We start from the raw sequence: 51,811 nt of genomic DNA, 5'->3' as shown, positions 1-51,811 counted from the left end.
GTGAGCGTTTCGGCTACGCTGCGCGTGCGCAATCTCTGTGACCTTGAAGGCCACCACCCAAATTCGGGGCGGTGGCCTTCGTCGTTGGGTCAGGCGGCGAGGCTGGTGTCGGTCTGGGTGACGCGGGTGGCGGGGAGGTAGTCGCGGCCGAGTTCGCGGGCGATGAGCTGCGCGGTGCTGCGGACCACGATGACCGTTCCGGCGGGGGTTGTTGCCTCCGGGCGGTCGAGGACGAACGCGATCCGGTGGCAGGTGTACGACACGATCCGGTGCAGCAGGAAGCCTCGGGCCTCGGAGCGGAGGCGGCACATGGCGCGGATCTCGATGCGGCCATTCTTCGTGGTGCGGATGTCGTACGGCTCCACCGTGCGCAGGCTCTCCTCGCCGTTCTCGTCGATGTAGGTGATGGTCACCGCGTGCTTCTTGTCGATGGCGCGGTAGAGGTCGACGAGGGTGGCGGTGGTGGTCTGGCGGTTGGTGTGTCGCATGTGGTGCCCCCGGCGCTCGTTGTGGTGTGTGCCCCACACTACCCATAACCTATTGCGCGCGCAATAGGTTATGGGTAGTGTTCTTCCTGTCGGGGCACCCTCGCTCCCGACGCACCGCAGCCATGTCCCATTGCGTGCGCAATGGGTTAGAAGGGAGACTGGCATGACGCATGCCCATATCCGCCCGCCGGCGGCCCCCCGCCGGAACATCGGGCGCCCCCCGAAGGGACCCCGAACCGTGCCCTCCAAGAAGGACACCGAGCTCGTGCACAACCTCCGCGCCGCCTCCAAGCACCTCACCAGCGGGGGCGCCCCCGAACTGGCCGCCGCCGTCGACGAGATCCTCGCCCCCGGTGGCTGGAGCAAGCTGCGCCACGCCACCGCGACCGAGGCCGCCGCCGCTCCGAACGTGCCCGTCCACATGCCGCTCGTCACCCGGGCCGCGATCCAGCAGGCCAGCAGCTCCGTACCGAAGGACGTCGCCGAGGGCCTGGAGGCGTTCATCTCCGGGACGTTCTCCCCGGCCGCGAACGCGCACCGGGCGCGCCGGAACACCGGCCTGGAGACCGGCAACCTGAACGTCCGCGTCGACGCCGACCTGAAGGCCCGGTTCCTGGAAGCGGCCGAGGCCCGCGAGGACGACCTCGGCTACAAGGCGGCCCTGAGCCACGTCGCGAAGGCCTGGCTGATCGAGAAGTACGGCATCGCGCCGGCCGAGAAGCTCGCCGAGGCGTAGCCCGGCCGCGGTAGCGGGCCTGGACGCCGACAACCGGGCCTCACGACCGCCGCAGCACGACGACAACCCCATAGCTAGGAGACCTCATGGCCACGGCCACCGAGGCCCCCGCCACCATCCCGGCGGAGGGCCCGACCCAGCACGTCCCGAACCAGATCCTCGACCGCCTCGAAGCCCTCATCCAGAGCGCCGACGCCGCCGGGGCCTACACCCGGGAAGAGCGCATCGCGGCTCTGCATAGGCTGCGCGAGCCGTTCGCCCCGCAGGAGGTCCGCTACCGTCCCCAGCCCTGGTGCAAGAAGTGCACAGGCCAGAAAAGCTGGCCGAAGGTCTGCGAACACCACCACGAGATCAAGTGCCAGCGGTGCGGCGGCCAGAAGGTCACCGATGCGCACATCTGCCTCAGGTACATCGGGCACGCCGAGGCGACCAATCGGCTGTTGAACGTGGACCCGTTCTGGAACTGGGAGCCGCTCGCCCTGGACCAGGTCGGCCTTCCCCAGTACGACGGCAACCGCGGCATGTGGATCCGGCTCACGGTGTGCGGTGTGTCCCGCATCGGGTACGGCGACGCGACCGGCAAGGACGGCGCCAACGCCGTCAAGGAGATCATCGGAGACGCGATCCGCAACGCCGGTATGCGTTTCGGTATGGCGCTGAACCTCTGGACGAGTTCGGAGCTGGAGATCCTGGAGCCGGGGGTGCCTCTGGCGCCCGAGCTCGCTGCCGAACTGGGCCGCGCCACCGACTCCCCGACGACCCCCGCCGCAGCGCAGCAGCGCACGGGGGATCAGGCGGACTTCGACCGCATCGTCGGCCAGCTGCCCCGCTCCTGGGAGAACGTCACCGCCCTGAAGCAGATCAAGGCCGACGCCGAGAAGCACGCCGTCTTCGACCAGCAGGTGCAGGGGCCCGACGGCACGTGGCAGCCGATGCGGACGCTCGTCACCGTCCAGATTGCCGCGCTGGAGCAGGCCGCCGAGGACCGCAACAACGAGAGGAGCGCCGCCTGATGTCGACCGCAACCAAGCAGAGGGCCCGCACGGCCACGCACCGGCCGGCCGTCAGACGGCGCCGGTTCCGTCACGACGACCTGGTCGCCGTCGACCTGTTCTCCGGGTTCGGTGGCCTGACCAAGGGCATCGAGATGGCCGGGTTCACCACGATCATGGCCGCGAACCACAACGCCTACAAGGTCGAGGTGCACGAGGCGAACCACCCGGACGCCGAGCACTGGATCGCGGACCTGGTCGACCCCGAGGCGGCGGACTACCACTCCGCCCGCGACCTCCCGGCGGCCGACCTGCTGGTCGCGGGAGTCTCGTGCGTGAACCACTCTCAGGCGAACACGATCAAGGCGTACGAGCAGGGCATGACCCTGTTCGAACTCGACGACCCGGACTTCGAGGCGCGGGTGACGCGCTCCGAGCGGGACCGGGCGACCGCGAACTGCGTCCTGCACTACGCCGCCCAGCACCACCCGCGTCTGATCCTGGTCGAGTGCACGACCGAGCTGACATCGTGGGGCCCGGCGGTCCCGGGCCGGGCGAAGGTCGGCGACGGCTCCACCTACCTGTGGTGGCTGAAGCAGTTCGACCTCCTCGGCTACCGGCACAAGGTGCTGTACCTGAACAGCCAGTTCTTCGGCGTACCGCAGTCCCGCGACCGCGCGTACTGGGCCTTCTCGAAGAAGTCGCTGCCCGAACCCGACCTGGAGCACCGGCCGGCCTCGCGCTGCCACCACTGCGACAAGGACGTCGAGGCGGTGTGGACCTGGCGGACGGGGATCCCGCCGACCGGGTCGGTGCGCTACGGCAAGCAGTACGAGTACCGGTGCCCGTCCTGCCGTCGTCCGGTCGTCCCGCCGATGACGCCGTCGCTGGCCGCGCTCGACCTGACCGACCTCGGGACCCGGATCGGGGACCGGGCGAAGCCGCTCGCAGCGGCGACGATGGCGCGGGCGGAGCGGTGCCGCCAGCGGTTCGCCGACTTCCCCGCAGTCCTCATGCCAGCGAAGGCGGTGCACGGCTCGGAGCGGCACCCGTGGCAGCCGCTGTCGACGCAGACCAGCCAGCAGGAGACGTCGATCCTGTCGACCGGCGCCATCCTCGCCGCTGCGGGCAACACGTACGAGCGGCCGGGGTCGAACTGCCGCTCCCGCGGCTTCGACCAGCCGCTGTGGGCGCAGCCCGCAACGAACACCACCGGGCTGATCACCCCGCCGATCGCGCTCGCGGTGGACAACTACCAGGGCAGCCCGCGCGGCGCGAACGACCCACTGCCCACCCAGGTCGGCTCGGAGACCCTCGCGGTCGTGTCCTCCGGCATCGTCCCGTTCCGGAAGAACACCGTGCCCACCGTGCACGGCGAGGCGATGCCGACGTTCACCTCCGACCAGATCCCCGGGCTGCTCAGCGCGGCCGGCTGGTTCAAGCAGAACGGGCCCACCGGCAACGAGACCGCGCCGCACCCGCTCACCGACCCGCTCGGCACCCTGACCGCCCGCGACACCACCGCGCTGCTCATGGCCCGGTGGCGGTCCGCGCTCTCCGAGCTGCCGCTCGAGGACTGCTACTTCCGCATGATGGCCGCCCACGAGGTCGGCCGCGGCTGCGGATTCGACGTCGACTTCCCCGACCACACCGGCACCTTCACCGTCTGGGGCTCCGCCCGCAACCAGGTCGACGGCTTCGGCAACGCCGTCTCCCCCCAGGTCGGCGCCTGGATCGGAACCCGACTCCGCGCCGTCCTGCACGGACCCAACGCCTAACCCCCGCGCGCCACGGCGGGGCCCACCCCAACCCCCTCCAGGAGGCCCCGCCGTGGACCACCCCGCCGTCATCGCCCTCTACGGATTCGTCGCCCTGTGCGCCGGCTTCTGCGTCGCCGAGTCCATCCACCACCGGCGCCGCGCCCGCCCACCAAGCCCCGCCTTCCGGCTCCTGAACGCCGTCGACGAACGCGACCTCGCCGCCTTCCGAGCCCAAATCGAGCACCACGACACGAGCAACGCGGTCATCGCCGCCGCCACCGCGATCGTCGACACCGAACTCGCCCGCACCCGCGACCCCAAGGAAGGGGGCCCCACCCCATGAGCCTGCTCCACGCCCTCACCGAGCACCGCCACTACCTGTACCGCGGGTGCGCCCCCGACCCCGACCAGCCCACCCAGTCCGCCGCCGACCCGGACGTGCCGCTGGACGCCTGGACAACCAGCACTGTCGACGGAGGCCTCCCGCAGCGCGAGCGCCTGGACCAGCAGAAGGCCGCCGTCGCCATCTGCGGCCGCTGCCCCGTCCAGACCGCGTGCGCCGCCTACGGCAACGCGGAGGTTCCCGGCGGCGGGCTGATCGAGCCGGACGGCATCTGGGGCGGCCAGCTCGCCCTCGACCGGCACCGCGCCCTCATCAAGCGCCGCGCCGCCCAACCCGCCACCGCCGAACCGCTCCTCGCCCCCGAGCGGATCGCCGAGGCCGGCTCCACACCGAAGCGGCGTCTCCTGCGCGCGCTCGCCCGCGAGACCGACACCGAACTCGTCGCCTACCGCGCCCGCATGGACGTCCGCACCGCGAACTGGCACCGCTCCTCCCTGTGCTCGCTCCTCGGCCTCGACAAGGAGACCGGAACCCGCGAGCAGCTCCTCGCCCTCGCCCGCACGCACGGGCTCCTCGCGGCCGGCGTGCGGATCGTCCCCGACGGGCGCTGGCCGATCGCGGCCGCCCCCACCACCGACGGCGCCCGCCAACGCCGCCTCGCCCCCGGCCAGCCGATCCAGCTCGCCATCCCCGGACTGCCCGACTACCCCCGCACCACCCCGGTACCCGCGCCCCGCACCCCGGCGCCCGCCCGGCTCCGCCTCATCACCGCGGCCGCCGCCCGCCCGGTGCCGCTCATCCTGCCCGTCCGCGCCCTGGAGACCGCCGCATGACCACCCCACCCGACACCCCCACGGTCGACCAGGCCCTCGCCACCCGAGCGGCCAGCTCTGCGGAGTACCTCGCCGGCGTCCTCGCCGCCGCCATGCTCGACACCGTCGGCCAGCCGGAGAAGCTGCCCTCACTCCTCGTCCCCGACCTGGATCCTGCGGACGTCGACCGCGTCTGGAACCTCGCGCTCACCGTCGGGTTCCGCCTCGGCAAGCTCGTCGCCAACCCCAACTGGACACCCGAGGCACTCCGCCGCCTCAAGGCCGAGCTCCACAAGGCCGGCTACCAGGCGATGGGCGACCTCGCAGGACGCTCCGCCCGCACCCTCGGCTCCCACCCCGCCGACACCGACCCAGTACGGAACCACCCGTGACCGCCCGCCCGGGCCGCGGCAGGCCACCCGTCTTCACCGAGCACGTCCAGGCCCTGTTGCTCGACGCCGTGAAGACAGGCCTCCGCCTCGGGGACGCCTGCAAGAAGGTAGGCGTCGGGCCCAACGTCCCCTCCCGCCACGCCCGGACCAACCCGGCCTTCGCCGCCGCGCTCGCCGACGCCAAGGCCCAGGGCAAGCAGGCCCGCATCGAGGACCTCGCCCACGACGAGTACCGCTACAACGTCCACGGCTGCCGCTGCCCGAAGTGCTGCACGGCCGCGACCAAGGGGCGGGCCGGGCGCCGCGCCGAGGCCCGAGACGGGGCGGAGGACCCGTCGGCGAGCGCTCCGGTATCCCCTACTTCCTTTTTGCTGCCCCGTCTTTCGTCGTGGACAGGACGGCACGCCGCCTGACCCTGTTATTTGGGGTGAAAAGTTATAGGACAACACCGCAGGTCACCGCCCCGCCTCTGCGCTGGTCCGATGACCTGGATATCTGATGACAAGTCGGCTCGTACGACACGTTCGGAAGGAAGGTGGTGGAGCGGTGAGCCCAACGAGTAGGCTTCGCCTTGCGCCAGACGACCACTCAGATGTGAGGCAGGCCGGAACCGCGCGACAGACAACGGAAAGGCCCCGCTGCAACCCAGGTGCTGGTAACACCCGGAGCGGGGCCTGGCCGACACACAACTCTCCAGAAGGTGCCGGCGATGTCGGCACACCCTCGAGGAAGGCGCCGACATGGCGAAGAGTACCCGGGTAGCAGCCCGGTATGACAGGTGGACCCGTGGCTCCGGCGTGAACATCACACCGCCGACGCAGCCCGCCACCGCCGCGCCTACCCTCACCGCGCAATGACCGCGCCCGTCCGGCAGCTCCGCCGGACCGCGCACGCCGACGCCCTGACACCAACCGCCCGATGCCTCAAGGCGGCCGCGGCTTGTCGTCGGCGCTCTCAGATTTCCGTGGCTACCCAGCCACGGCAGACCTCACCCAGTAAGGGAGAGCAGGTGACGTAGCGACTTCCAAGGCGGGAGGTCCTGGGCCCCTTGGCGGGGGCACTTCCTCAACCGCCGGCCGCGGTGTTGGCGCACCGTGCGCGGCCACTTCCTACGGCTCGGATATGGCGTCCGAGCTAAGGCCCGAGGTTCAGATCCCGTTTGGCGACGAGGTCCGAGCGTTCGAGCGATCACTGCTCCGCAGCAGTTCGACCCACCCGCAGGGGGCCGCTTTTTGCCGTCCCCAGAACAGAAGGACGGGTACATAGTGCAGCACGCCGTACCGTCTTGTCAGCTTCCGCGCGCCCGCACGGGCGATTCGCGGCTTATCTCCGCCTCCTCGGGTGACATCCCGTGCCAGAAGACCGGCACTCAGGGCCCCGCTCTGCCCGACCTCCAGGTCCCTGCGGTGCACCAGTGGATCTCCACGACGACCGGGCGGGTCGCGTCCGACCCGTACTCGTGGATGCAGGCCGTGCACTGGGTCGGCGGCTCCGGGCTCTACACCCCGTCCCGCAGCCACGGCCCGCAGTGGGGGCCGACGACGGTCGCGCTCGCGCAGCTGCTGTCGGCGCTCGCCGAGTGCCGGCCGGGCATCGACTACCTCGCGCGGAAGCTCGGCGCGTCCGAGCGGACCGTGCAGTACCACCTCGACATGCTCCGCGAGTCCGGACTGCTCGTGTACCGCTCCAAGGGCACCCGCGCGGCGGGCCGGGTCCGGCTCGCGTCCGTCTACGAGCGCGTCATCCCCGCAGAGTTCGACCAGGCCCTCGGGATCCGTACCGTCCAGCGCGACGAGACCGCGCCGACGCACACGAGGGTGCCGGTCGGGATCGCCGAGGAAGGCCGGGCCCTGATCGGGAAGCTCGCGAAGAAGGCCGCCCGGAAGGTGCGCCGGAAGTCCTCGAAGGCCCGCCGGGCGCCGGGGTTGGATTGCACCCCAATGCAGGTCGGTACCTCAGCTGTCTCTACTGCGGGTGATCTCCCTGTTCCCTCTGAGAGCAAGCTCGCAAGCGGGAAGAAGGTCTCCCCCACCCCCAAGCAGCAGAAGCCGAAGGCCCGGAAACTCAACGCCGTCGGCCGCCGTCACCAGCTCGCCCGTGAGCTGATCTCCCAGGTGCCGTGGCTGGCCAACGCTGCCGTACCGCGGATCGCGTGGGTGGCCCGGCACGTGGCCGACGCCGGGTGGAGCGTGGACGACGTCAGGGCGTTCCTCGCCCTGGCCGCCGACCCGGACGCCCGCCGGCCTTCGGCGCTGCTCGCGCACCGGCTGAAGGGCGCGCACCTGCTGTGGGACACCCCGGCCAAGCGCGCGGCCGCCGTGGAAGCGTGGAGGGACTGCCGTACGGCCACAGCTGAGCGGCACGTCGAGTGGCAGGTGGAGCAGCCCGGCCCGTCGTCGCAGGCCGTACGGCGGCTCTTCGCCGAGGCGACCGCCGCCATGCAGGCCGCCCTCGTCGACGACACCGCGGCCTCGGTCGTCGATGCCACCAGCGAGCTGGCCCTCGAGGACCTGCCCCGCCACCTGGTCATCGACATGCGGGCGGCAGCCGAGGCCGACCTGGAGCTCATCACGGCCGCGCTCGAAACCGGCATGAGCGAGCGCGACGCCCGCCGCCTCTACACCAACCGGCTCGTCGACCGGGCCCTGCGCACACGGAAGGACCTCGCCCATGTCTGAGCCGCCACCGAAGGCCTCCGGGCAGGACCTCGCCCGCCAGGCCCTCGCCGCCTACAAGGCCAGCCGCCCCACCGGCCCGGCCCCGGCCCGCCGCAGCAAGGTCCAACGCCGGGCCGCCCGCGACGGCGGCCGCGACCCGATCGGCTTCGCCGCCCTCCTCGAGAACCTGGGCGCCGAACAGGGCTGGGCCATGGGAGTGCAGGGCGGCGGGATCCTCGACCGGTGGGCCGAGCTGTGCCCGCAGTACGAAGGCCGCGTCCAGGCCGTCGCCTTCGACGCCGAACGCGGACGGCTCGACCTACGGCCAGGATCCGACTCGTACGCCGCCCAACTACGGCTCCTCGGCGGACAGCTCTGCCGCCAGATCAACGACAAGCTGAACACCGAGACCGTCCGATCGATCCGGGTCCTTCCCGTCGGCCGGCTCGAGGCTCCCCGCACCCGCGACACGGCACGCGACGACGTGGCACGGGCCGAGGACGAGCCCGTCCGGACCCGGGAGTCCGCTTCCCCCGGCTACCACCGCGCCCTCGCCGTGCACCGCGAGCACCACACCGCCCCCGAGACCAACACGCCCTTCGCCCGGGCCGTCGCGAAGGCGCGCGCCCGCCAGGACGCCGCGCTCATCGCGAAACGGCTGCCCGACGAGGAGCACAGCGAGTACCTCGCCGAGCTCGATCGCCTCACCAAGGACCAGCCCGTCGACCGGCTCGCCGCCAGCGTCCAGGCCGCCCTCAGCTACAAGCACCACGGCCAGAGCCGCGAACCCCAGCCCGTATTCAGGACCGCCTGACCCGGATATTGCGTCGCAATATCCGGCTGCCAGGCCCGCGCCCGTTTACTGCGGTAGCCGAGCAGGGGGAATGACGACGCGGATCTGCGGGAGCGTGAGCACACAACTTCCAGCCCCCGGGAGCGCGCCGTGCACACCTTCACCGTCGACTACAGCAAGGACCGGCCCGACCCACGGACCTGGGTCAACCGCGGCTACTTCGCCCACAGCCTGCCCCGACTCATCCCGCTCTGCCAGCTCTTCGGCCACAAGCCTGTCGTCGACGGCTACGACTCCAACTACGGCACCCGCGACCGTGCGCGCTGGGTCGCCTGTGACCGCTGCGGCGTCCGGCCCGAACCCCAAGGCGTCCTCGACGCCGACACCTGGCAGCTCGGCCAGCCCTACACCGGCCCCTTCAACCCCGGCCAGCCGATGTCGCCGACCGTCCGCAAACAGCTGGCAGCGCGCGGACACGACGCCGGGATCCGCCAGCCCGGCGCCTGGCCGGCCCGGCCCGAAGGCGCGATCGGCTGCCAACTCGTCATCGGACGGTCCCCCACACTCGGCTTCGGATTCAAGGTCGGCAACGCCGGCAGCGAGCACGTGCTGTCCGCGCACATCGGCCTGGGACCCCTCGGCGCCCTGTACGTGCACACCGAGTGCTTCGGCACCTTCCTGCAGCGACGCCTCAACCCCACCGGCTTCCACTCCCGCGTCGTCGACCTGTCCTTCCACCACGGCCGCGTCTGGTGGTCCCTCTGGGCCCGACGCAACGAACACCGGGCGAAGGACCCGCGCTGGATGAGCGGGAACGCCAACATCAACCCCGCGCACTACCTCCTCGGCCCCCGGACCAACACCGTCCTCGACCGCACCGAGAAGACCCCCGCCACCGTCCACCTCCTCGACGGCACCCAGCACGCCGTCACCGTGCGCATGGAGAAGTGGCAGCAGTGCCGGCCGCGCGGCCGCAGGAAGACGTTCTGGGCCGTCGACTGGGACTGCCCCACCGGCATCCCGATCCGCAACCACGCCTGGAAGGGCTACGAGACGTACGGCGGACACTTCCCCGCCCCCGACGGCCTCACCGACGCCGACGGCTGGGCCGAGGAAGCCGCTCGCCTCGTCGCCGAGTCCTGTATGCGCAGCCGCGACCGCTACGGCTACCGCGCCCCCGCCGCCTGAACGGAGACCCCCTTGCGCACGCTCACCACGCCCTCGTTCGCACCTCGGTTCGCCGCCTTCCCGCCCGCGGCCTGTCTCCTCCACGCCGACTACCACCCCATGACGTCCGAGTGCTGGGGCGCGACCGTCGACTGGTACTTCACGCACGACCACCTCGACCAGGCCGCCGCGCGGGACGCCTACCTGGCCGCCGTCGAGCGGGAGATGCTCGACCGGCACGCCCGGAGAGAGGCAAGACACCGGGCATAGAGGTCATTCGTGGCGTATCGCACAGTTCCTCTCGACGCGGCCTCTCAACCGGTTCTGGCAGAACCGGTAAGGTCCAGGGCGAATGCTCAGCACCACAGGAGGAACAGATGCCGCGCAACAAGGCGGGCGGATCCGGGAACACGTCGATGACGGACGTGCCGCTGCGCACTGCGGCTGCCCCGCGGAAGGCCGACCCCAAGAGCATCGTCGCGAACCCGCGTAACCTCCGCGACGGAGACCTGTGGGAAGACGAGCAGGACCATCAGCAGATGGTCGCATCCGTCAGGTCCGAGACCGGCCTCATCCAGGCCCTCGTCGTCTGCACGCGAGCCGCGTTCCTCGCCGAGTACCCCACGTACGCCGAGCAGCTCGGCTCCGCCGAGTACGTGATCCTCGCCGGCCACCGCCGCCACGCGGCCGTACTCCAGGTCGGACTCGACGAGGTCCGCATCGACGTGCGCGACGACCAGGTCCCGAACATGGACCTCCTCATGCTCGAGGAGAACCTGAAGCGCAAAACGCTCAGCGTCTTCCAGGAGGGCGAGGGCTACCGCCGCATCGAAGCCCGAGGCGTCAGCCACAGCGACATCGCGAAGACGGTCGGACGGTCGAAGTCCCACATCACCAAGCGCATCACTCTTCTGAACCTCCCCGAAGACGCGAAGGAAGCGTTGCTGGGCAAGCGCCTGACGATCGACAACGCCTACAACCTGTACTCCGCGCTCGACGGCGAGAACCTGCACCTCCTCCTCGAGGCCAACGAACTACTCCGCCAGGACCGGACCCTGAAGGCCTCGGACGCGGTCAACGCCGTCCTCAGCGGTTCTGCCAGAACCGCTGCCGCGCGGGAAGAGACCCCCGCAGTCCAGGGGTCCGCGAGCGGAACGGTGTCGGCAGGCTCCTTGGGTTCGACGGCGACGGCGGTTCTGGCAGAACCGGAAGAGGATGCCGAACTGGTTCCGGCCGAGCCTCCGGTCGTGCCGGACGCCCGCGCGGAGGCGGTTCTGACAGAACCGGTTCCCCCGATCGCTCAATCCACGGCCGCGGCTCCGTCCGACCAGCTGACCGCCCAGGACAAGGAGCGCGTCGGCCGCGGCTACGCCAGCGCGCGGCGACACGAGTTCTGCGTCGCCCTCCTGCGTGACTACACCGACCCCGCGATCGACGCCCGCAGCGTGCGGGTCGCCGAGACTGCGCTGCGGCAGGCCACCCCAGCAGCCGTCGACAAGGCGCACCGCTGGATGGCCGAGACCGATGCCGACGCACAGGAGTTCAGCGCCAGCAGCTACCGCGACGCGGTACTCGTCCGAGGGGACGCTACGCTGACGTCCCGGCTGGCCTACGCCGTCGCCCTGGCCGAGTCGGAAGTGCGAGCTTCCAACCGGGCCAGGAACTGGGATTCGCGCGACATCGCGCACCTTCAGCACCTCGTCGACGCCGGCTACGACCCCACGCCCTGGGACAGCCGCCACCTCGGCTGAGTGCCGTCCACCGCCCCCGGAGACCTTCATGACCCTGTACCTGCCACCCAAGTACGCCCCCGAGCTGAACATCCCGGTGTTCCTGGTGATGAACCGCGCGGGCTCCGTCGGCAAGACGACGGTCGCCAACACCGTCTTCACCGAGGCAGCCCTGCGCGGCTGGAAGGGGCTCATCTTTGACGCCGACCTCCAGAGCGACATGAGCTACTGGTTCGGGTACGACGGCGACGCAGTCCCCGATGGGGTCTTCACCATCCACGACCTGATGCTCGGCAAGGCCCGCCTTGAAGACGTCACCGTGCCCGCCCGCACCCGTGTCGCGGCTGGCCATGGGGACGACGCCTTCGAGACCATCAAGGGCCTCGACCTGGTCCGCGGCGACATCAAGATGAAGCAGGCCGACGGCGAGCTCGTGCGCGCGGACAACGCTCTGGCCGTGTTCTGGCTCCAGGAAGTCATCCGGACGCAGGTCGAACCCGGCAAGTACGACTTCATCGTCATCGACGCCCCGGCCTCCTACGGGCGCCTGTCCGAGTCCCTGCTCGTCGCCTCGACCGACGTCATCACGATGATGAAGCCCATGCGCAAGGAACTCCGCGGCGCGCGTGCCCTCGCCCAGGAGATCCAGAGTCTGAACGACGACTACGACCGGTACGACGTCCGCGTCCGCCCCACCTGGTACTGCATCAACGACGCCAAGGCCGCCAGCCAGGGCCACTTCTTCACCAACATGCAGGACGAGGCCGCCGAGATTTACGGCGACAAGCTGCTCCCGCAGATCAAGAATGCGGTCGTCGTGGCCGAGGCCTACGACGCCCAGGAGCCGCTGCCGATCTGGGCTCCGAAGACGGACGCCATGAAGGTCTTCGGGGACATCGCCGACCGGCTCGGGTTCCCGGCCAAGAGCTGACCGGTTCTGCCAGAACCGACCCACGAGGGTCCCCGGCTGGGAACGACTGGCCGGGGACTCGGCCTGTTGCCCGCGCCGGCCGGTTCTGGCAGAACCGATCGGGGGATGCGCCTACCCGTGTGGCGAGCTGGGTCACTACAATCGCCGTCATCTGACGGGCACGTGCTCGTGAGGTCTCTGGGCCCCCGCCCGCGCTGGGTCGTTGTCGGCAAAACTCCGTCCCCTCGCGTCGCGGGGGCTGCTCATATCCACGGGTGTGCGGTCTTGCCCGCTTTCGGGTTCGGGTCCACCGTAGAAGTGGACGACTCGTGTGCATAGTTTGTGGAGACGGGCACAAAGAACGGTCCAAGATCCCCATACCGTTCGGTTTCCTGTCACAGTGACGTACCACGGGATGGATGGCAGCCATCCCGGACTCGGAACCCGGCTCGAAGGGGAGTGTCGGGGCTGAGCACCCTTCCCGACTGCCCGGAGCGGAGACGCCCCCGATGCCCTCAGCCGAGCACGCCCCCACGCCGCCCGAGCGCGGCGACGGTTCCGTGATTCACCTCGCCCACCGGTTCTCCCGCACGGCCCCGGTCGCCGCCGTCCCGGACGGGTCGCCGGCGCAGGAGCTGGCCTTCACGCTGCAGTCCATGTTCCTCGCCAGCGGCCGGAGCCTCACCGACCCGTCGACGGCCGAGACGTTCGGCACCACGCTGGAGGCCGTCCTGATGATGGTCGACGGGGCCCGCGCCCACGACGTCGTGGGGGAGTCGGAGTACCAGGCGCTGCGGGTGATGCTCGAGGAGATGCGGCAAGCCCCCGAGCTTGTCTGACATATGCCAGTGACATTGGGTGTGAATCGGGAGAACCCCCGACACGCTCTGTCGCGGACCGTAGATCAACACGCACACAGCGTTCAACTCCAGCCACATCTATGCCACGATGGGGCGTCCGGATTCACCCGGAGTGACAGACTCCGGCCCCCGGCGCGCGTCCCTGGCCCCACCGTCACGCACCCGCGCCCCACGGGGCCGCACGGCGGACGGGGACACATGAGCACCGGGGACGACTACACACCAGCAGCCCGCCTGAGACTGCTGCAGACCGAGTTCCTCCAGCCCGGACGCGGACGGCACCACGAGCGCACCGCCACGGCCACCGAGCCCGCGATGCCGATCCGGGCCGAGGTCTACGACCACATTCGCGCGGCGGTCGACGAGGCCACCGAACACACGCGGGCCGCCGCTCCCGAGGCCGGCGCCCGCCCCAGGGAAGCCGACCAGGTCTACAGCTGGATGGTCGAGCAGACCGCCCACCTCGCCCCCGAGCGGCAACGGGCCCGAGACACCCTGATCTACCGCCACGGCCTCGAGCACGCCATCGTCATGGGCGACTTCAAGACCGTACGCCGCCACGCCTGCCCCAGCTGCGGCACTTGGGGCCTGTTCTGGCGGCGCGACCGCGAAGCAGCCGTGTGCGTGAACCGTTTCTGCGCCGACGACGACGGCATCGCCCACGCCTGGACCCTGGCCCAGCTCGCCGAGGACCACATCACGCGGAAGGAAACTTCCGCACGCCGTGCAACCTGACGCTAGGTTCAACGGTCCAACCATCGACCGCACCTTCATCACATGGCAGCAGCAGTCGGGCTGTCAGCACCCGCACCACACCCGCACATCGGCCGCCGGAGCTGCGAACGACGGCCGCCGAGACCCGGGAGCCCCACCGTGGCCGTCAGCACCATCCAGCCCTACCCGCTCGACCAGGACCTGGTGACCTACAAGGAGGCTCGCAGGCTGTTCGCCGAGACCGACTACAAGGTCTCCGAGTCCACCATGAGGCGATGGGTACAGGAGCGGCAGCTCACCGCCGCCAAGTACGCCGGCATCGTGTACGTCTCCTTCTCGGAACTCCTGGTCGCCCACGGCGACTGGGTCAACCAGGGCACCGTCCCCTGACTACCGCTCACCCCTCCTGACCGTCAGCCCCGTTCCCCTCCCCGGGAGCGGGGCTTTCTTGTGCCACACTCCGCATAACCTATTGCGCGCGCAATGGGATATGGCTTATGGTGGTGGAGCCGACAACGCACCAACCCCCATCCCGGGGCCGGTGAGACGTACGAGTCCAGGAGCCCCGCCATGAGCGTGATCAGCCCTGCCCGAAACACCCAGCCGCTCACCCACTACGACCGGCTCACCCCCCTCCAGCAGGACACCTTCGACCGCTTCATGGAGATCGCCGACAACGCCGTCACCGCCGACGCCTACAACCAGGCCATCGCCGGAGCCGCGTTCGCCGCCGCCATCACCCTCCCCACCAGCGGCGAGATCGCCAAGTGCGCCTGCCCGAGCTGCCCCTGCGGCGCCATCTTCGACCCCGCCGCCCCCGGCCTCACCGTCGTCGAGACCAGCACCTACGGACTCCCGCTCCTCCAGTGCACGGACTGCACCGACGACCACGCCGCCCCCATCGAGGACTAGGCCCCCTCACGCCACCGGCCCGGCCGCGAGGTCGACGCACCCCATCCCTCGCGGCCGGACCGGACCAAGCACACCCCAGACCACCCCGCGCACCCACCGGGAGACCCCATGTCCGAGACCGGCCTCATCCTCCGCACCACCCAGCAGATCGTGAACCACTTCGGCCTCGTCGACGCCGCCCACCCCCACTTCGCCGACCCCCAGGGACGCCTCGACATCCCCGGCGCCGTGTTCCGCGCCGTCACCGGCAAGACCCCCAACGCCTTCCTCAACGACCCCACCTACGCCCGCATCCTCATCGAGACCAACGCCCCCGTCATGGACGCCCTGCGCTGGATCTCCCACATCCTGCCCACCGAATCGCCCGACTCCGGCACGGGCGAGGACATCATCGAGCACCTCGCCGGATGGCTCGCGTCGCCGGACCCGCACCTCGGCCACCGCCGCCCCAACACCTCAGACGTCATCGGCCTCCTCGAGCGCGCCGCACGCGCCGCCGACACCACCGGCACCATCCCCGCCCAGCGCGCCGCCTGACCCACGACCCCGGCGGGGCCCACCCCGGGCCCCGCCCCTCGACCAGGGAGCCCACGCCATGAGCGAGCTGACCCTCACCACCGCCCCCGGCGGATTCCGCCACGACCCCCAGTACGCCGCCGGCCGCGCCGACGCCTACGACGACTCCCACACCCGAACCCTCGACCAACTCATCGCCATCGCCGCCCAGTACGTCGAGCACGGCCACCTCCTGCGCGCCCTCGGCTACTGCGACCGCGTCACCGAGGTCCGCATGGAGCGCGCCATGGTCGCCGCCGCCGAGACCGAGCTCGCCCACACCGACGTGAAGGCGGCCCGGCGATGACGACACCAACCCCCATCACATGGACCGGGTTGACCGCCTTCATCTGGTCCACCAAGGACCTGACAGCCGACTTCGTCGACGCCCAGGGCAACCCCTACCAGCTCACCCTCGACACAGAGCACCGCGAAGCCCTCGGCTGCGTTCTGATCGACCCGCCCGGCGTCATGGACGACGACGACCTGGACGAGACGCCGACCGCGCTGGGGCGCACCGACCGGGATTGCGACGGCACCAACCGCGACGGCACCCGTAACTGCCCCCAGCACGCTGTCTGGCAGCTCCGCGAGCCGGGCGAGGGCGGCGAGCCGTTCCAGGCATGCGCCCAGCACCTCAGCCAGGTCGGCACCAACCTGCTCGGCGGTGAGCAGGGCGACCTCGAGATCCGTCGCATCCGCACCGTGGAGCGCTAGTTGAGCTGGCCCGCCGTCATCGCCTCCGCACTCGGCCTCATCGCCACCGCCATGGTCGTCCTCTCCCAGCACGGCTACGGCACCCGCAACACCCCACCCCAGGACCCTCCGGACGGAGACCCGTCATGAGCACCAAGACCCGCGCCCGCCGCCGCACCAAGCCCACCACGCCCGCCCCCAAGACGGCGCCCCGTCTCACCCTCGTCGACCTCCGGCACCCCCTGCCCGTCCGCCGCATCGTCGGCCCCCCGAACGCCGCCCAGCTCGCCGAAGCCCGCGCCGCCCTCGCCTCCGCCATGGCCCGGCTCCCCATACCCGTCCTCGCCTGGCACGCCACCGGAACCACCGCCTACGCCCGCCTCGCCGACCAGACGCTCCTCGTCCACGAAGGCGGCCACCACACCCAGTTCACCGCCTGGACCCCGTGCCCCAACGGCGCCCACCACGCCGCCACCGTCACCGACACGGCCACCCTCCACGCCGCACGCCTCGCCGCGAGCGACTGCACCACCGCCCACAGCACCCCCGCCGTACGGACCCTCGCCGACGCCCTCGCCGGCCGCACCGCCGACGACGAGCCGCAGGAGCACCCCCATGGCTGAACTCACCGAAGCCCAGCGCGCCGCCCGCCGCCAGCAGGCCCAGACCGCGATCGAATCCCGCCTCCGCGACTCCCACCAGGAGTGGAAGGCCCGCACCTGGCCGGCGGCACCCCGCACCCCGGACTTCGCGCTCGCCGCCGCGCACGCCATCGACGCCCTCGGCGACCTGGCCGCCGAGATCCTCACCGACGGCACCATGATGCGCGCGCTCACCATCAAGGACGGCGTCGCCACCCTCGAACTCGAGCCCGCCACCGAAATCCTGAAGATCTTCGTCGCGTCCATGCGCGGCGTCCTCGACGGCTACGGCGCCGAGAACTACCTCGAGACCGAGATGAGCGCCCCGTCCATCTCCATGGACCTCCGCGACGGCACCAACCCCATGAACTCCTACACCGTCACCATCCAGCACCGCACCCGCCCCACCCCCCACGAGTTCCGGCAGCTCGCCGAAGCCCGCCTCGCCGCCGTCCTCGCCGAGTGCGACGCCATCGACACCGAACTCCACGGCCAGCACGACGAAGACGCCGACCGCATGCGCGACGACGTACGCCGGATCCGCGCCAAGGCCCAGGCCTGACCCATGAGCCACCACGACTACGTCCGCCAGCTGGCCGCCGAGCTCGACCTCGCCGCCGTCTTCCGCATCCCCTGCCCGGGCACCCCCTACGGTCCGTTCGCCGACCTCCTCGTCGAGAAACGCCTCGACGGCCACGGAGACGGCTCGGCCATCGTCCGCGACAGCGAGGTATGGACCGGCACCCGCTGGGAACACCGCACCGCCCTCGCCGCCTCCGACACCTACCGGTGGGCCGACCGCGGCCAGGCCCTCGCCGAAGCCCAGCGGATCGTCCCCGAACAGACCGCAGCCCTCCACGCCCTCCACGAGGAGCGCCGCCATGGCTGACCTCGCCGGCGCGCTCCGCACGTCCGAGGACGAAGTGCAACAACTTCGCGCCCGACTCGCTCTCGTGACCGGCTGGATTCACAACCCCGCCTACGACCTCACCGCCCGGGCCGCCCTCGCACACTCTCTCGGCCTCCCCGAACCCGCCACCCACCCCAAGGGGGACCAGTGACCCCGGAATGCCCCACCCCCGAGAAGCGCCGCTACGCCACCCAGACCGGAGCCGAAGCAGGCGCCCGCCAGTCCCGCATAGGCGTCGGCACCGTCCTCTACCCGTACCCCTGCCCCTGCAGCTGGTGGCACAACAGCAAGACCCCGCCGCTCGAGCCCCTCGACCTCGCCGACACCGACCCCCACCGCGTCCAGTACGTCCGCGCCCTGCCCGACATCGCGTTCCGCACCATCGTCGTCGAAGACGCCACCGGGAAGGCCGCCACCCCCGACCGGCTCGCACTCCGCCACCACACCAACCTCAAGCGGTGGGAGCGCATCCTCAACCAGCTCATCAACGACGCCAGCAAGCAGATCGCCGACATCCGCAAGGACACCAGCCTCACCGCCCACGACCAGCGCCGCCGCACCGAGGCCTACCGCGCCGCCCTCCACACCAGGCGCGACGAATGCCAGCAGCACCGCGCCAACACCCACCTCGAGCCCGTCACCCGCACGGAACGCGACACCGCAGCCGCCGACAAGGCCGACCACAAGGAACGCCGCCGCCTCGCCGGAGAAGCAGCCGTCAAACGCCTCATCGACGCCCACGGCCCCGAATGGACCCGCTACCTCACCGAGGAATGCGAACGCCGCGACACCCCCGTACCGGACCGCGTCCACCGCCGCCTCACCGCCAGCGCCTAGGAGCCCTGCACCGTGACCACCACCCCCGACACCGAACGCCAGCTCCGCCTCGTCATCACCGTCCACGGACGCCCCGCCCCGCAGGGCAGCAAGAAGTACGCCGGCCACCGCCGCAACGCCGCCTCCGGACGCGTCAGCGCCGTCCTCGTCGAACAGTCCAAGCGCGTCAAGCCCTGGCGCGCCCTCGTCACCACGGCCACCGAACACGCCCTCCGCGCCGGATACATCGGCCACATCCCCGTACACACACCCCCGCTCGACGGGCCCCTCGAAGCGGAGATCGTGTTCACGGTCCTCAAGCCCGCCTCCGCCCCCAAGCGGAAGCGGACCTGGCCCACCACACGGCACTCCGGCGACGTCGACAAGCTCATCCGCTCCACGTTCGACGGCATCGCCGACGCCCAGGCCGTCGCCGACGACTCCCGCATCATCCGCGTCACCGCCACCAAGACCTTCCCCGGCGAACACCCCGAAGCCCTCGACGCGCCCGGCGCCGTGATCCGCCTCTACACCCTCGGAGAGACCTCATGACCGCCCGAACCCGCCGCACCATAACTCCGGCCGTTTCCAGCGCTCCCAACGGCGACTGGAGGGCCTACGGTGCCTGCCGCGAAGTGGACCCCGAGCTGTTCTTCCCCGTCGGCGTCAGCAAGGCGGCCGTCCAGCAGGCCGCGGTGGCGAAAGCCGTGTGCGCGCCGTGCCCGGTCCGGGAAGCGTGCCTCTCGTGGGCGTTGGAGACCGGCCAGCAGTTCGGCGTCCTGGGCGGGCTGACGCAGGAGGAACGCTGGGGGCTGGCACCGGTGACCCCACGCGGCCCGGGCGGAGCGATGGACCGGTGCCTGGAGGCTCGCGACCAGATCCAGGCCTGGCGCGCGCAGAACGTCCCCCAGCGGACCATGGCAGCCCGGCTCAACGTGGACCGCACCGTGGTCCGGGCGGCTGTGCAGCGGTTCGACCGTGAGGACAGCCAGCAGCAGATGGAGGCGGCGGCATGAAGGCGTCAGCGCCGCTCCACCTCAGGATGGCCCACGCCCGGTGGCAGGCCCGCCGCCGCGCGGAGCAGAAGGCCGGCACGTGGCAGCCGTTCATGCCCGCTGGGCCGGTACGGGCGCACGTGCGGCGTATCCAGGAAGCGGGGATGCCGATCAGGCCCCTCGCGGTCCGCCTCGGCTTGGGGCGCGATGGTCTGGACTACCTGATGTACGGCGACGATCGCCACGAGCTCGGCGACCGGGTTCGTCGGGAGACCGGCGAGGCTGTCCTCGCGTTCTGGCCGAAGATCAGCGACTTCCCCGACGCCGCGCGTATCGATCCGACAGGGACGCATCGGCGGGTAGAGGCGCTGGAGACCCTCGGGTTCGGCCGGCTGTTCATCGGTCAGCGGGTGGGAATGCCCAAGGCAAGCTTCAGCCGTGCCTTGCGGGCCGACCGCATCACGGCCCAGGTGGCGCGGAGCGTGATGCGGGCCTACGACGAGCTGTGGGACCAGAGGCCTGAGGACCACGGGGTGTTGGCCTGGGTGGCCGACAGGACCCGCCGTGCGGCCGCGGCTGCCGGGAGTGCGGGGCCGCTGTCGTGGGACGACGACACGATCGACGACCCGCGGGCGGTTGCCATCACCGACGCGCCGGCTCCGGTGCCCGTCGGTGGAGAGCAGGCTGTCGTCCGGTTCCTGATGGGGGAGTCCGTCGTCCTGGATGCGGCCGGGCGGCGTGACGCGATTGCGCACCTCATGGAGTGGACGTCGAAGACCCCGGAGGAGATCGGGGCAGAGCTGGAGATGTCCGCTGACGCGGTCAGTCGGGCGTGGGAACGCATCAAGGACAAGGCCCGCAAGGAGGGCCACCGCGCGCCGCAGCGGCGCGTGTACGTACAGCAGCCGAGGCTGCGTCGTGACGAGATGGAGAGTGCAGCCTGATGGCAGGCGAGACCGTGATCACGATCGTGGGGAACCTGGTGGACGACCCGGAGTTGCGGTTCACCGCGCAGGGTGTGGCGGTGGCGAAGTTCCGGATCGCGTCGACCCCCCGTGTGTTCGACAAGACGGCGAACGAGTGGAAGGACGGCGAGGGGCTGTTCCTGTCGTGTTCGGTGTGGCGGCAGTTGGCGGAGAACGTCGCGGAGTCCCTGCAGCGCGGGATGCGGGTGATCGTGCAGGGCCAGTTGAAGCAGCGGTCGTACGAGGACCGTGAGGGTGTGAAGCGGACCGTGTACGAGCTGGACGTTCTCGAGGTGGGTCCGTCGTTGAAGTCGGCGACGGCGAAGGTGACGAAGGCCAGCGGGCGGGGCCAGGGCGCGTACGAGGATGCCCGTAGGGAGCAGGGTGCGGCGTCGGCGGGGGATCCGTGGTCGTCGTCGACTCCGGGTACGCACGGCGGCGGTCAGGGCGGCGGGTCGTGGGGTGGGGGAGGGGACGTCGAACCTCCTTTCTGATGCGGGGTGTTGGTGGAGGGGTCTGGTCCCGGGTGGGGCCGGGCCCCTTCGTCGTGTCGCGGGAACCCCGCCATAACCCATTGCGCGCGCAATGGGTTATGGGTTAGAGTGGCAGAGCCGACAACGACCCACACGGGGCCAACACCCCGGTGACGGAAGGGGAAACCACGATGGCGAACTGCGACTGCGGAACCTGCTGCAACGAGTGCGGACACGACGAGAACTGCCTGAGCCTCCAGGTCCAGGGCAGCCCGTCGGACCCCAGCGACGACTACGCCTACTAACCCCCTAGACGCGGCCCCCACCCCCCAGGGGGCCGCCCCGCCCTCCCCAACCCCCACGGGGGAGGGCGCCCCCGGGGCAGGCACCCGGACACCGGCCGCACGGCCCCCCCTCCGTGCCCCGACGCCGGACTCCGCCGAGTGCCGCCCACACCGGCCGCGCGCCCCGACACCCCCTTCCCGAGGCGCGCGGCCCCACCCACCACGCCGGAAGGCACACTCATGCGCCCGTACGCCACCGCCCAGAACCTCGGCGACCGCAGCCACCAGTGCGACGCCACCGCCGTCCACACCACCCCCGACGGAGTCACCGCCTACGCACTCCTCGACGGAATCGGCTCCACCCCCACCATCCAGAAGTGGACCCGCACCGCCGCACGGCGCCTGGCCCGTGCCGCCGCCCGCCACGGGAACGCCGAGGCTGGCCTGCGCGCCGTGTACGGCCAGTACGCCGCCGAACCCGACCGCGCCGACCCGTACTACCGCGAGGACCTCGGCACGGCGGCCGCCATCGTCGCCGTCGTCATCTCCGGCCAGCCGACCACCATCGCGTGGTGCGGTGACTCCCGCGCCTACACCCTGACCGGCGGCACCGTCACTTGCCTCACCCGCGACCACAACCTCCGCCGAGTGTTCCCGCCCCGGGACGACTTCCCCGGCGGCAGCCGCAACCGGATCACGTCCTACCTCGGCGCGACGTACACCGACGACGAGGCCATGGCCGCCGTCAACCATCCCGCCATCGAGACCCACACCCTCCAGCCCGGCGCCGCACGGCTGTTCCTCGCCTCCGACGGCGCCTACGAACCGTACGAGGACGCCGGACACGCCCTCGCCCCGCTCCTCGACGGCGCCACGCTGCGCACGGTCGCTCGCCGGTTCGCCGACGGCGCCGTCAAGACCTCCCGCGACGCCCGCCCGGACGACCCGTACGCCGACAACGCCACCGTCCTGATCGCCGACATCCCCGGCATCTGAAAGGCCCCGCCGGCCGCCCGTACTCACGCGGGCGGCCGCACGTTCATTGAGCCAGCGACCTGACCGAGGAGTCTCAATGCCCGACACCACCACCGCCGAGATCTGCGCCGCCGCCAACAAGCTCCGCACCCTCGCCACCGCCGCCGCGCACGACGAGGACCGCACCCGCTGGGAGGTCGGCCACACCCTCGGCAGCAAGTCCCGCGTCGTCGTCGACAACCACGAACGCCCCACCGTCCTTATCGAGACCTGGGCCGCACACCGCGAGCAGGTCGACGACTACCTCGCCGCCTTCGCCTCCCCGGCCATCGGCCTCGGCGTGGCCCTGCTGCTGGAGAGGACCGCAGACGAGATCGCCGACTGTGGCGGCTTCGCCGCTGGCGCCGTCGACGGGCCCATGAGCGACCGCGACCACAATGCCTGGTCCGCCGCCCTCGCCATCGCCCGCGCCATCAACGGCACCGCCTGACCGCCCATCCGGTTCCACCCCACCCACACGAAAGGACCACCACCGTGGCCCGCATGAGCAAGGAAGCCGCCAAAGCCCACGAGAAGGCCGCCGCCCTCGTGGCCCTGGACCGGGACCTGACCGAGACCGAGAAGGAGTTCGTCCTCGACAATTGGCAGGAAGCCGCCACCGCCACCCACAACCTGGCTGGTGCGTTCTTCACCCCCGAAGGCCTCGCCCGGGACCTGTCGATCGAAGTGCACGGCGACCGCATCATCGACCTGTGCGCCGGCATCGGACGCCTCGCCTACACCTGCCGCGACTATTGGGGCCGCCGCTGGAACAACCAGCCCCCGCGCGAGATCGTGTGCGTGGAGAAGAACCCCGCCTACGTTGAGGTCGGCCGGAAGATCCTTCCCGAGGCCACCTGGATCTGCGCCGACGTCCTGACCGTGCCGACGCTCGGCCTCGGCCGGTTCGACACGGCGATCAGCAACCCGCCGTTCGGCACCATCACGCGGGACGGGAACGCGCCGAACTTCCAAGGCCGCCGGTTCGAGTACCACGTCATCGCCGTCGCAGCCACGCTCGCGGACTTCGGAGCGTTCATCATTCCGCAGCCCAGTGCTCCGTTCCGGTACAGCGGCGAGCCCTACTACCGCGAAGCCCGCGACCGCGAGTGCGCCCGGTTCGAGGAAGAGACAGGCATCCGCCTCGGCCCGGGCGCCGGATTCGACACCTCGATGTACAGGGACAAGTGGCGCGGCGTCTCCCCGCGGGTCGAAGTCGCGGTCTGTGACTTCGGCGTGGTGGCCGTACCGGAGCCCGTGAGGGCCGCGCCTGTGGTGCCTGTTCAGTGCTCGGTCGAGCGGCGCCCTGTCGTCGATGTTCATCTACCCGACGAGCAGCTCACGTTCGATGCCGCCTGACCCCGCCTCGTGACGCACAACAGCCCGCCCGCAGGCAGCGCGGGCGGGCCTCGGCCCAGCCTACGACCACACCAGGAGCAACCCGTGACCTTCGAGTACCGCGACCACCTGAACCGTGTTCTGGCCATCGGTCCAGGCGCCGACCACAACGATCAGCCGCTCGTCGAATTCTGGTCGCGCGGCGAGTACGGCGTCAACGTTCCGGTCCGCATCCCGCTGGACCGTGTGGAGGAGGTGGTTGCCGGGATCCGGGACGCCGCCCGTCAGGCCGCCGGACAGACCCCCACCACCGAGCACGTCGGGCGCTGCACCGTGATGTTCCAGGGCGGCGGCCGATGCGAGAAGAACGCGGACCACCGGCCGCCCGGCTCCGACGACCCACACACGCCCGAGCCCGCGATCGAGCAGCCGGACCCGACCACCGCCGACGACCCCACCCCCCTCCGCTGGGGCCTCGGCGACGTCCTCCACGGCGACGACGACACCGTCATCGTCTGCCTCTCCGGGCCCGACCGGGAGCCGTACTGGCTGGAGCTCGACCCCGAGCGGGCCGCCGCACTCCGCGACGACCTGGCCGGCCCCGAACACACCTGCCCCGACGGCGAACCGTGCCCCGCACACGACGAGCGCGCCTGCCCGACCCCGGAGACCCACAACTGGAGCTGCGGCTGCCCCACCGACCAACTCCCCGGCCGCAGGCTCTTGGAGGCCGTAGACGCCCTCCACGACGCCATGGACCACGGCGTGAAGGACCCCGTCACCCGGCAGAAGCTCATCGGCCAGCTCGTCGCCGCCTGCGCCCACCAGGCCGAGCTCCGCGCCGCTGTCGGGCAGCCGGCCGAAGCACAACCCGCCGACCGGGCCGCCATCCTTCGGGAAGCCGCCGACGCGCTCGACGCCGACATGGAACGGTTCTTCGCCGAGTGGCCCGATGAGCCCCGGAACTCGCCCTACGCGAACGGCCGCAAGGACGCCGCCAACGACCTCCGCCGCATGGCCGACGAGGAGACCCACTGATGCCCACCCCCGAGCTCGACGCCCAGCTCGCCACGTACTTCGAGACCCGCGCCCGGCAACGCGAGCAGGACATCGACAACCGGCTCGCCGAACTCACACCCCGCGAGCGGTCCCTCGTCCGCGACGCCGCCGTCATGGGCTACGTCCTCGGCAGCCGACACCGGGACGCCGAGCCGTTCCCGCTGGACACCCCGATCATGCGGGGCGTCGTCTACGCCGCCCTCCGCGAAGACGGGGCCTACTACGCGGTCCTCAGGGGCGCAGTCGACCAGTACACCGAGCCGGAGGCCGCCCCGTGAGCGGCACCCTCTACCCCGAGGTGTCCTGCGACGGCCCCGGCTGTCACGCCGCCATCCACTACCCGGCCGCCCACACCGTCACCGACGTCCGTCGTGCAGCCCACGAGCTGGACGGCTGGCACCAGCGGCCCGGCGGCCGGGACATCTGCCCCGACTGCTGGAAGGACGGCCAACGGTGAGCGGCTGGTGGTGGCTGCCTGGCCACCCGCCTCCGTCCCACTCGCCCTCCTGTTCGCTTCCCGCATCCACCGGAGCCCACGATGACCCAGCCCGATCCCTGCCCGTTCTGCGAGATCGTCGCCGGACGCGCCCCCGCCACCATCGTCAGCGACTGGCCCGAAGCCATGGCCATCGTTCCGCTCGGACCAGTCGTCCCCGGCCACACCCTCGTCATCCCGAAGGCGCACGTCGCCGACTTCACGACCAACGCTGAGACTTCAGCCGCGGTCATGCACCGTGCCGCCGAGCTGGCAGCCGGCATCGGGCAGCCGATGAACCTGATCACCAGCCGGGGCCGCGAGGCCACGCAGTCCGTGTTCCATCTCCATCTGCATCTGGTGCCTCGCGCGGAGAACGACGGCCTGGCGCTGCCCTGGTACAGCGGGCGCGCCCGGAAGGCGTACATCCGATGACCCAGCCCGAGCCCACCGACCCCGACGAGCAGGCCTTCCTCGACCTCCACGGCCTTCAGCCCGCACGCGACGAACCGCCCGCACGACCCATCGAGACCATCCGAGTCGGAGGAGACCTCCTGTGACCCAGCCCAGTACCACCGAGCAGCTCCTCAACCTCGCCGACCGGGCCGAACGCGGCCCGCTCACTGGAGACGAGGCGGCGCGGCTCCGGAACAGCATCAGCCAGCTGTACGGCCTGTTCGAGCGCTACCGCGATCGCTCGAACGAGTACGCCGACCGGTACCTCAAGCAGCGCGAGCGCGCCGAGCGGGCCGAGGCGCTCCTCCGCGAATTCGTGTCCCTGGCCAATCTGACGCACCAGTACCCGGCCATGGGCGGCCATGACTGCCTCGGCCAGAACCTCACCTGCGCCGGGTGCGCCCTGCGCGACAAGATCCGCGCCGCCCTCGACGAGCACCAGGAGCAGTTGGCCGCCGCCCACCACTACCTGTCCACCGGCTGCCTCCACGACCAGCACGCCTACTGCCAAGGCAAGTCCGGGCAAGCGGGCCCCAAGAGTCCGGCGCAGTGCAAGTTCTGCCAGGCGCCGTGCGTGTGCCCCTGCCACACGTCCGGTGAGCAGGAGGGGCAGACATGAGCGGCCGGACAGGGGCAGCCCGCGCGATTCGGGTCCGTGACCGCGCCGCTCGCCGAGCCACCCTCTACGACCTGCTCGCCCGTATAGACCGTCTGACGCCGGCCGAGCGGATGCTTCTCGTGGACTACGCCCAGACCGAGTTGGCCGCGTCCGATGCGCTTCGGTCGTCCTTGGTGGGGGTGGAGCGGGCGCTGCAGGAGCGGACCGAGCAGTTGGTCGCGGCGGAGGCGGCGATCGTCGAGGCCGAGCAGGACCGGGACAGGGCGGCCGAAGCGCTCGCGGCCGGTATGAGGGCGTGGCATCAGGTCGTGCCCAGTGTCCACGCAGCGTGACCGATGTGCGGTTCGGGTCTCCTGCTCCCCGGGGCTGAGACCCGTACCCGCGAGTAGAACCACGACGTTCATAACCCACCGTCACATTGCCCCGGAAGGAATGTTCATGACCGACAAGAGCCTCGAGGCCCGGCTACGGATTGCCCAGCAACACGCGCACACCGCCGACGCTGAGCGCGCCGAGGCCGTGGCTCGGCTCCACGAGGCGCAGGCTGCTCTTGAGCGAGCGAACGCCCGGGCGGCCCGCGTCCACGCCGAGGCGGTGAACGTACAGGCGGCGGTCGCGGAAGTGCGGCGCCTGTCCACCGTGACGATCGAAGCGTCCTTGCGGGTCCAGGCCGTAGAGCAGGCCCGGGACACGCTCGCGGTCATCGACCGGTGCCTGGCCGGTGAGGCAACGCCGGGGGATGGGGCGTGGGGCTCGGTGTGGCTGCACGGGAACTGGAAGTGGCTGACCAGCCAGATGAGCACGCCGGGACGGGGAGTTGGAGCGGGGCGAGCCGGAAGGGCTGCGTTGGTGGCGGGAGGCCGTCCGGTGAGCGGCCGCGCGGGAGGGTCTGCGGCCGCGCGGGCCGCCGAGTTACGCGGCGGGGCGCGGCGGGGCCTGTGGCGGCGGCTGCTGGCCCTGCTCGGGTTCCAGTCCGCCGGGGGCCGTATGGAGGCGGAGGCGGGCCGCTGGGACATCGGGGCGGCTGCTGAGCAGGAGACCGGCCGGCTCCTCGCCGGGCTCGAGGCGGCCGGCTGGCACGTACGGCACGACCTGGCGCTGCCGGGCTCGCGCGCGAACCTCGACCACGTCCTGGTGTCGCCGTGCGGGACGGCGGTGGTGGTGCTGGACACGAAGCGGTGGCACCGCGGCCGTACGACGCAGCTCCTGGGCGGGCGGGTGCACTGCGGGGGAGAGGACCGGCACGGTCAGATCGAGGCGGTCGCCTCGTACGCCCGCCGGGCCGCGGCCGCGCTGGGGATGCCGGACGGGTCAGTGTGGCCGCTACTCGTCGTCCACGGCTCCCCGATCGTCGGCGGGCGGCTGCAGGCGCGGGCGCCGCAATGGGACGGGGTGGTGCACGTGCTGGGGCCGGGCTGGCTGGTGCCGACGCTCGCGGCCGCGCCCCGGCAGAGGGACCCGCAACGCGCGGCGGCTCTGGTCGGCCATGTGGATCGGGTGCTGCGGGCGTACGGATAGCGCGAGTGCTGGCGGGGCGAAACTGCGTCGGGGACCACGTCGACCACCGGCGTATACTGGTGGTTAGCGACGAACAGCGCAGATTTCAGGTGTCGTGCCCGAGCACCTGGCGCTGTAGAGAGAGTCAATAGTCTCTGAAGCCACACCATCCCAGCACTACGAAGTCGACTCGGCAGACGAGACGTAGGCGGCGGGATTCCTCCTTGGCTTTGGAGTCCCCGTGACCCTGTTCTCTCTCCTGTGCGTCGTTGTCCTGGTGCTGCTGCTGCCCGTGGTGTTCTGTGCCTTCGCGGCTGTCCTGCACCCGGATCCCAACGCTGCTGGCCGGGCCATCACGGTCCTGGACAAGCTGTTGCGCTTCCTGTCCTTCGTCCGTCAGTAGCCGTCACGGCCCCCGCCCCTCGATGGGGGTGGGGGCCGTTTTGGCGTGCCCTATGTCCCATGCGCGGAGGCGAGATCCTGGGGGAAATCCGAGTAGGTACACCCCTTGCCAACTTCGCCGTACGTACGGCATAGTTGAGTCATCGCTAAGGGGGAGGAACCCACGATGAACACCACGACTGCCGCCACCCAGGCCAACGTCACCGTCGCCACCATCCGCACCTGGTGCCGCCGCGGAGTCATCGCCGCCACCAAGACGGCCGGCAAGTGGGTCATCGACACCACCTCCCTCGCCCACCGCATCGCCATCGGCACCATGAAGCGCACCGCCCACAAGGTCGTCGAGCTCACCGCCGACACGCTCACCGCGATCGGCGGCCGCCGCTGGCAGAAGAACGGCATGGACCGGATCTACTTCAACAACGCCCGCGACCTCCTGGGCCTGCAGGTCAGCCACTACAAGTCCGGCAACATCAGCTCCGCATGGCTCGACGACGAGTCCATCAGCAACTCCGAAGCCGGCCGGATCGCCGCCGCGACGGACAAGGTCTTCTACGACCTCACCACCAACAAGCTCCGCATCCAGGGCTACGGCACGCCCCGCTCCCTGACCCTCGACGAGATGCGTGACCGGATCCTCACCGGCCTGCGTACCGCCGTCGCCGCCCTCTGAACTCCGCATCTGCCTGAAAGGGATAACCGTCATGAGCTACCGGACCACGACCAGCTACGGCACCTGGTGCAACCGGGTCAACGCCTCCTCCACCAGCCCCGATGTGGACATCCTCGACTTCATCAACGGAGGTGACAGCGACTGGCAGCAGCTGCTTGAGTCCTCCGGCGCCCTGGACGAGATTCAGCTGGAGTACCGCCGCAGGATCGATGCCGCACTTCCTGACAGCATCAGCCTGTGCGGGGAGGAGTTCATCGGACCGTGGCAGCCCGAGGACGGCGAGTTCGACGGCTACCCGGCCGACGCCGACGGCTTCCTGGACTTCGCCGCCATGGTCGAGGACATCGACCTGGGCGCCATCGTCGAACGGAACGAGCCGCTGACGCTGGAGGCCATCGGCCGGGACGAGATGCGGTCGACGGCGAAGGAGCCGGCGAAAGCGGCGTCGAAAGCGATGTCCCGGCTCGGGGTGAAGCCCGCGTACGGCTACCACCCCAACCCCGACTCCGGGCGCCCCCAGGCGTACTACCGGGCCGGTGACGTCCGGGACGCTCTCGCCGCGCGCCCCGGCCAGGGCGCGCGGACCGACAAGGCCGCGGGCGAGTGACCGTCCGGCCGTCCGGGCTTCCCCGGCTCCAGCGGCAGACCCTGCGACACCTCGACGACCCCGCCTCCCCTCTGCGGTCCCGCACCGGCCCGGAGAAAGCCGACGGCCTGGACGGCCTTGCCACGGCCTTACGGGCCGGTGAACTGTTCTGGGTGCAAGAGGACATGACCGCTCTCGCCATGCACGCTGGGGAGTCCCTGGCCGCAGCCCGGTGGGCGACCGCCGACCGGCCGGCACCGTGCGGGCTGCTTTTCTGGCAGGGCGGCATCGGGACGATGGACTACAAGGGCGTGTCCATCCCGGTGGAGGCCTGCGCCTGGGCGCCGTTCCAGGGCGGGATGATCCTGTGGCTGCTGATGTCCCGTGACCGGCTCGCCGCCGAGGTCGCACGGGTCTACACCGTGCCGCCCGAGCACGTACCGCCGCTGATCCCGATCTGCGGCGCGGTCCTCCCCGTCACGACGGAACCGGTGTCGTTCGCCGAACTCGACCTCGACATCGGTCTTCCTGAGCCCATCGTGGCGGCCCTGGCCACCGCGTGGCTGCTCATGCAACAGCCCCTGCTCATCGACAGCACCCGGGAACGTGCGGACAAGCCCACCGCCCGCGCCTTCGCCCGGGACGGTCTGCCCACCCCGGACGTGTCGGTCGTGGACCTGCGCCGCCAGTACACCCCGCAGGACGCCGACCCGCATGGTGACGGCGGTTCGCGGCACTATCGGTACCGGTGGGTCGTCTCCGGGCACTGGCGCAACCAGGCCTACGGGCCGGACCGCTCACTACGCCGCCGCACGTGGGTGCCAGCCCACATGAAGGGACCCGACGGGGCACCGCTGCTGTCGACGCAGAAGGTCAACGTCTGGCGCAGGTGACCACCAGAACCGTCGACATGTGCGGAGCGCCCCGTCCCGTGTGCTGCCCGGGGCGGGGCGCTTGCGTGGAAGCGCGGGGGGCGGGGGCTACGTGCCCGGCGCCACCTTCACGATCTCGACATCGGAGACGCCGTCCTGGGCCGCCTTGAGCGCCTTGTACGTCTCGGCGGCCGACGCGCTGTAGGAGACGGCCGACACCTGCCGCTCGTTCTTGCCGGCCTTGGTCCAGTGCAGCCTGTAGTTGTCCATCACGTCCTCCGCTCTCAGGGGTGTGCCCGGCGGAGAGCATCGGCATGGGCTCCACCGGGCACTCTAACAGACTCGCACGAGCCACTGACAGCGGACCGGGGTCAGGCCGCCCAGGTACCTCGGATGGCGGCGGTGTTGAACCCGGGCCCGTAGGCGACGGCGACGCCGCGGGCGCCGGCTGGGGGCGGGGTGGTGTGGGTGCGTTCGAGGACCCGCAGGATCGATACGCCGCCGAGGTTGCCCTCCTCGGAGAGGGTGGCGAACGAGTGGACCGTGCTGGTGGCGTCCAGGCCGAGGGCGGTCGCGGTGTCGGTGATGATGCGGGGGCTGCCCGGGTGGACGGCGGCGAAGTCGACCGTGTGGTCGGGGCCGAGCCAGTCAAGGACGGTCGGGAGGACGTCGTCGGCGGCGGTGAGCGCGTCCTTGGTGGAGTCGAAGTGGAAGCCGGCAGCGTCGAGCCGGCCGGAGTAGCGGTCGACGGAGTCCGGGAGGACGAACTCGAGGGTGTCGTCGGGGCCGTCGATACGGAGGCCGGGGCCGAGGGGTTCGGAGGAGACGATGCAGGCGGCGGCGGAGTCCCCGAACAGCGCCTTGTAGATCATCGCCTCGATCGACGTGTCGTTGTGGTTGTAGACGCTCGAGATGACCTCCGCCGCGACGACGAGGACCTTCGCGCCGGGGCGGGCGGTGACGAGGTCGACCGCGCGGATCAACGCCTGGGTGCCGCCGGCGCACGCCATGGTGGTCAGGGCGATGCGTCGGACGGTGGGGCGTAGGCCGAGGGCGGCTATGAGGTGGATGTCGAGGTTGGGGACGGACCAGCCGGTGGAGTGGGTGGTGACGATCGCGTCGACGTCCGCGTACGCCCCGGGCTTGCCGGGGTCGGGGGCGAGGCCGGTGGCGGCGAGCGTCGTCTGCGCGGCCGTCGTGGCGAGCTCGAGGGCGTCGGCGAACGCGGTTCGGGAGCGTTCCTCGATGCCGGCGTCCCCGGAGACTGTGGGGGACATCAGCGGCCGCGTGAAGTACCGGCTGTCGACCCGCAGGCTGGCGATCACACGAGGGATCGCCGAGCAGCGTGGGTGGCCGGGGTGCCGGGCGAGGATGTCGTCGACTATCTCGCTCGTGGTGACTTTGTGGGCGGGGAAGGCGGTGTGAGGTCGGGAGATGTAGGCGGGCACGCTGGGCCTCCGGCGCAAAAGGGGGGTGTCGGCGCGTGGGGGGTGCCGACACCGTACGCCAGCACGATGGTCACATTCCCCCTGATCACGGGTCAGAAGGTATCGCGGGCCCGCAGCATCGGTACGCGGGCATGGGCCTTCTTCGTACCGGGGTGGTAGAGCAGGACGATCAGGCGGGCGCCGGGAGATCCGAGGGGCTGCGCGGCGCACATGGTGACGTGGCCGGGGCCGTGGACGGCGTGGAGTATGGGGCGTTCGTCGCCGTCGGGGTGTATGTGGGCGCCGCCCGCGTTCCAGATCGGGGCGAGGTCGGGGTCGGCGAGGACGTCCTTGACGATTCGCTGAAGCGTTTCGTCGTCGGTGCGTATGGCGACCGCGGCGCGCAGTTGCGGCAGGACGAGCGGCGCCCAGACCGTTTTCCATTCGAGGAGGGTGTTGCGGGCGTCGGGGTCGAGGAGCATCCACCGCATGGTGTTGCGGGGGATGCGGCCGCCATCGAACAGGTCGGCGAACGGGGCGTTGTGGGCGAGGAGGTTCCAGGACGCGTCGGTGACGTAGGCCATGTGGGAGAAGCCATCGAGCGCTTCCTGCCACACGCCGGGGACCTCGAGGCCGGACGACTGGTAGAGCGGGCCTGGGGGGTTCCCGATGCCGGCGTACTGGCAGAGGCTGGACCACTCCTGCTCGTTCAGGCCGAACAACTTGGCGACGTCGGCGAGGTAGTCGACGGTGGGGGACGTCAACGCGCCGGTCTCGAGCCGGTTGTACGTGTTCTGTGCGCGGTTGGTGAGGCCGTCGACCTGGGCCTGGGAGAGGCCTTGGGCACGCCGGCCGCGGCCTTGCGGCTTCTCGAACCCGTGTGATTCCGGGTCGATGAGAGCGCGGCGTTCCCGCAGCAGTTCCTTCAGGGCCTTCTTGTTCGCCTTCATGCGTTGCGCTTCCCCCCGGGTGTACGGCGCACGTGTCGCCTCGTGGAGTGTAAATAGTGGCGCTGGGTTTCGTAAGAAAAACCCTGCGTAGATTTGTGGAGGTTGAACGGTCAAGCTGTGGGGGCGGAGGCGCTGACCTGCTGGGAAGACAGGCGAAGCGGCCACCGTGCACTAAGGAGGACCTAACTGGCAGGCGGCGCGCGGGAATCCGTCAAATCGCCTGTGAGTGAAAGTCCGGTAGCCCTCGTCGAGGCCCCGGAAGGGAAGTGACGGGACGGAGCCGCAATCCGCTACGGCAAGGAGCGGATTTCGCAGCGCGGCACCGATCCGTTTCTCCCGTACCGGGGCTTTGAGGGCCTCTTGTACTGCGGTCTGTGTCGACAATCGCCCCGATGTCGCGTCCTCGGCGCGGGCCGCTGTAGTCGGCCAGTGGCGCACCCCCCGGCGCCGCAGGCTCTGTTGGCCCTGGGTAGCAGACTCCGCCCGCTGCCCAGGGCCTTCCCGTGCCAGGGCAGCGTGCGTGAGGGTGCTGGGCCAGGGCACCAGGAACCTCCTCTTGGAGAGGGCGCCGCGAAGGGGGAGCGGCGCCCGGCGTGGAGGGCAGCAACAGGGCGCCTGCCCCAGGAACCGCTTTCCGCACTCAAGGTCACCCGAACGAGTGACGGGGCCGCAGGTCAGGACTCGGAGCCCGGTGTCGGCCCGCCGCCCGCAGGGGGCACGCCCGGGCCGTTCACGGACACCGCCTGGGCGTACCGCGCCCACGACTGCATCGCCGCCCAGAACTCCTTCGCCGCAGCGTCGGGCGTGTAGCCGGGGCCGTAGTCGATGGCACCGGTGTTCGTGTGGATCGTGACGAGCGGTTGACCGCCCGGTCCGGTGATCTCGATCGTCGGGTCGGCCGGCTCCAGCGCGATGATCGACCCCATGTTGAAGTCGGTCAGGGTGATGGCGTCGCCGTTCTGGAGCGGCTGGCGCTGCTCGGTGGGCGTCCCGGTCTGGTCGGGCACCAGGGTCTCCTCGGTGGGGGAGTGTTCCTCCTCCGGGAAGCTGCAGACGTTCCGGCCGTAGTACATCGCCCGGCACTCACCCGGCCCCTCGTACGCGTGGTGCGTGATCAGCCGGTGCAGGCCCTCCCGCTTCCGGACCGCGGCCATCACGTCGGTCGCGAGGGTGTCCGCCCAGGAGCCGGGCAGCATCGGGTTCCCGGCCGGCCACGCCATCTTCCGTACCTGCTCGAGCACGACCGCGTACCGGTCGTCCCTCCGGGCGTCGTTGCGGGCACCCGGGTTGAAGTCGGTGATCCGGCTCATGGCGCGCTCTTCTCTGTCGGACCTGTCGGAGCAGAGTTCGGAAGCCGTTGGACCAGGCCGTGCGTCAGCAAGACTGGTTCGCGGCCGTGGACACCGAGGATGTGCCCGCCGATCTGCTGGTACGCGCTGTGGTGGATCGTGCCCTCGGGCGGGTTCGTGTACCAGCCGCAGAAGGGGCAGTCGTAGCGGACCGGCTCGGTGTGCAGGGGGATGGCGGTCTGCCCTTCGAGGGGCTTCGGGGTGGAGGCGGCGAGCTGCTGCTTCAGGGCACCGAGTCGGGCCCGGGTCTCAGGTGTCGTCACCGGCGTCTCCTTGGTCCTGGAGGTCGGGGCTGCTGACGATGAGCCGCAGCTGCGGGCGCTGCAGGGGCGGCTGCTCCTCGACCCCGGGTGTCGGCCAGTCGTCCGCGCGCAGCCCGTACGTCTTCGGGGGCTCCCACGTGCGGTGGCGCGTCCACGCGCACGCCCACGTGTAGACGCGGATCCAGGCTTCGTCACCAGCCTTCAGCGTCATGTAGGAGGGGAGGAGGCCGCCCGCGTTCGGGATGGGCTCCGGGGCGGTCTTCCGGGCTTCCTGGTAGGCGAGCTGGTGCTTGCGTCCCCAGTCGGTGTGGCGTCGGCAGAACGAGATCCGGTCGAGCCAGCCGGTGACGGGGTCCACGGTGTGGGCGTAGTCGGTGGCGTGCTGGCCGCATGGGCCGTCGCGGCGGATCATCGGCGCGGCGCAGGTGCGGTGCTGCCAGGAGGCGGTCGCGTAGTTGGGTTCGTACCGGGGGCGGTCGGCGGCGAGCAGGTCGGCCAGGCGTGGCTTCTCGACGCCGCCCTGGGTGTAGCGGCCCAGGATGGCGCCGGCGCGCCCCCAGGTCGGCGCTTCGGTGGTGTGCCGGTCGGGGTCGCGGTACCGGAGCCATGCGATCAGCAGGATGAGCTCGCGGGACTCGGAGGTCTGCCGCTTGTCGCGGTAGACGCTGGCGACGAACTGGTCGTAGCCGTCGTCTCCGCCGCCGCCCTTCTTCTTCCGCTTCGGCCCGGGTGGCGCCTGCTGGACGTGCGCGAGGTGCAGTGCTGCCCCATGTCAGTTCTCCTCGACTGCGCGGGCGGCTGCGGCGTCGGTCTCGCCGTTCGGGCCGGCCTTCGCGAGCGTGGCCCGGAACTTCCGGATCCTGGCCACGCGCTCCGCAGACCAGCTGTGCTTCGCCGCGACCTCCTCGAGGAGCTGGGCGCAGTCGTCGGTGTGGTCGTGCTGCTGCTCGCAGTCCCAGCCGATGAGGACGGCGTACAGCCAGGCGTCTGCCTGGTTGGCGGCCCAGTCGCGGGAGTCGGTCTTCATCCTGCTGCGGAGGACGAGGAGCGTGTTGTGCACTCCTGCGGCGAGGCTGGCGCCGTCGGTCAGGAGGGTTCGCTGCTCGTTCCACGAGCGGAACAAGGCCTGGCCTGCGTCGCGGCGGTCGACGAGCTCGCCCTCCGCGTCCCAGAGCCGGTCGTACAGCTCGTCGAGAGTGGCGTCGGTGTGCTCGGCGAGCGGGATGCGGTGCTCGGGGTCGGTGAGCGGCGGGGCGGCCGGGAGGTCGCCGTTGGCGGTGAGGAGGTGTTCCTGCCACAGGACGGCGGCGACGCGGTGCCAGCGCTGCGCGGGCGGCATCCATCCGCAGGCGCAGTCGACGGTGTAGCGGCCGCTGAGCGTCTTCACGAGCTTGGGCAGGTGGGTGGTGACGATCGGGACGTGGGCCGGGCAGAGGTGCCCGCCGTCGGTGAACACGCTGTTGGTCTTCAGAATGTGCCAGCCCGCGCCCGACCATTCGGGGCGCGGCGGCTCGCGGCCGTCCATGTGGGAGATCGCGTCGTACTGCTTGATGCAGCCCGGGAACAGGCAGGTGCGCAGCGCGACCTGGCGGCGGGCCTGCTCGGCCTCCACCTCGTCCGCGAGAACGGTCTCGAGCGCGTTGGTGAGGGCTTCGGTGTCCTGGCGGCAGAGCGCGCAGATGTACGTGTAGGTATGGCCCTTCTCGCCGGGCCGCGGGTGGTGGTCCCACTTCTCCTGGCCGGCCTTGTGGGTGTGGCCGGTGGCGGGGGTGGTGCGCAGGGCGACGTCGATGCGCTCGCGGAGACTGGTCACGCGGTGCCTCCGGCCGGTGCGGTGGGGGTGGGCTCCCAGAACTGGACCTGGACGTCGTACAGGACGTTGCCGCTCGGGGTCCACAGGCCGAGCGCCCCGGTGGCTGGGATGGCGCGCGGGAGCGGCCGAGCGTTGCGGAGGGCCCAGTGCCAGTGGTCGCTCATCCCCCACGGCGCGCAGCAGTCGTCGGTGGCCTGGTGGCAGGAGTCGAGGACGGCGGTGCCGAGGATGGCGCCGCGAACGTCCGGCCAGGCCGCGCTGGTGAAGTCGGAGGCGACGATGCCGGAGGCGTGTGGCTCCTTCGCGGCATGGATGAGGATCGTGGTGCCGACGTGGGCGGCGGGGATCGGGCGGGAGCGGTTCTCGGTGCGCTTCGTACCCCAGACGATCGCGTCGGCGTACGGCTGCCGCACGGTGAGGGCCCTCATTCGACGGTCTCCTTCGGGGTCAGATGGCGAGGATGGTGACGGGCTGGGCGTTCGGGGTGCCCTCGAGGGCGGGGCCGGCGTACCAGAGGCAGTCGGTGTCGTCGCCGCGGGCCGGGTCGGGTGTGCGGAAGACGACCCACGTGTTGCGGATGTACGGGAGCCAGTCGTCGACGGTGGCGGTGCGGTCGTCGGCGAGGTTGTGCAGGCCGTGCTCGATCCGGGAGTACCGGTTGAACGCGGCGAGCGCGCGGCGGGGCGTGTGGTGGCCGAGGGCGAGCATGGCGCCTTCGGCGCCGAACGCTGCGACGGGGATGCCGTAGTGGGTGGCCTCCATGGGCGGGGAGGTGTCGGTGGTGGAGCGGTCGTCCAGGGCGAGTGAGGTGTTCACGGGGTCGGCTCCTTCGGGACCTGGAACGTCCACCAGCCGTCGTAGCCGGCGGGGAGTTCGGGGTAGGCGGCGAGCATCGGGCGGAGGATGTCGAGGTGCTGCTGCATGACGGTGAGGTCTTGGACGCCCCAGTAGTTCTTGCCGTCCCACCGGCCGTCGCACGTGCCGCCGTAGCGGCCGTCGAGGTCGGCGGACAGGACCGCGACCGGGTCGGTGAGGTCGAGCGGTCCGGGCAGGTAGTGCTGCCAGAGCATCAGCGAGCCGAGGCAGGCCCGGGTGACGCCGTTCTGGCGGCGGAACCAGACGGCGTTCGCCGACCCGCTGTAGGCGTGACGGTCGCCGCGCGGGTGCTGCTCACCGTGGACGGTGGACAGGTCGATCGCGAACGGCTTCTGGGAGATCAGGAAGCGGTCGGTGCGGTGCACGGCGGCTCCTCAGGTGGTGGGCTGGCAGTCGTCGTGCCGGTCGCAGCGGCAGCGGTTGCAGGCGGTGCAGCGTTCGATGGCGGCCGTGTCGCAGGCCGGACACATGCCCGGCTCGTCGCCCTTGCAGTTCGGGCAGAGGTCGCCGGCCGCGCCGCAGTCCCAGCCCGCGTTGTCGGTGAGGTGGCGGCGGGCGACGCCGTAGCGCTCGTTCTGCGTCATGCCGGAGTGGACGATGTAGTCGCCGAGGACCGTGGTGGAGCAGTCGTCGCAGTAGATGCCGATCTGGGAGGTGTAGGCCTCCTCTCCAGGCGGGACTGGTGTGGCGGCGAGGAGCTCGTTGAGGCCGAGCGGCTGAGTGGTCACGGAGTCGGCTCCTTGGGGTCCGGGGCGATACGGCGCATACGGAGTGGCGGGGCGGGTTCGGCTTCGCGGCGGGCCGCTTCCCGCCACGAGCGGACGTTCGCGAGGGATCGGCGCGGGTGGACCGTCCACATGAACGCGAGGGCGACGGCGAAGATGGCCTGGGCGGCCCAGTTCGCAGGGTTCCGCCAGCCGCCTCGGGCGTGACCCTCGGCCCAGGACAGAAGTCGGGGGCCGGGGGCAGTGCGGCCTGCGACGTACCCGATGGTGAAAGCGGCCGCTGCCGCGGCGAGGATCGTGGTCACCACTGGCTCACCTCTTCCATGAGGGAGGCCCAGTAGTCGTCCTCGGTCTGCCGCTCCTGGTCTTCGAACCGTTCGCGGGTGCAGTCGGGTTCGAGGCAGGGCCACGGGTCGACGATCCGGCCGGCGTCGTAGGTGTTGTCGGGCGGGTTGGGGTCGCGTTCCACGATCTTCTGGCCGTGCGGGCAATACACGCCCCACCGGTCGTCGCCATCGTGGCCGCTGTTCTCGCGGACGCGGGCCTCACAGTCGGGGTAGGTGCAGTCCTCGAGGAGGCCCTTGTGCTCGGTGTCGCCGAAGCCGCCCGGGTGCGGGCCGGAGTGGGTCGTCACGGGGTCGGCTCCTCGGCGGTCGGGGTAAGGGTGAGAGGTCCGTAGTCCTCTGCGATCTCGCTCAGTAGTGCTGGCTCGCCCGCGCCTTCAGGCAGGAGGAAGACGAGCGGGTTCCCGGCGCGGTCGTGAGTGTCGGTGATGCGCCACAAGGCACCTTCACGGTCTGCGTAGTCGCGGCCAATCAGATACGGCTTCCCGCTGTGCATCACCGCGCGGTCATTGATCTCGACGACGGCGACGCGTCCGCAGTCGCACCGGTGCTCTCCGTGCCATTCGGACCCGTCGCACGCTCCGTACGGGACGGAGGTGATCGTGACGGGTACTTGCATGAGCGACGAGCTGTCCTGCCACCAGTCGCCGCGCGGCGACTTCCCGCAGGCCTTGTGGGTGAGCAGAACGCTTCCCTCATCGATCTCCAGGAGGTACTGGTCGTCGGGGGTGGGGCATGTGCAGCCGTACTCAGTGGCGTCGGGCTCGTTGGCCGGCTCGAAGGGGTTGCAGGGTTCGAAGAAGCTGGGCACTGGACTTGTCCTCACGGGGTGGGCATGGGGCGGCCGCAGGTGCAGTGGACGGTGTTGTTGGTGACGGTGGGCTGTCGCCAGCGGTGGAAGGGGCACGGCTGGACGAGGCCGGGGCCGGGCGGGTGCTGGGTGATGGCGGTGCGCGGGTTGTAGGGGCCGCCCATGGCGCGTACGGGGTGGATGTCGGAGCAGATCAGGCAGCGGGCTGTCGTGCCGCCGGGGAGCGGGGCGTAGAGGGCGCGGCGGGAGCCGGGGCACGTCTTCGGCGGCTGGAGTTCCCGGGGGCCGAAGACGAGTTGCCGGCCGTCGGGGTTCTGCTGTTCTTGGCCGGCGCCGATCGCGCGTCCTTCGCATGTGGCGCACACCAGCTCCCCGTCGGGGATTTCCTCGGCAGTCAGGGCGGGGGCGCGGTCGCTGCTGCCTATGCCGTAGCCGCACCAGGCGCTGTAGCAGTCGCGGTTGCCGTGGCGGGTGCCGCTGCGGGGGCGGTGCCAGCGGGACATGCTGCGGGTGCGGAGGAACCGTGGCCCGGTCGTGAGGGCTTCGACGTTGAGGGCGACGGTGCTGCCGGTGGTGGGCGGGAGCAGGGGAACGGTCACTGCGCGGCCTCCCGGGTTCTCGTGGCGGTGTTCGGTCAGGCCTGCGGGGTGCGGCGGGCACGCATCCGGGTCTTGACCTGCTCCTGGGTGGGCGCCTGGTAGGCGTGCCACCCGGCCTGCTCGGTGTACTGGCGTGCGTGGGTGCGCTGGTCGATGCCGCACCAGCGGCAACCGTTCGGGCTCGCGGGCGTGGCCAGGTGGGAGGTCACAGGGATCCGGCCGCCTCGACCTGGTCGTCCTCCCGATACGGGACCCACTGCTTGTCGGGGTCGTGGGTGGTCGTGTAGTTGTGCTCGCCGCCGTACTCGTGGGCGGGTGCTCCTTCGCCCTTGCCGCACACGTCGCAGGGCGGGGTGAGGTGTACCGGGTCGGGCGCCTTCAACTCCTCGGGCAGGCGGGACCACTCCATGTCGGTGATGGAGGTGACGACCTCGTCCTTGCGCCACTTCTCCGGGGGGTGGATGCCTCCGAGTCCTCCGAGGCTGCGGTAGAGCGTGCAGAGCTGGGCCTTCGCCTGCTTGTTCAGCTCGCGGCTGCGGCGGGTCCAGTGCTGGGTCCTGGTTTCGGGCATGTGCTGGCTCCTCGGGAAGGGGCAGGGTTCTAGCGTTGCGCGGTTTCGGCGCGGTATTCCCCCGGGTCTGTGGCGTCTTCGGGGTGCCCCCACCCTACCCCATATCCCATTGCGCGCGCAATGGGATATGGGGTTCCGGGGGTGCATCAACTCCCGCGAGGCTCTGGTAGATCACCCGAACGAGACCAGCCCGATGTGACCTGCGTCCTAGGCGCGCTACGCTCGCGCGAGCGTAGGGAGCGCGGCAGCCGGTAGATCCCCAGGGCAGGCCCTGTACCGCTCCTACGCTCCTGCCATGACAGACACCACGCCCGCCGTGAAGCTGAAGCTCGGATTCTTCGAGGACTTCCTCACCGTCGCCGGCCTTCTCAAGGACACAGGCGCCCGCCGGGTCGACTCCCGCGACTTCGTCATCGACAAGCCGATGTCTGCGGCTGAGGTTGTCGCGCTTGTGCAACTCCTCGTGTACAGCCACAACGACGCCAACCGGCCCGTCAGGGCAGCAACGACACCACGGCTGAACGAGCGCACGTACCGGGATCGCAGCGAGGAACTGTACGACTGGTGGGGGACGGTCGACCAGAAGCCGTGGCTGAACAGCTCACCGAGCAACGGGCAGCCCACGGCATGACCTGGCGCGCGGTGCTGTTTCAAGCGCTGTAGCTGGGCGAGCCAGACCGCGACTGCCGAAGGAGCCCACACGATCCCGCCTCAGCTCTACGATGGACAGACGGCCCGGACGGGCCGTGACCCGGCCGCGGGGAGGCTGACATGACGTCAATCCACAACGAGGACCATCCGCACCGCCCGGACTACCCGCCCAAGACCCCACCGCCGCCGAAGAAGCCCGTGGAGGCCCCCCGGCCGGCCATCGACACCGGGAAGGGCAAGAAGAGCGTCCTCGTCCAGCCCCGGCTCCGCGCAAGGATCGCGAACCGGCGGGCAGCGAACTGGACATACGAGGCCGCAGCATGGTCAGGGCCGAAAGCCGCCCGGGCCGTCGTGGAGAAGACGACCGCCTGGGGGTACCGGGTCCTCCAGGACCACGCCCTCCCTGCCGCCACCGAAGCCCTCGTCCGCGCCGCCGCCGACGCGGGCGGCCGCCGGCTCAGCGTTCACCTCGCCGACCAGGACCACCAAGCCCTCGTCCTGGTCCTCTCCCACGAACCCGAGCACACCAGCAACGACCAGACCCTCCTGCACCAGATCGCCGGCCTCGGCGTGAACTCCTGCGGCATCGACACCGACCGTACGGACGGCGGCCGCCGACGCTGGGCCCTCATCGACCTGTAGAAGCTGCAAATGCCCGGGCGTCTCTGTAAGGGTTCGTTCGGTGGTGCAGGAGTCAGGGGCCTGCGATGAGCCAGAGGATCAGCACGGCGTTCAGGTCCCGGCTGTAGCGGTAGACGATGGTGATGCCGCGTCCGCCGGTCTGCTCGGGAAGCAGGTCGATGGCGTACGACTCCGAGGTGGGGTCGGCGTCCGGCAGCCTGCGGGCGTGCTCGGGGGCCGGGTCCTCTTCGAGGGAGGCCCGCACCGACATGACGTTCGCCCGCTCGCCGACGCTGAGGTCGCCCCGCAGGATCTTCTCCGCGGCGTCGCTGTAGAACGCGTGGGTCACCGGGCGTGCCTCTCGGCCAGCTTCTGGCCCAGCTCGACCGCGACGTCGTCGGTGGGGCGCATCAGGGCCGCCATCGCTTCCGGGTCGCACCGCAGCAGCACCCGGTGCCGGTACGCCTGGGTGATCTCACGGACGCGGGTGAGGTCGTCGAGGTCGACGGCGTCGAGTTCGGTGTCGAACTTCTGCCGGTCGCCGGGGAAGCCGTGCCGTGTGAGGGCCTGCCGGAGCTCGGCGAGGGTCCGCATGGGTGGCACCGGCCCCAGCGGGCCGGTGTACTCGGGTTGTGCAGTCACAGGGGCCTCCCCGGGGCGTCGTTCCTGTCGCCCGCCAGCCTACGCGCTGCTCCCGGAACGGGGGCCGGGCCGGGGTCAGTCCTTGTAGGCGATCGGTCCGAGACCACTGTGCGCTCGGTTCAGGCCGCCGTACAGCTGGTCGGCCGCGATCCGGGCCTTCTCCAGGCCATGGAACGTCTCGCCGAGGTCGTGCTCGAGCTGGTCCTTGTCGCTACGGAGATGACCGCTCTCGTTCAGGTCGGCGATCAGGCGGGATGCCTGCTCCAGGGCCTGCGGCAGCATCATCGCCATGCGGGACAGGCCGGCGACGAGGCTGTACACGTCACCGGGGTACTGGAAACCGTCACGCGGGCTCATCGTCAGATGGTTGATCGCGCGGATCGCCTCGGCCGCCTGGTCGGCGTACTGGGCGGGCGTCTTGTCGGTCACGGGTCAATACCCTCCGGGTCGTTGTCGGCAGGGCCTAGTTTTCCAGAGCCCACCGACGGCGGGTGAAGATCCAGACAGACGCAGGGTGCTGAACGGCTCGTCCTACGGCGCGAACCCCTCCACCGCGGCCGCGACCGGGTCGGGCGCGGGGGTGACGTACTCGGCGACCGCGCGGCGGCACCAGGCGGTGGTCGCGGGGGAGCGGGTGCTCTCGACCTCGGTGTCGAGCTGCTCGTTCGCGATCCGCTCGGCGTCCGTCGGCAGCAGATGGCGGTCCATCAGGTCGTCGAGGACGTGCCGGATCGCGGTCCGCTCGGGCCCTTCGGGCAGGGCCCGGCGGGCGGTGTGCAGGGCGCGGGCGATCGTTGCTTGCCCCACGTCGAGGACCTGGCGGTACTCCTCACCGCCCTCGAGCAGCCGGGCGACGGCCTGCTCGCGGGTGAATCCACCGCGGGCGGCGACCGCGTCCAGCAGGGCGTCCTCCTTGGCCTGGCGCCAGCCGTCGATCAGGTCCGTGCGCTCGGCGTACGTGGTCTCCGGGAAGCGGCTGTGGAGCTCGCGGCCCTCCTGAGTCCAGTCGTGCAGGTCCCGGTCGGGGTGGCGCGGGCCCCAGTCCTCGGCCCACTCGTACGGGCCACCAGCCCCGATCCCGAGCGCAGACGCGGCGTGCCCGGCCTGGAAGTCCGTCCACATCAACGTCCGCCACCCGGTGCCGGTCCACACGATCAACGAAGAGTTCGGCGGGTGCTCCTCCCCCGGGTACCAAGCGGGTTCGGGAACCTCAGACCGGTCCGGGGACGCTGGCCGCGGGCCCGCCGCAGCGCCGCGGCGAGGACGCGCGGGGGCGTCCGGGACGGCCAGGTACGTGTCGACGGTGACGGAGACGATGCCGTTGTCGGTCCCGTGCTGGACGACGTCGGCACGGCTGAACAGACTGTCGTGCGCGGGCGCGGCATACGCGGCGGCGACCTGGCAGGCGTCCTCCCTGCTGGTGCACCAGCCGACGGTCTGCCACCCCGACGCGCTGCCGCCGTAGTCCTCGCCCAGCACCTGGCCGTCCCGGGACATGTCCAACCAGGCAGCGACCTCCCAGCGCAGTCCCGACGCCGGCGTGAACGTCTGCGGCGGGTCCACGATCCGTCCGGGCTCGTCGACCGGCCAGCCGGTGTGCGCCCACACCCACTGCACGCCTTCCAGCCGAGCCCACTCCGGCATCCCCACCACGGTCACCGAGCCGTCAGCCGTAAGGACTGGCACCGGCACGCGGGGCCCGCGGTCGGTCGAGGAGTAGCCGGACCGGTTCGGCCCGTACTGGGATTCCCGCAGCACGTATCCGTCGACGGCGGCCTCCACCGACGCCCACCGCTGCCACAACGAGCTGACCCCCTGCTCCTCGGCGCGCCGCTTTGCCTCGAGGACTTCCGGATCCGGGTCGGCCATCGTGTACGGCAGCCGCCGGCCCGCGGCCGCGAGCGCGCGAAGCCCGTCGACGACTAGGAGCTCGCCCTCGGACAGCGCCTCCTCGTCGACGACGCTCAGGCCGGGCGGCACGCGGAACGGCTGCGCCTCACGGAGGGCGGCGGTGTACTTGGCGCCGTCCCGGGCGGCGGCGCGGGCGCGCTTCGCGGCGGTGGACTGGTTCTTCGGCATGACGTCTCCCAGCCGGACAGGACCCACGCTCCTCCGGCCATACGTCAAGGGGCCACAGCAGGAGACGGCACACGGACGGTGGCGTGCCGGAAGTCGTCTACGCGGGCCCCTGGAGACCTTGGCCGCCCCCGAGTTCGGGGCTTGCCCGCAGCGTGGGTGCGAGCGTGTGCGGCGACCGGCAGTACGCGGCTGGCCGGTTGATGCACCACCACCGTAGCGGGCCCCACCGACAACCCGGCCGCCAACCGCACGAGCGTGGCAGGATCCGCCGTATGAGTGAGTGGGGGATCGCCCTGATCGCCGCCGGGTCGGCCATCCTGGGCAGCATCACGACGGGGTTCTTCACCTGGAAGGCCGGCCATCGCCAAGCCGCCGCGACCGTAGCCGCCGGCCAGGCGCAGGCGGCCGCGCTGATCGCCACCGTCCAGGCCACCCTCGACGAACAGCGCCGCGCCCGCGCGGTCGAGCGTCGGCGACAGGTGTACGTCCACCTCCTGGAGGTGGGGCAGGCTTGGCAGGTACAAGTGGACCCCGAGCAGGCCGCAAAATTCCTGAACGCGCAGGCGATGGTCGAGCTTGAAGGGCCGCCGGAAGTCGCCGAGGCCGCATTGCGGTTCGCGGTAGCTGTGAACGGCCGCTACGCAACCCGAGAGGAAGGTGTGGCGCCCATTGTCAAAGCCCGCAAGTACTACATGGCCGCCGTACGCCGCGCCCTCGACGAGACCTGAGGTGGCAGCCCTAGGCTGCCGGCATGACGTTGAACGCAGACGAGCTGAAGCTGCTGGGCATGATCGCGCGGTCTCCGGAGCCGGTAGCCGCCTCGAGCTTCTTCCACACCATCCACCCGCCGAACTTCGAGCGGAGCGCGGCTGAGGATGACCCACGTCGGGTGGTGTGGCAGGAGAAGCAGTTCGGGCTCTACCGCGCCATGATCGACCTCCACGACGCCGAGCTGATCCGGATTGTGCATCCGGCGAACGGGGAGCGGCCAGACCTCATGGAAGCCACTCAGGCTGGCCGCGCCGCGCTGGCCTAGTCGTCACGCCGGGTGCACAGGTGCCCGGTGGGGCACGCCTCGCAGCCCTTGTAGTCGACGTAGCCCGAATCGTGTGCCTTGTCCCACAGCTCCTGGGCCTGCTCCAGGCTCTCGACCTCGTCGAAGCGCAGCAGGTCCTTCGGAGCCGGTTCCTCCAGCCGAGACTCGCACGAGCGGAGGTAGAGAACGGCTGTGGCCACGCTTAGCGGCAGCTCGTCCCACATCTCGGTGGGCACACAGGTCGTCGCGGCCGGAACGGACTTGTCGTCGATGAACCCCCAAGGATCTCCAGGATGCTCGGGCTTCCTCGACACGAAGCGCACGAGGGACAACTCGGTCTCGGCGTCCGAGACCACCAGGAATGCGCCCGCGGCGTGCAGGCGGTGGATGGACTCGCGGACACTCTCGGAGTCGAACTCGGGGTACGCAGCAGCGACCTGCTGAAGCGGGATCAGCCTGCCGGTGCCCTCACCGCTGTAGATCGGGAGCTGCCCGGTGTCGATCACCGTGTCGAGGACGATGCCGGCCACGGGGACGTTGCTGCCGTAGACCGGGGCCAGCCGTGCCAGCCGGTGAAGGAAGTCGATCTCCTCGGCGCCAATCTGCGGATCGTTGATCTTCGAGGTGTCCAGCCCGGAGGGCACCTCGATCCATTCCTTGTAGTCCTCGCCTGGAGGCTGAAGTTCCTGCAGGGTGTAGCCGCGCTGGCGGGGCGCCTTGTCGCGGCGGGGCTTGTTCGGCCGATTGCGGCCCATAGGTCCTCCAGGAGGTGTCACGGCTTCGGGGCGGGCCGCGAAGCACCGGGCGGCCCTGCGCGCCCGGCTGTTGAACGGCGGTTAGGACGGCGAGGTGTCGGTCCGACGGCGCGGCCACCTCGGTTGGAGCAAGGCGTCGGAAGGACCGGGTGGCGTACCGCGGTGACAGCTGTACGCCACCCGGGGTCAGAACGGCGCCAGGACGTTGCTGGGGCGGCACTCCGTGCACAGCGTCTCGGTGGTCTCGGCGGCGAACGGCCTCCCGCAGTCACCGCACTCGGGCCGGAGGCCGACCGAGTGGTCCACGACGACTCGATCCCGCTGCGCTGGAAAAACGGGGGGCTCGTCGATGAGGGGAGGATGGTCCTTCGGCTCGTCGCGGTCGGCCCGCTGGTCCTGCGCCCGGGTCGCACATGCAGTGCACGGCAGGCCGGTGTGGATGTCGACCCGGTCGTCGCAGGAGAGACTGCCGCACTCGGCGGTGTCCTTCACCATCGCCAGCAGCGGCCCGTACGGCTGCTCCGGCAGCTCACCGGCGAAGAACTTCGACGCCCAGTACCCGTTCCACCGGGGCAGCACCCGGTGCTCGACGAGCTGCTCCACCGTCCGCTCCCTCGCCTCACCGACCGCGAGCGCGGTCAGCACGGCCGCGGCCACGTTCGGCGGCGTCCGGGCGCCGAGCGCCTCGTCGAGCTCGCGGGGAAGGAGCGCCCGTACGGCCTGCACCTGGTCCCGCTGCGCCTTCGACAACCGAGCTGGCTTCCTGCCGGACGCGGCGGAGCCGCTCACGCCTGGCTCCCTACTACCTGTAGAGGCCTGACGGCATCCAGCGGGGCTACGCCCCGAAGGGGCATCCGGGTCTGGAGAAGGCGTCTGGACAGGGCTCTGGATATTGGGCAGCACCGGTGCTGCCACCCTCGCAGCATGGGTGCTGCCAGGGGTAGCAGCATGGGTGCTGCTACCCCCCTCCTCGAGCGCGGCCGCTTCCCTTGCCGCTTTGACCGCTTTCGTGCTGATTCCCTTGGCCACGCCGCCCTTCCTTACCTCGCCTGCCTCGCGCTTGTCGGCACGGCGCGCCTCGGTCACTTGCTTGGCCACGTCGGCAGCCTTCACCCCCGGCCCGAGCGGGTCGATCCACGTTCCGTTGCCCTGCCACATCAGCGGTGCGTCGAGTAGGTGGTAGACGTTGGCGTCGTTGTCGAGCGGGTTCTCCGGGTTCTTCCGCTCCTCGATCCGGATGAGGCCGCCGACTTCGAGTTCCAGGAGGGTGCGGTCCAGGGTCGACAGCGACACCCCGAGTTGGCGTGCCAGCTCCCGCCGGTAGGGCTTCCCCATGGCGGTGTGCCGCGCCTGGGTGTCCGCGTAGGTGATGAGGATCCCGTACAGGGTGCGCGCGTTCGCGGAGTACCGCGGATCGCACATCCACTGGGCGCAGAACATGCCGAACGGCAGGTTGCCGCCGCGGCGAACCTCAGGGCCGTAGCTCATGCGACACCCCCGGCCACTTGGGTGCTGGCGGCGGGGGTACTACTTGCCGGACCCGCCGGGCCCGGTACGCTCTTGGTCATGGACGACCTCGCTCTTAGGTGAGGGTGGAGCGTTCGATGCAGCGGGGTGCAACCCGCTGGTGTGCTTGGAAGGCCGGTTGAGCTGTGAACTCGCCGGCCTTCGGCGTGTCCGGGGCCAGGTGGCAGCGCCGCCCAGTCCGGGAGCATCACGTACGTCTGATCTGCCTCGCGCGCCCGCGCTCCCGGAAGAAGTCCAGGAACGGCTCGGTGGCCATGACGGTGGCGTTGGCGAGCGTCCAGTAGGGGTGCTCGCGGCCGTCGCCGAACGGCCACTGGGGGTCGGTCTCGGCAATGTGCCGGACGCCCTGGTGGGTGATGCGGTCCACGATGCCCAGCTGCATGAGGAGGGCGGCCCCGCTCTGGAACGTCACGGCGGGCGGCAGGTTGTTCTTGGTCGTCACGGCAGCACCGCTTTCAGGGCGCTGCACTTCGCGCTGGTGAGTCTCACTAGTAGGCTCATGGCGAACCCTTCTGATGGGAGTGGTTCACGTGGCCGCGTTACGTCTTCGCAGGACAGCGGCCATAAGGGCGGTCGACCGGGGTGATGACCGGTCGGCCGCTTTCTGCCTGCAGGCGCAGGCGTTCGATCTACGTCATCGACCTCCCGGTCGCTTACCTCTTCGACGCTATCACTGTAAGCGCAGAACCCTTAAGGTCTGCGCTGAACCAGTTGGCTGGAGATGCCTCTCGGCTACACCGGAATCCTGTACCGCATCCGGTACCGGTGCGCAGCCTTCGTCATCAGCGTCACCTCGATGGGGCGTCGATCATCGGAGTAGACCACCCTGAACGCCACGAGGACGGGCATGTCCTTGGGGAGCTCAAGGGCTGCCACTTCCTCCTCGGTGGGAATCTCCGCGGACAGTTCGTCCACGAACTCCCGAGGCGGGAACCCCAAGGAGTTGAGCAGAGCAGGCGTCCCCCCGCGGATCCGCTTCTTCTCCAGCATCTGAGTTCCCTCGGCCAGGCCGAGCGGGTAGTACGAGCGGGTCAGCTCCGTGGGCTCGTCGTCCAGGAACAGGACCTGCTTACGCAACACGGCCTGCTCACCGTCCTCCAGCTCGAGAGCCTCAGCGACTTCCTTCGGCGGGCGCACGACCTCAACATCGAGGAGCTGCGACCGGCCTACCTGCTGCCGCTTCGCCGCCTCCGTCATCCAGGGGTACGGCTCTCCGGGCTCGGCTGGCTTCATGAAGGTGACCGGCTCGATCGGCTGCTGCGCGTGCTGGCGTACGAACACGCCCTTTCCCGGCATGCCCTCGAGAAGTCCCTCCGCCTTGAGCATCTGGAGCGCCTTCTGGATCGTCGTGTTGGCGACGCCGCCGTACTGCTCCATCAGCTCCGCCGTGGATCCGAGCTTGCTGCCGGGCTCGAGGTCTCCACGCGTGATCTGCCGCCGAACCTCGGCCGCGATCTTCTGGTGCGGGGATCTGGGGTCCTTGAACTCCCTCGCCATCGGTCCTACTTCCCAAGTCGGTACGTGAGGTGCCGGTCGGCCGGCATGGTCATCCAGGAGGCCTCGAAGGGCACTCCTTCTGCCGTGGTGGTCGTACGGAGCAGGCGCAGAACCGCGCTCCCCTCGGGGAGCGCCAGATGTTCGCGCTCCTCGGGATCGGCCAGGCCGGCGCTAACGTCCTCGAGGACAGAGCCGCTCGAGAACCCGAGGTCGCGCAGAAGGCTGACCGCGCCACCCGGGATCTTGCGTGGGTCGGCAAGCCGAGTGCCGCGCGCGACCGCGACGGGGTAGTACGACCGGGCGATCTCCACGGGGTGCCCGTCCAGCAGGATCAGGCGGCTCCGCACGACGACCTGGTCGTCTGGCCCGAGGTTCAGTGCGGCCCGCACGAGTGCCGGCGCTGACACCTCGCCGACCTGCAGAAGGGTTTGCCCTCCGCTGCGCCCGCGTCGGGCGGCCTCCTCGGTCCACGCGTCGGGCTTCCCCTGCTCGCGTGGGGCCAGGTAAGGCGCTGTTTCGCTGATCCACGCGTCGCCCGACATGCGCACACCTCCAAGCTCACTAGTTGCGTTCGACCTTACTTCCTTACCGCTCTCAGCAGTATGCCACCTTAAGCGCTTGCCGCTTAGGGTCCGTAGCGCTTAAGGTGGAGCTCATGGAAACGACGGAATCCACGGAATCCGCCGTCGCCGAGGTGTCTGCGCCGCCCTCGACCCCGTACGTCACGGTCAGGTGGATCGCCGGGTACCTCGCCGTCGGCCTCTCGACCATCTACGACGCCGTCGAGGCCGGTGACCTCCCCGCCATCCGCGTGGGGCGCGGCACCAGCAAGGCCGGCATCCGCGTACTGCTCTCCGACGTGCGGGCGTACGAGAAGAACCGCCAGATCAAGCCCAAGGTCGCCGCACTCGCGGCATGAAGAAGGGCCCGGTGCGCGAACACCGAGCCCTGATGCAGAACCTGCCCTACCTGCTCAATCAGGAGGCCGATCCGCTATGAGCCAGGATCGCACGAGTCCGACCCGGACCATCCCCATGACCCACCCCTCCTTCGACGCCGACGAGGCGCTGCGCCGGGCCCGTACGGCCCGCGCCGTTCGCCCGGCGCGCCGCACGCTGGCTGAGATGAAGCCCAGCTACGAGCAGCAGCCGGTACTCCTCCTCGCCCCGCACGTGTCGTACAACGAGCGCTGCCTGTTCTGCGACAGCTGGCTGTGCCCCGGCAACTGCCAGCAGTTCGCCCCCGCCCCGACCGCCGCGACGGCCCCGAAGCAGGTGGCGGCGTGAAGGCGCAGCGCGGGGGAGACACCCCCGATCCGATTCTCGTCGCCGAGATCGACGCCTTCTTCGACTCCCTCGACCCGCTGGACCTCCTCGACGACGTCCTCGCCTCCGAGGTTCCGGGTCGTGCGGCCGCCGCGTTCGAGCAGCTCGTCACCGGCGACCTTGACGGGGGCGAGTGATGACGAACTACCCCTGGCGCCACATCCCCGGTGAGGCGGCCCCGGTGCACACCGCCGACAACGCGGTCCCGCCCCTCGACGACGACCTTGCCGGTGTCCTGGACGACCTGGCGGGGATCCACCCGGGGATCGACATGATCCGCGACGGGATCCGGCTCCTGGCCGTCGACCGGCTGACGGCCGACAAGACGCAGACCGTCATCACCAGCGTCGCCGGGACCGGCACCGACGTCCTCGCCGCCCTCGGCCTCCTCGTCCAGCGGCTGACCAACCCGGACTCGAACCCGGCGCTCCGCACGCTCGACGCGGAGACCGCGAAGTCGGTGCAGCGGCGCGGCGAGCAGTACGCGTACGAGACCGCTGAGTACGCCCCGCGCGACCACCCCAGTGAGGCCGCCGCCCTCATCGACGGCATCTGACCCACCCCGTACGGCACGCACCACCCCGGGGCCCGGCAACGGGCCGGGCCCCCCACCCGCGACCGCACCTGGAAGGCCAGCCATGCACTCCCAGACCGCCCCGAACCCCATCGAGACCGTCAAGGACGAGATCCGTGACCAGCGCCGGCACCTGAGCAGGGGCCGCACGATCCTCAGCGAGAACCGCACCGACAACCACCTGATCGGCAAGTTTCAGGCCGTCGCCGGCGCCACCGTCGAGACCGACCTGAACATCGTGTTCTCCCGGCGCTGGAAGAAGGTCGGCCTGACCGAGCGGGAGAACACGGTGAAGTTCGCGGCCACGGTCCGCTGCACCGGCCACGGCTGCGCCGACCCGGTCCACGAGGTCCCGGCGACCGGCGAGTTCCTCCTGGACGGCGACGCCGACGAGACCGCCCCGGCCGCCCAGCCCGTCATCGACGCCGCCCGGAAGTGGGCGCAGCAGCACGCCGAGACGTGCCGCGCCCTGCCCTACTCCCGGTACTGACCACTCACCCCACCGCGACCACCTGAGAGGACCGCCATGCCCAACACCACCGCCCAGACGGTCGAGACCACCCCTGCCCCGGCGTCCCACCAGGGCAGTCACCACTGGGTCATGACCCTACAGATGCCCGGCTTCGGGTCGGTCAGTGCCCACGGCACCTGGACCCCGCCCGCCGGATGCACCCGCAGCGACGCGTTCCTGGCGATCAAGGACGACATGGTCCGCCGGAACCCGCAGATGGAGCGCGCCAACGTCCTCTTCTTCTCGTTCGAGCCGAACACCCTCTGACCACCC

General features: G+C 70.7%; 81 protein-coding genes and 1 pseudogene. 55 read left to right on the top strand and 27 right to left on the bottom strand.

Features of this window, described 5'->3' with window-relative positions; translation table 11 throughout:
- Positions 1-89: 89 nt before the first annotated feature.
- Positions 90-488, bottom strand: a complete 399-nt coding sequence (locus AB0E14_RS19570; protein ID WP_362419136.1) for a WYL domain-containing protein — start codon at positions 486-488, stop codon at positions 90-92.
- Positions 489-726: 238 nt separating this feature from the next.
- On the opposite strand from AB0E14_RS19570, the gene AB0E14_RS19565 reads away from it, so the two are divergent.
- The 45 genes and pseudogenes from AB0E14_RS19565 (at position 727) to AB0E14_RS19345 (ending at position 30,613) form a co-directional block, all read left to right on the top strand.
- Positions 727-1,224, top strand: a complete 498-nt coding sequence (locus tag AB0E14_RS19565) for a hypothetical protein (RefSeq protein WP_362419133.1) — start codon at positions 727-729, stop codon at positions 1,222-1,224.
- Positions 1,225-1,310: 86 nt separating this feature from the next.
- Positions 1,311-2,237 (top strand): hypothetical protein, encoded by a 927-nt coding sequence (locus tag AB0E14_RS19560; protein ID WP_362419130.1) that lies wholly within the window; start codon positions 1,311-1,313, stop codon positions 2,235-2,237.
- Entirely contained in the window at positions 2,237-3,994 is a 1,758-nt protein-coding gene (locus AB0E14_RS19555) for a DNA cytosine methyltransferase (protein WP_362419127.1), read from the top strand. The genes AB0E14_RS19560 and AB0E14_RS19555 overlap by 1 nt, the downstream gene beginning before the upstream one ends.
- A gap of 52 nt (positions 3,995-4,046) precedes the next feature.
- The gene (locus AB0E14_RS19550) at positions 4,047-4,319 is read left to right on the top strand and encodes a hypothetical protein (RefSeq protein WP_362419124.1); all 273 of its coding nucleotides are present in this window, start codon (positions 4,047-4,049) and stop codon (positions 4,317-4,319) included.
- The gene (locus AB0E14_RS19545; protein WP_362419121.1) at positions 4,316-5,152 is read left to right on the top strand and encodes a WhiB family transcriptional regulator; all 837 of its coding nucleotides are present in this window, start codon (positions 4,316-4,318) and stop codon (positions 5,150-5,152) included. Before AB0E14_RS19550 ends, AB0E14_RS19545 begins: the two co-directional genes overlap by 4 nt.
- A complete protein-coding gene (locus AB0E14_RS19540; protein WP_362419118.1) occupies positions 5,149-5,523 on the top strand; it encodes a hypothetical protein in 375 nt (124 codons plus the stop codon). Before AB0E14_RS19545 ends, AB0E14_RS19540 begins: the two co-directional genes overlap by 4 nt.
- Complete coding sequence (locus AB0E14_RS19535; RefSeq protein ID WP_362419115.1) at positions 5,520-5,936, top strand: hypothetical protein; 417 nt, start codon at positions 5,520-5,522, stop codon at positions 5,934-5,936. The genes AB0E14_RS19540 and AB0E14_RS19535 overlap by 4 nt, the downstream gene beginning before the upstream one ends.
- Positions 5,937-6,929: 993 nt before the next feature.
- Complete coding sequence (locus AB0E14_RS19530) at positions 6,930-8,201, top strand: helix-turn-helix domain-containing protein (protein WP_362419112.1); 1,272 nt, start codon at positions 6,930-6,932, stop codon at positions 8,199-8,201.
- Positions 8,194-8,994, top strand: a complete 801-nt coding sequence (locus tag AB0E14_RS19525) for a DciA family protein (RefSeq protein WP_362419109.1) — start codon at positions 8,194-8,196, stop codon at positions 8,992-8,994. Before AB0E14_RS19530 ends, AB0E14_RS19525 begins: the two co-directional genes overlap by 8 nt.
- Positions 8,995-9,123: 129 nt before the next feature.
- Positions 9,124-10,161: a hypothetical protein gene (locus tag AB0E14_RS19520; RefSeq protein ID WP_362419106.1), complete on the top strand. Its 1,038-nt coding sequence runs from the start codon at positions 9,124-9,126 to the stop codon at positions 10,159-10,161.
- Positions 10,162-10,173: 12 nt separating this feature from the next.
- On the top strand, positions 10,174-10,410 hold the full coding sequence (locus AB0E14_RS19515) for a hypothetical protein (protein ID WP_362419103.1): 237 nt from the start codon (positions 10,174-10,176) through the stop codon (positions 10,408-10,410).
- A gap of 107 nt (positions 10,411-10,517) precedes the next feature.
- Positions 10,518-11,891, top strand: coding sequence for a ParB/RepB/Spo0J family partition protein (locus AB0E14_RS19510; protein ID WP_362419100.1), 1,374 nt, complete (start codon positions 10,518-10,520; stop codon positions 11,889-11,891).
- Between the two features lie 28 nt (positions 11,892-11,919).
- Positions 11,920-12,801, top strand: a complete 882-nt coding sequence (locus AB0E14_RS19505) for a ParA family protein (RefSeq protein ID WP_362419097.1) — start codon at positions 11,920-11,922, stop codon at positions 12,799-12,801.
- A gap of 488 nt (positions 12,802-13,289) precedes the next feature.
- Positions 13,290-13,619 (top strand): hypothetical protein, encoded by a 330-nt coding sequence (locus tag AB0E14_RS19500; protein WP_362419094.1) that lies wholly within the window; start codon positions 13,290-13,292, stop codon positions 13,617-13,619.
- Positions 13,620-13,838: 219 nt separating this feature from the next.
- The gene (locus AB0E14_RS19495; protein WP_362419091.1) at positions 13,839-14,375 is read left to right on the top strand and encodes a hypothetical protein; all 537 of its coding nucleotides are present in this window, start codon (positions 13,839-13,841) and stop codon (positions 14,373-14,375) included.
- A 138-nt stretch (positions 14,376-14,513) separates the two neighbouring features.
- Positions 14,514-14,744: a hypothetical protein gene (locus AB0E14_RS19490; RefSeq protein WP_362419088.1), complete on the top strand. Its 231-nt coding sequence runs from the start codon at positions 14,514-14,516 to the stop codon at positions 14,742-14,744.
- Between the two features lie 180 nt (positions 14,745-14,924).
- Positions 14,925-15,266, top strand: a complete 342-nt coding sequence (locus AB0E14_RS19485; protein ID WP_362419085.1) for a hypothetical protein — start codon at positions 14,925-14,927, stop codon at positions 15,264-15,266.
- 108 nt (positions 15,267-15,374) lie between these two features.
- Complete coding sequence (locus tag AB0E14_RS19480; protein WP_362419082.1) at positions 15,375-15,803, top strand: hypothetical protein; 429 nt, start codon at positions 15,375-15,377, stop codon at positions 15,801-15,803.
- 58 nt (positions 15,804-15,861) lie between these two features.
- Entirely contained in the window at positions 15,862-16,128 is a 267-nt protein-coding gene (locus AB0E14_RS19475; RefSeq protein ID WP_362419079.1) for a hypothetical protein, read from the top strand.
- On the top strand, positions 16,125-16,538 hold the full coding sequence (locus tag AB0E14_RS19470; protein ID WP_362419076.1) for a hypothetical protein: 414 nt from the start codon (positions 16,125-16,127) through the stop codon (positions 16,536-16,538). Before AB0E14_RS19475 ends, AB0E14_RS19470 begins: the two co-directional genes overlap by 4 nt.
- Positions 16,539-16,667, top strand: coding sequence for a hypothetical protein (locus tag AB0E14_RS19465; protein ID WP_362419073.1), 129 nt, complete (start codon positions 16,539-16,541; stop codon positions 16,665-16,667).
- Entirely contained in the window at positions 16,664-17,140 is a 477-nt protein-coding gene (locus tag AB0E14_RS19460) for a hypothetical protein (RefSeq protein ID WP_362419070.1), read from the top strand. The genes AB0E14_RS19465 and AB0E14_RS19460 overlap by 4 nt, the downstream gene beginning before the upstream one ends.
- Positions 17,133-17,720, top strand: a complete 588-nt coding sequence (locus AB0E14_RS19455; RefSeq protein WP_362419067.1) for a hypothetical protein — start codon at positions 17,133-17,135, stop codon at positions 17,718-17,720. The genes AB0E14_RS19460 and AB0E14_RS19455 overlap by 8 nt, the downstream gene beginning before the upstream one ends.
- A gap of 3 nt (positions 17,721-17,723) precedes the next feature.
- On the top strand, positions 17,724-18,047 hold the full coding sequence (locus AB0E14_RS19450) for a hypothetical protein (RefSeq protein ID WP_362419063.1): 324 nt from the start codon (positions 17,724-17,726) through the stop codon (positions 18,045-18,047).
- Positions 18,040-18,219 carry a hypothetical protein gene (locus tag AB0E14_RS19445; RefSeq protein WP_362419060.1) on the top strand — a complete coding sequence of 60 codons (180 nt, stop codon included), beginning with the start codon at positions 18,040-18,042 and terminating at the stop codon, positions 18,217-18,219. Before AB0E14_RS19450 ends, AB0E14_RS19445 begins: the two co-directional genes overlap by 8 nt.
- Positions 18,216-18,905: a hypothetical protein gene (locus AB0E14_RS19440; protein WP_362419057.1), complete on the top strand. Its 690-nt coding sequence runs from the start codon at positions 18,216-18,218 to the stop codon at positions 18,903-18,905. Before AB0E14_RS19445 ends, AB0E14_RS19440 begins: the two co-directional genes overlap by 4 nt.
- A 12-nt stretch (positions 18,906-18,917) precedes the next feature.
- Positions 18,918-19,436 (top strand): RusA family crossover junction endodeoxyribonuclease, encoded by a 519-nt coding sequence (locus AB0E14_RS19435; RefSeq protein WP_362419054.1) that lies wholly within the window; start codon positions 18,918-18,920, stop codon positions 19,434-19,436.
- Positions 19,433-19,690, top strand: a pseudogene (locus AB0E14_RS19430) (WhiB family transcriptional regulator); the annotation flags it as partial. The gene AB0E14_RS19435 and the pseudogene AB0E14_RS19430, both read left to right, overlap by 4 nt.
- Before the next feature lie 206 nt (positions 19,691-19,896).
- Entirely contained in the window at positions 19,897-20,823 is a 927-nt protein-coding gene (locus AB0E14_RS19425) for a hypothetical protein (protein WP_362419051.1), read from the top strand.
- Entirely contained in the window at positions 20,823-21,338 is a 516-nt protein-coding gene (locus AB0E14_RS19420) for a single-stranded DNA-binding protein (RefSeq protein WP_362419048.1), read from the top strand. Before AB0E14_RS19425 ends, AB0E14_RS19420 begins: the two co-directional genes overlap by 1 nt.
- Positions 21,339-21,841: 503 nt before the next feature.
- Positions 21,842-22,597, top strand: a complete 756-nt coding sequence (locus AB0E14_RS19415; RefSeq protein WP_362419045.1) for a protein phosphatase 2C domain-containing protein — start codon at positions 21,842-21,844, stop codon at positions 22,595-22,597.
- 76 nt (positions 22,598-22,673) lie between these two features.
- Positions 22,674-23,066, top strand: coding sequence for a hypothetical protein (locus AB0E14_RS19410; protein WP_362419042.1), 393 nt, complete (start codon positions 22,674-22,676; stop codon positions 23,064-23,066).
- Positions 23,067-23,119: 53 nt separating this feature from the next.
- The gene (locus tag AB0E14_RS19405) at positions 23,120-23,974 is read left to right on the top strand and encodes a methyltransferase (RefSeq protein ID WP_362419039.1); all 855 of its coding nucleotides are present in this window, start codon (positions 23,120-23,122) and stop codon (positions 23,972-23,974) included.
- Between the two features lie 84 nt (positions 23,975-24,058).
- Entirely contained in the window at positions 24,059-24,991 is a 933-nt protein-coding gene (locus AB0E14_RS19400; RefSeq protein WP_362419035.1) for a hypothetical protein, read from the top strand.
- Positions 24,991-25,290 carry a hypothetical protein gene (locus tag AB0E14_RS19395; RefSeq protein ID WP_362419032.1) on the top strand — a complete coding sequence of 100 codons (300 nt, stop codon included), beginning with the start codon at positions 24,991-24,993 and terminating at the stop codon, positions 25,288-25,290. The genes AB0E14_RS19400 and AB0E14_RS19395 overlap by 1 nt, the downstream gene beginning before the upstream one ends.
- Entirely contained in the window at positions 25,287-25,469 is a 183-nt protein-coding gene (locus AB0E14_RS19390) for a hypothetical protein (RefSeq protein ID WP_362419029.1), read from the top strand. Before AB0E14_RS19395 ends, AB0E14_RS19390 begins: the two co-directional genes overlap by 4 nt.
- Before the next feature lie 81 nt (positions 25,470-25,550).
- Positions 25,551-25,922 carry an HIT domain-containing protein gene (locus AB0E14_RS19385; RefSeq protein ID WP_362419026.1) on the top strand — a complete coding sequence of 124 codons (372 nt, stop codon included), beginning with the start codon at positions 25,551-25,553 and terminating at the stop codon, positions 25,920-25,922.
- Positions 25,919-26,047 carry a hypothetical protein gene (locus AB0E14_RS19380; protein ID WP_362419023.1) on the top strand — a complete coding sequence of 43 codons (129 nt, stop codon included), beginning with the start codon at positions 25,919-25,921 and terminating at the stop codon, positions 26,045-26,047. The genes AB0E14_RS19385 and AB0E14_RS19380 overlap by 4 nt, the downstream gene beginning before the upstream one ends.
- On the top strand, positions 26,044-26,562 hold the full coding sequence (locus AB0E14_RS19375; protein ID WP_362419020.1) for a hypothetical protein: 519 nt from the start codon (positions 26,044-26,046) through the stop codon (positions 26,560-26,562). Before AB0E14_RS19380 ends, AB0E14_RS19375 begins: the two co-directional genes overlap by 4 nt.
- Positions 26,559-26,894, top strand: a complete 336-nt coding sequence (locus AB0E14_RS19370) for a hypothetical protein (protein ID WP_362419017.1) — start codon at positions 26,559-26,561, stop codon at positions 26,892-26,894. Before AB0E14_RS19375 ends, AB0E14_RS19370 begins: the two co-directional genes overlap by 4 nt.
- Before the next feature lie 106 nt (positions 26,895-27,000).
- Positions 27,001-28,080 (top strand): nuclease-related domain-containing protein, encoded by a 1,080-nt coding sequence (locus AB0E14_RS19365; RefSeq protein WP_362419014.1) that lies wholly within the window; start codon positions 27,001-27,003, stop codon positions 28,078-28,080.
- Between the two features lie 220 nt (positions 28,081-28,300).
- Entirely contained in the window at positions 28,301-28,462 is a 162-nt protein-coding gene (locus tag AB0E14_RS19360) for a hypothetical protein (protein WP_362419011.1), read from the top strand.
- Between the two features lie 165 nt (positions 28,463-28,627).
- The gene (locus AB0E14_RS19355; RefSeq protein WP_362419008.1) at positions 28,628-29,134 is read left to right on the top strand and encodes a hypothetical protein; all 507 of its coding nucleotides are present in this window, start codon (positions 28,628-28,630) and stop codon (positions 29,132-29,134) included.
- Between the two features lie 31 nt (positions 29,135-29,165).
- Positions 29,166-29,741 carry a hypothetical protein gene (locus AB0E14_RS19350; protein WP_362419005.1) on the top strand — a complete coding sequence of 192 codons (576 nt, stop codon included), beginning with the start codon at positions 29,166-29,168 and terminating at the stop codon, positions 29,739-29,741.
- Entirely contained in the window at positions 29,738-30,613 is an 876-nt protein-coding gene (locus AB0E14_RS19345) for a hypothetical protein (RefSeq protein ID WP_362419002.1), read from the top strand. Before AB0E14_RS19350 ends, AB0E14_RS19345 begins: the two co-directional genes overlap by 4 nt.
- An 87-nt stretch (positions 30,614-30,700) precedes the next feature.
- On the opposite strand, the gene AB0E14_RS19340 is transcribed toward AB0E14_RS19345, so the two are convergent.
- The 17 genes from AB0E14_RS19340 to AB0E14_RS19260 all read right to left on the bottom strand — a co-directional run bounded on the left by AB0E14_RS19340 (position 30,701) and on the right by AB0E14_RS19260 (position 40,320).
- Entirely contained in the window at positions 30,701-30,862 is a 162-nt protein-coding gene (locus AB0E14_RS19340; protein WP_362418999.1) for a hypothetical protein, read from the bottom strand.
- A gap of 101 nt (positions 30,863-30,963) precedes the next feature.
- Positions 30,964-32,040 (bottom strand): PhlD, encoded by a 1,077-nt coding sequence (locus tag AB0E14_RS19335; protein WP_362418996.1) that lies wholly within the window; start codon positions 32,038-32,040, stop codon positions 30,964-30,966.
- Positions 32,041-32,132: 92 nt separating this feature from the next.
- Positions 32,133-32,969, bottom strand: a complete 837-nt coding sequence (locus AB0E14_RS19330) for a helix-turn-helix transcriptional regulator (RefSeq protein ID WP_362418993.1) — start codon at positions 32,967-32,969, stop codon at positions 32,133-32,135.
- 674 nt (positions 32,970-33,643) lie between these two features.
- Positions 33,644-34,279, bottom strand: coding sequence for a hypothetical protein (locus AB0E14_RS19325; RefSeq protein WP_362418990.1), 636 nt, complete (start codon positions 34,277-34,279; stop codon positions 33,644-33,646).
- Complete coding sequence (locus tag AB0E14_RS19320) at positions 34,276-34,581, bottom strand: hypothetical protein (RefSeq protein ID WP_362418987.1); 306 nt, start codon at positions 34,579-34,581, stop codon at positions 34,276-34,278. The genes AB0E14_RS19325 and AB0E14_RS19320 overlap by 4 nt, the downstream gene beginning before the upstream one ends.
- Positions 34,568-34,993 (bottom strand): hypothetical protein, encoded by a 426-nt coding sequence (locus tag AB0E14_RS19315; protein WP_362418984.1) that lies wholly within the window; start codon positions 34,991-34,993, stop codon positions 34,568-34,570. The genes AB0E14_RS19320 and AB0E14_RS19315 overlap by 14 nt, the downstream gene beginning before the upstream one ends.
- 360 nt (positions 34,994-35,353) lie before the next feature.
- Positions 35,354-36,394, bottom strand: coding sequence for a hypothetical protein (locus tag AB0E14_RS19310; RefSeq protein WP_362418981.1), 1,041 nt, complete (start codon positions 36,392-36,394; stop codon positions 35,354-35,356).
- A complete protein-coding gene (locus AB0E14_RS19305; protein ID WP_362418978.1) occupies positions 36,391-36,822 on the bottom strand; it encodes a hypothetical protein in 432 nt (143 codons plus the stop codon). Before AB0E14_RS19305 ends, AB0E14_RS19310 begins: the two co-directional genes overlap by 4 nt.
- 19 nt (positions 36,823-36,841) lie before the next feature.
- The gene (locus AB0E14_RS19300) at positions 36,842-37,210 is read right to left on the bottom strand and encodes a hypothetical protein (RefSeq protein ID WP_362418975.1); all 369 of its coding nucleotides are present in this window, start codon (positions 37,208-37,210) and stop codon (positions 36,842-36,844) included.
- The gene (locus AB0E14_RS19295) at positions 37,207-37,635 is read right to left on the bottom strand and encodes a hypothetical protein (protein WP_362418972.1); all 429 of its coding nucleotides are present in this window, start codon (positions 37,633-37,635) and stop codon (positions 37,207-37,209) included. Before AB0E14_RS19295 ends, AB0E14_RS19300 begins: the two co-directional genes overlap by 4 nt.
- Positions 37,636-37,644: 9 nt before the next feature.
- Entirely contained in the window at positions 37,645-37,998 is a 354-nt protein-coding gene (locus tag AB0E14_RS19290) for a hypothetical protein (RefSeq protein WP_362418969.1), read from the bottom strand.
- Positions 37,995-38,300, bottom strand: coding sequence for a hypothetical protein (locus tag AB0E14_RS19285; protein WP_362418966.1), 306 nt, complete (start codon positions 38,298-38,300; stop codon positions 37,995-37,997). Before AB0E14_RS19285 ends, AB0E14_RS19290 begins: the two co-directional genes overlap by 4 nt.
- Entirely contained in the window at positions 38,297-38,629 is a 333-nt protein-coding gene (locus AB0E14_RS19280) for a hypothetical protein (protein WP_362418963.1), read from the bottom strand. The genes AB0E14_RS19285 and AB0E14_RS19280 overlap by 4 nt, the downstream gene beginning before the upstream one ends.
- Positions 38,626-39,150, bottom strand: a complete 525-nt coding sequence (locus AB0E14_RS19275) for a phiSA1p31-related protein (RefSeq protein WP_362418960.1) — start codon at positions 39,148-39,150, stop codon at positions 38,626-38,628. The genes AB0E14_RS19280 and AB0E14_RS19275 overlap by 4 nt, the downstream gene beginning before the upstream one ends.
- 11 nt (positions 39,151-39,161) lie before the next feature.
- Positions 39,162-39,749, bottom strand: a complete 588-nt coding sequence (locus AB0E14_RS19270) for a hypothetical protein (RefSeq protein ID WP_362418957.1) — start codon at positions 39,747-39,749, stop codon at positions 39,162-39,164.
- A gap of 35 nt (positions 39,750-39,784) precedes the next feature.
- Positions 39,785-39,958 (bottom strand): hypothetical protein, encoded by a 174-nt coding sequence (locus AB0E14_RS19265; RefSeq protein WP_362418954.1) that lies wholly within the window; start codon positions 39,956-39,958, stop codon positions 39,785-39,787.
- Positions 39,955-40,320 carry a hypothetical protein gene (locus tag AB0E14_RS19260; RefSeq protein ID WP_362418951.1) on the bottom strand — a complete coding sequence of 122 codons (366 nt, stop codon included), beginning with the start codon at positions 40,318-40,320 and terminating at the stop codon, positions 39,955-39,957. The genes AB0E14_RS19265 and AB0E14_RS19260 overlap by 4 nt, the downstream gene beginning before the upstream one ends.
- A 295-nt stretch (positions 40,321-40,615) precedes the next feature.
- Here AB0E14_RS19260 and AB0E14_RS19255 point away from each other — a divergent pair, with 295 nt between their 5' ends.
- Positions 40,616-40,951 carry a hypothetical protein gene (locus AB0E14_RS19255; protein ID WP_362418948.1) on the top strand — a complete coding sequence of 112 codons (336 nt, stop codon included), beginning with the start codon at positions 40,616-40,618 and terminating at the stop codon, positions 40,949-40,951.
- 140 nt (positions 40,952-41,091) lie between these two features.
- Positions 41,092-41,613 (top strand): hypothetical protein, encoded by a 522-nt coding sequence (locus AB0E14_RS19250; protein ID WP_362418946.1) that lies wholly within the window; start codon positions 41,092-41,094, stop codon positions 41,611-41,613.
- Between the two features lie 52 nt (positions 41,614-41,665).
- On the opposite strand, the gene AB0E14_RS19245 is transcribed toward AB0E14_RS19250, so the two are convergent.
- The 4 genes from AB0E14_RS19245 to AB0E14_RS19230 form a co-directional block, all read right to left on the bottom strand.
- Positions 41,666-41,941, bottom strand: coding sequence for a hypothetical protein (locus AB0E14_RS19245; protein ID WP_362418944.1), 276 nt, complete (start codon positions 41,939-41,941; stop codon positions 41,666-41,668).
- Positions 41,938-42,234, bottom strand: a complete 297-nt coding sequence (locus AB0E14_RS19240) for a hypothetical protein (protein ID WP_362418941.1) — start codon at positions 42,232-42,234, stop codon at positions 41,938-41,940. Before AB0E14_RS19240 ends, AB0E14_RS19245 begins: the two co-directional genes overlap by 4 nt.
- A gap of 75 nt (positions 42,235-42,309) precedes the next feature.
- Positions 42,310-42,663: a hypothetical protein gene (locus tag AB0E14_RS19235; RefSeq protein ID WP_362418938.1), complete on the bottom strand. Its 354-nt coding sequence runs from the start codon at positions 42,661-42,663 to the stop codon at positions 42,310-42,312.
- 102 nt (positions 42,664-42,765) lie between these two features.
- Positions 42,766-44,313: a hypothetical protein gene (locus AB0E14_RS19230; RefSeq protein WP_362418935.1), complete on the bottom strand. Its 1,548-nt coding sequence runs from the start codon at positions 44,311-44,313 to the stop codon at positions 42,766-42,768.
- A gap of 272 nt (positions 44,314-44,585) precedes the next feature.
- Here AB0E14_RS19230 and AB0E14_RS19225 point away from each other — a divergent pair, with 272 nt between their 5' ends.
- Positions 44,586-45,041 (top strand): hypothetical protein, encoded by a 456-nt coding sequence (locus AB0E14_RS19225; RefSeq protein ID WP_362418932.1) that lies wholly within the window; start codon positions 44,586-44,588, stop codon positions 45,039-45,041.
- A gap of 23 nt (positions 45,042-45,064) precedes the next feature.
- Entirely contained in the window at positions 45,065-45,349 is a 285-nt protein-coding gene (locus tag AB0E14_RS19220) for a hypothetical protein (protein ID WP_362418928.1), read from the top strand.
- Here AB0E14_RS19220 and AB0E14_RS19215 read toward each other — a convergent pair.
- The 5 genes from AB0E14_RS19215 to AB0E14_RS19195 all read right to left on the bottom strand — a co-directional run bounded on the left by AB0E14_RS19215 (position 45,346) and on the right by AB0E14_RS19195 (position 49,670).
- Entirely contained in the window at positions 45,346-46,104 is a 759-nt protein-coding gene (locus AB0E14_RS19215; RefSeq protein WP_362418925.1) for a hypothetical protein, read from the bottom strand. The genes AB0E14_RS19220 and AB0E14_RS19215 overlap by 4 nt on opposite strands.
- Positions 46,105-46,290: 186 nt before the next feature.
- Positions 46,291-47,592, bottom strand: coding sequence for a hypothetical protein (locus AB0E14_RS19210; protein ID WP_362418922.1), 1,302 nt, complete (start codon positions 47,590-47,592; stop codon positions 46,291-46,293).
- A 226-nt stretch (positions 47,593-47,818) separates the two neighbouring features.
- Positions 47,819-48,073, bottom strand: coding sequence for a hypothetical protein (locus AB0E14_RS19205; RefSeq protein WP_362418919.1), 255 nt, complete (start codon positions 48,071-48,073; stop codon positions 47,819-47,821).
- 290 nt (positions 48,074-48,363) lie between these two features.
- Positions 48,364-49,128, bottom strand: coding sequence for a GntR family transcriptional regulator (locus AB0E14_RS19200; protein WP_362418917.1), 765 nt, complete (start codon positions 49,126-49,128; stop codon positions 48,364-48,366).
- Positions 49,129-49,133: 5 nt separating this feature from the next.
- Entirely contained in the window at positions 49,134-49,670 is a 537-nt protein-coding gene (locus AB0E14_RS19195; protein WP_362418915.1) for a UTRA domain-containing protein, read from the bottom strand.
- A gap of 113 nt (positions 49,671-49,783) precedes the next feature.
- Here AB0E14_RS19195 and AB0E14_RS19190 point away from each other — a divergent pair, with 113 nt between their 5' ends.
- The 6 genes from AB0E14_RS19190 to AB0E14_RS19165 all read left to right on the top strand — a co-directional run bounded on the left by AB0E14_RS19190 (position 49,784) and on the right by AB0E14_RS19165 (position 51,805).
- Positions 49,784-50,047, top strand: a complete 264-nt coding sequence (locus tag AB0E14_RS19190) for an excisionase family DNA-binding protein (protein ID WP_362418912.1) — start codon at positions 49,784-49,786, stop codon at positions 50,045-50,047.
- 76 nt (positions 50,048-50,123) lie between these two features.
- Entirely contained in the window at positions 50,124-50,414 is a 291-nt protein-coding gene (locus tag AB0E14_RS19185) for a hypothetical protein (RefSeq protein WP_362418909.1), read from the top strand.
- A complete protein-coding gene (locus AB0E14_RS19180) occupies positions 50,411-50,590 on the top strand; it encodes a hypothetical protein (RefSeq protein ID WP_362418906.1) in 180 nt (59 codons plus the stop codon). Before AB0E14_RS19185 ends, AB0E14_RS19180 begins: the two co-directional genes overlap by 4 nt.
- Positions 50,590-51,009 carry a hypothetical protein gene (locus AB0E14_RS19175; RefSeq protein WP_362418903.1) on the top strand — a complete coding sequence of 140 codons (420 nt, stop codon included), beginning with the start codon at positions 50,590-50,592 and terminating at the stop codon, positions 51,007-51,009. The genes AB0E14_RS19180 and AB0E14_RS19175 overlap by 1 nt, the downstream gene beginning before the upstream one ends.
- 82 nt (positions 51,010-51,091) lie before the next feature.
- Positions 51,092-51,517 (top strand): hypothetical protein, encoded by a 426-nt coding sequence (locus AB0E14_RS19170; RefSeq protein ID WP_362418900.1) that lies wholly within the window; start codon positions 51,092-51,094, stop codon positions 51,515-51,517.
- A gap of 36 nt (positions 51,518-51,553) precedes the next feature.
- Positions 51,554-51,805 (top strand): hypothetical protein, encoded by a 252-nt coding sequence (locus tag AB0E14_RS19165; protein WP_362418897.1) that lies wholly within the window; start codon positions 51,554-51,556, stop codon positions 51,803-51,805.
- The last annotated feature ends 6 nt before the right edge of the window (positions 51,806-51,811 follow it).

The organism is Streptomyces sp. NPDC047981, from assembly GCF_040653315.1.
Lineage (GTDB): Bacteria > Actinomycetota > Actinomycetes > Streptomycetales > Streptomycetaceae > Streptomyces.
The sequence above is the reverse complement of the archived record's forward strand: the minus strand, read 5'-3'. Positions and strand labels throughout refer to the sequence as shown.

Coding starts and splice junctions, on each gene's coding strand:
- AB0E14_RS19570 (WP_362419136.1), bottom strand. CDS start 488: ATGCGACACACCAACCGCCAGACCACCACCGCCACCCTCGTCGACCTC.
- AB0E14_RS19560 (WP_362419130.1), top strand. CDS start 1,311: ATGGCCACGGCCACCGAGGCCCCCGCCACCATCCCGGCGGAGGGCCCG.
- AB0E14_RS19555 (WP_362419127.1), top strand. CDS start 2,237: ATGTCGACCGCAACCAAGCAGAGGGCCCGCACGGCCACGCACCGGCCG.
- AB0E14_RS19545 (WP_362419121.1), top strand. CDS start 4,316: ATGAGCCTGCTCCACGCCCTCACCGAGCACCGCCACTACCTGTACCGC.
- AB0E14_RS19540 (WP_362419118.1), top strand. CDS start 5,149: ATGACCACCCCACCCGACACCCCCACGGTCGACCAGGCCCTCGCCACC.
- AB0E14_RS19525 (WP_362419109.1), top strand. CDS start 8,194: ATGTCTGAGCCGCCACCGAAGGCCTCCGGGCAGGACCTCGCCCGCCAG.
- AB0E14_RS19510 (WP_362419100.1), top strand. CDS start 10,518: ATGCCGCGCAACAAGGCGGGCGGATCCGGGAACACGTCGATGACGGAC.
- AB0E14_RS19505 (WP_362419097.1), top strand. CDS start 11,920: ATGACCCTGTACCTGCCACCCAAGTACGCCCCCGAGCTGAACATCCCG.
- AB0E14_RS19500 (WP_362419094.1), top strand. CDS start 13,290: ATGCCCTCAGCCGAGCACGCCCCCACGCCGCCCGAGCGCGGCGACGGT.
- AB0E14_RS19495 (WP_362419091.1), top strand. CDS start 13,839: ATGAGCACCGGGGACGACTACACACCAGCAGCCCGCCTGAGACTGCTG.
- AB0E14_RS19485 (WP_362419085.1), top strand. CDS start 14,925: ATGAGCGTGATCAGCCCTGCCCGAAACACCCAGCCGCTCACCCACTAC.
- AB0E14_RS19480 (WP_362419082.1), top strand. CDS start 15,375: ATGTCCGAGACCGGCCTCATCCTCCGCACCACCCAGCAGATCGTGAAC.
- AB0E14_RS19475 (WP_362419079.1), top strand. CDS start 15,862: ATGAGCGAGCTGACCCTCACCACCGCCCCCGGCGGATTCCGCCACGAC.
- AB0E14_RS19470 (WP_362419076.1), top strand. CDS start 16,125: ATGACGACACCAACCCCCATCACATGGACCGGGTTGACCGCCTTCATC.
- AB0E14_RS19460 (WP_362419070.1), top strand. CDS start 16,664: ATGAGCACCAAGACCCGCGCCCGCCGCCGCACCAAGCCCACCACGCCC.
- AB0E14_RS19455 (WP_362419067.1), top strand. CDS start 17,133: ATGGCTGAACTCACCGAAGCCCAGCGCGCCGCCCGCCGCCAGCAGGCC.
- AB0E14_RS19450 (WP_362419063.1), top strand. CDS start 17,724: ATGAGCCACCACGACTACGTCCGCCAGCTGGCCGCCGAGCTCGACCTC.
- AB0E14_RS19445 (WP_362419060.1), top strand. CDS start 18,040: ATGGCTGACCTCGCCGGCGCGCTCCGCACGTCCGAGGACGAAGTGCAA.
- AB0E14_RS19425 (WP_362419051.1), top strand. CDS start 19,897: ATGAAGGCGTCAGCGCCGCTCCACCTCAGGATGGCCCACGCCCGGTGG.
- AB0E14_RS19420 (WP_362419048.1), top strand. CDS start 20,823: ATGGCAGGCGAGACCGTGATCACGATCGTGGGGAACCTGGTGGACGAC.
- AB0E14_RS19415 (WP_362419045.1), top strand. CDS start 21,842: ATGCGCCCGTACGCCACCGCCCAGAACCTCGGCGACCGCAGCCACCAG.
- AB0E14_RS19410 (WP_362419042.1), top strand. CDS start 22,674: ATGCCCGACACCACCACCGCCGAGATCTGCGCCGCCGCCAACAAGCTC.
- AB0E14_RS19405 (WP_362419039.1), top strand. CDS start 23,120: ATGAGCAAGGAAGCCGCCAAAGCCCACGAGAAGGCCGCCGCCCTCGTG.
- AB0E14_RS19395 (WP_362419032.1), top strand. CDS start 24,991: ATGCCCACCCCCGAGCTCGACGCCCAGCTCGCCACGTACTTCGAGACC.
- AB0E14_RS19385 (WP_362419026.1), top strand. CDS start 25,551: ATGACCCAGCCCGATCCCTGCCCGTTCTGCGAGATCGTCGCCGGACGC.
- AB0E14_RS19380 (WP_362419023.1), top strand. CDS start 25,919: ATGACCCAGCCCGAGCCCACCGACCCCGACGAGCAGGCCTTCCTCGAC.
- AB0E14_RS19370 (WP_362419017.1), top strand. CDS start 26,559: ATGAGCGGCCGGACAGGGGCAGCCCGCGCGATTCGGGTCCGTGACCGC.
- AB0E14_RS19365 (WP_362419014.1), top strand. CDS start 27,001: ATGACCGACAAGAGCCTCGAGGCCCGGCTACGGATTGCCCAGCAACAC.
- AB0E14_RS19355 (WP_362419008.1), top strand. CDS start 28,628: ATGAACACCACGACTGCCGCCACCCAGGCCAACGTCACCGTCGCCACC.
- AB0E14_RS19350 (WP_362419005.1), top strand. CDS start 29,166: ATGAGCTACCGGACCACGACCAGCTACGGCACCTGGTGCAACCGGGTC.
- AB0E14_RS19340 (WP_362418999.1), bottom strand. CDS start 30,862: ATGGACAACTACAGGCTGCACTGGACCAAGGCCGGCAAGAACGAGCGG.
- AB0E14_RS19330 (WP_362418993.1), bottom strand. CDS start 32,969: ATGAAGGCGAACAAGAAGGCCCTGAAGGAACTGCTGCGGGAACGCCGC.
- AB0E14_RS19325 (WP_362418990.1), bottom strand. CDS start 34,279: ATGAGCCGGATCACCGACTTCAACCCGGGTGCCCGCAACGACGCCCGG.
- AB0E14_RS19315 (WP_362418984.1), bottom strand. CDS start 34,993: ATGATCCGCCGCGACGGCCCATGCGGCCAGCACGCCACCGACTACGCC.
- AB0E14_RS19305 (WP_362418978.1), bottom strand. CDS start 36,822: ATGAGGGCCCTCACCGTGCGGCAGCCGTACGCCGACGCGATCGTCTGG.
- AB0E14_RS19260 (WP_362418951.1), bottom strand. CDS start 40,320: ATGCCCGAAACCAGGACCCAGCACTGGACCCGCCGCAGCCGCGAGCTG.
- AB0E14_RS19255 (WP_362418948.1), top strand. CDS start 40,616: ATGACAGACACCACGCCCGCCGTGAAGCTGAAGCTCGGATTCTTCGAG.
- AB0E14_RS19250 (WP_362418946.1), top strand. CDS start 41,092: ATGACGTCAATCCACAACGAGGACCATCCGCACCGCCCGGACTACCCG.
- AB0E14_RS19230 (WP_362418935.1), bottom strand. CDS start 44,313: ATGCCGAAGAACCAGTCCACCGCCGCGAAGCGCGCCCGCGCCGCCGCC.
- AB0E14_RS19225 (WP_362418932.1), top strand. CDS start 44,586: ATGAGTGAGTGGGGGATCGCCCTGATCGCCGCCGGGTCGGCCATCCTG.
- AB0E14_RS19220 (WP_362418928.1), top strand. CDS start 45,065: ATGACGTTGAACGCAGACGAGCTGAAGCTGCTGGGCATGATCGCGCGG.
- AB0E14_RS19215 (WP_362418925.1), bottom strand. CDS start 46,104: ATGGGCCGCAATCGGCCGAACAAGCCCCGCCGCGACAAGGCGCCCCGC.
- AB0E14_RS19210 (WP_362418922.1), bottom strand. CDS start 47,592: ATGAGCTACGGCCCTGAGGTTCGCCGCGGCGGCAACCTGCCGTTCGGC.
- AB0E14_RS19200 (WP_362418917.1), bottom strand. CDS start 49,128: ATGGCGAGGGAGTTCAAGGACCCCAGATCCCCGCACCAGAAGATCGCG.
- AB0E14_RS19195 (WP_362418915.1), bottom strand. CDS start 49,670: ATGTCGGGCGACGCGTGGATCAGCGAAACAGCGCCTTACCTGGCCCCA.
- AB0E14_RS19190 (WP_362418912.1), top strand. CDS start 49,784: ATGGAAACGACGGAATCCACGGAATCCGCCGTCGCCGAGGTGTCTGCG.
- AB0E14_RS19185 (WP_362418909.1), top strand. CDS start 50,124: ATGAGCCAGGATCGCACGAGTCCGACCCGGACCATCCCCATGACCCAC.
- AB0E14_RS19175 (WP_362418903.1), top strand. CDS start 50,590: ATGACGAACTACCCCTGGCGCCACATCCCCGGTGAGGCGGCCCCGGTG.
- AB0E14_RS19170 (WP_362418900.1), top strand. CDS start 51,092: ATGCACTCCCAGACCGCCCCGAACCCCATCGAGACCGTCAAGGACGAG.
- AB0E14_RS19165 (WP_362418897.1), top strand. CDS start 51,554: ATGCCCAACACCACCGCCCAGACGGTCGAGACCACCCCTGCCCCGGCG.